Origin of the sequence: Streptosporangium sp. NPDC050855 (genome assembly GCF_044456585.1) — a bacterium.
Taxonomy (GTDB): Bacteria; Actinomycetota; Actinomycetes; order Streptosporangiales; family Streptosporangiaceae; genus Streptosporangium; species Streptosporangium longisporum.
The window spans coordinates 1-55,242 of the sequence record NZ_JBITFY010000013.1 but is presented as its reverse complement, the minus strand read 5'-3'; the positions used below and the strand labels follow the sequence as shown (position 1 = coordinate 55,242).

At 71.2% G+C, this 55,242-nt stretch carries 57 protein-coding genes and 1 pseudogene (1 of these 58 only partly in view); 29 read left to right on the top strand and 29 right to left on the bottom strand.

Annotation, left to right across the window (positions count from 1 at the left end; all coding sequences use genetic code 11):
* The 4 genes from ACIBCT_RS25070 to ACIBCT_RS25055 all read right to left on the bottom strand — a co-directional run.
* On the bottom strand, positions 1-1,196 hold the 5' portion of the coding sequence (locus ACIBCT_RS25070; RefSeq protein WP_399192405.1) for a hypothetical protein. The gene continues 346 nt to the left of window position 1, outside the view; only the first 1,196 of its 1,542 coding nucleotides appear in the window; the start codon lies at positions 1,194-1,196; the stop codon falls past the left edge of the window.
* The gene (locus ACIBCT_RS25065; protein WP_093175773.1) at positions 1,193-1,528 is read right to left on the bottom strand and encodes a helix-turn-helix transcriptional regulator; all 336 of its coding nucleotides are present in this window, start codon (positions 1,526-1,528) and stop codon (positions 1,193-1,195) included. Before ACIBCT_RS25065 ends, ACIBCT_RS25070 begins: the two co-directional genes overlap by 4 nt.
* A complete protein-coding gene (locus ACIBCT_RS25060) occupies positions 1,525-2,676 on the bottom strand; it encodes a tyrosine-type recombinase/integrase (protein ID WP_399192403.1) in 1,152 nt (383 codons plus the stop codon). The genes ACIBCT_RS25065 and ACIBCT_RS25060 overlap by 4 nt, the downstream gene beginning before the upstream one ends.
* 364 nt (positions 2,677-3,040) lie before the next feature.
* Positions 3,041-3,637, bottom strand: a complete 597-nt coding sequence (locus tag ACIBCT_RS25055; protein ID WP_399192401.1) for a recombinase family protein — start codon at positions 3,635-3,637, stop codon at positions 3,041-3,043.
* 230 nt (positions 3,638-3,867) lie between these two features.
* On the opposite strand from ACIBCT_RS25055, the gene ACIBCT_RS25050 reads away from it, so the two are divergent.
* Together ACIBCT_RS25050 and ACIBCT_RS25045 are read left to right on the top strand one after the other, a co-directional pair.
* Positions 3,868-6,582: a DNRLRE domain-containing protein gene (locus ACIBCT_RS25050; RefSeq protein ID WP_399192399.1), complete on the top strand. Its 2,715-nt coding sequence runs from the start codon at positions 3,868-3,870 to the stop codon at positions 6,580-6,582.
* Entirely contained in the window at positions 6,579-7,028 is a 450-nt protein-coding gene (locus tag ACIBCT_RS25045; protein WP_399192397.1) for a hypothetical protein, read from the top strand. The genes ACIBCT_RS25050 and ACIBCT_RS25045 overlap by 4 nt, the downstream gene beginning before the upstream one ends.
* Positions 7,029-7,168: 140 nt before the next feature.
* Here the strand turns inward: ACIBCT_RS25045 and ACIBCT_RS25040 are convergent, their stop codons facing one another.
* Together ACIBCT_RS25040 and ACIBCT_RS25035 are read right to left on the bottom strand one after the other, a co-directional pair.
* The gene (locus ACIBCT_RS25040) at positions 7,169-10,228 is read right to left on the bottom strand and encodes a Tn3 family transposase (RefSeq protein ID WP_399192395.1); all 3,060 of its coding nucleotides are present in this window, start codon (positions 10,226-10,228) and stop codon (positions 7,169-7,171) included.
* A gap of 355 nt (positions 10,229-10,583) precedes the next feature.
* Positions 10,584-11,525: a LysR family transcriptional regulator gene (locus tag ACIBCT_RS25035; protein ID WP_399192393.1), complete on the bottom strand. Its 942-nt coding sequence runs from the start codon at positions 11,523-11,525 to the stop codon at positions 10,584-10,586.
* A 73-nt stretch (positions 11,526-11,598) separates the two neighbouring features.
* Here ACIBCT_RS25035 and ACIBCT_RS25030 point away from each other — a divergent pair, with 73 nt between their 5' ends.
* Positions 11,599-12,573, top strand: a complete 975-nt coding sequence (locus tag ACIBCT_RS25030) for a DMT family transporter (protein ID WP_399192391.1) — start codon at positions 11,599-11,601, stop codon at positions 12,571-12,573.
* 14 nt (positions 12,574-12,587) lie between these two features.
* Here ACIBCT_RS25030 and ACIBCT_RS25025 read toward each other — a convergent pair whose 3' ends face one another.
* The 9 genes from ACIBCT_RS25025 to ACIBCT_RS24985 all read right to left on the bottom strand — a co-directional run bounded on the left by ACIBCT_RS25025 (position 12,588) and on the right by ACIBCT_RS24985 (position 19,807).
* Positions 12,588-13,031 carry a hypothetical protein gene (locus tag ACIBCT_RS25025; protein ID WP_399192389.1) on the bottom strand — a complete coding sequence of 148 codons (444 nt, stop codon included), beginning with the start codon at positions 13,029-13,031 and terminating at the stop codon, positions 12,588-12,590.
* A gap of 93 nt (positions 13,032-13,124) precedes the next feature.
* The gene (locus ACIBCT_RS25020) at positions 13,125-13,913 is read right to left on the bottom strand and encodes a glycoside hydrolase family 16 protein (RefSeq protein WP_399192388.1); all 789 of its coding nucleotides are present in this window, start codon (positions 13,911-13,913) and stop codon (positions 13,125-13,127) included.
* 76 nt (positions 13,914-13,989) lie between these two features.
* Complete coding sequence (locus ACIBCT_RS25015) at positions 13,990-14,646, bottom strand: uridine kinase (protein ID WP_399192386.1); 657 nt, start codon at positions 14,644-14,646, stop codon at positions 13,990-13,992.
* 264 nt (positions 14,647-14,910) lie between these two features.
* Positions 14,911-15,657 (bottom strand): copper homeostasis protein CutC, encoded by a 747-nt coding sequence (locus ACIBCT_RS25010; protein ID WP_399192384.1) that lies wholly within the window; start codon positions 15,655-15,657, stop codon positions 14,911-14,913.
* Positions 15,654-16,604, bottom strand: a complete 951-nt coding sequence (locus tag ACIBCT_RS25005; protein WP_399192382.1) for an asparaginase — start codon at positions 16,602-16,604, stop codon at positions 15,654-15,656. Before ACIBCT_RS25005 ends, ACIBCT_RS25010 begins: the two co-directional genes overlap by 4 nt.
* On the bottom strand, positions 16,597-17,442 hold the full coding sequence (locus ACIBCT_RS25000) for an amino acid ABC transporter permease (protein ID WP_399192380.1): 846 nt from the start codon (positions 17,440-17,442) through the stop codon (positions 16,597-16,599). Before ACIBCT_RS25000 ends, ACIBCT_RS25005 begins: the two co-directional genes overlap by 8 nt.
* Positions 17,443-17,485: 43 nt before the next feature.
* Complete coding sequence (locus ACIBCT_RS24995; protein ID WP_399192378.1) at positions 17,486-18,130, bottom strand: amino acid ABC transporter permease; 645 nt, start codon at positions 18,128-18,130, stop codon at positions 17,486-17,488.
* A complete protein-coding gene (locus ACIBCT_RS24990; protein ID WP_399192375.1) occupies positions 18,130-19,038 on the bottom strand; it encodes a glutamate ABC transporter substrate-binding protein in 909 nt (302 codons plus the stop codon). The genes ACIBCT_RS24995 and ACIBCT_RS24990 overlap by 1 nt, the downstream gene beginning before the upstream one ends.
* Before the next feature lie 40 nt (positions 19,039-19,078).
* Entirely contained in the window at positions 19,079-19,807 is a 729-nt protein-coding gene (locus ACIBCT_RS24985) for an amino acid ABC transporter ATP-binding protein (protein ID WP_399192373.1), read from the bottom strand.
* Between the two features lie 105 nt (positions 19,808-19,912).
* Between ACIBCT_RS24985 and ACIBCT_RS24980 the strand changes: the two genes are divergently transcribed.
* The 12 genes from ACIBCT_RS24980 to ACIBCT_RS24925 all read left to right on the top strand — a co-directional run bounded on the left by ACIBCT_RS24980 (position 19,913) and on the right by ACIBCT_RS24925 (position 32,846).
* Positions 19,913-21,055, top strand: a complete 1,143-nt coding sequence (locus ACIBCT_RS24980) for an ROK family protein (protein ID WP_399192371.1) — start codon at positions 19,913-19,915, stop codon at positions 21,053-21,055.
* Between the two features lie 158 nt (positions 21,056-21,213).
* On the top strand, positions 21,214-21,447 hold the full coding sequence (locus tag ACIBCT_RS24975) for a helix-turn-helix domain-containing protein (RefSeq protein ID WP_399192369.1): 234 nt from the start codon (positions 21,214-21,216) through the stop codon (positions 21,445-21,447).
* Positions 21,448-21,732: 285 nt separating this feature from the next.
* Entirely contained in the window at positions 21,733-22,821 is a 1,089-nt protein-coding gene (locus ACIBCT_RS24970) for an AAA family ATPase (RefSeq protein ID WP_399192367.1), read from the top strand.
* On the top strand, positions 22,818-24,212 hold the full coding sequence (locus ACIBCT_RS24965) for a VWA-like domain-containing protein (RefSeq protein WP_399192365.1): 1,395 nt from the start codon (positions 22,818-22,820) through the stop codon (positions 24,210-24,212). Before ACIBCT_RS24970 ends, ACIBCT_RS24965 begins: the two co-directional genes overlap by 4 nt.
* Positions 24,212-25,093: a hypothetical protein gene (locus ACIBCT_RS24960; protein ID WP_399192363.1), complete on the top strand. Its 882-nt coding sequence runs from the start codon at positions 24,212-24,214 to the stop codon at positions 25,091-25,093. Before ACIBCT_RS24965 ends, ACIBCT_RS24960 begins: the two co-directional genes overlap by 1 nt.
* 410 nt (positions 25,094-25,503) lie before the next feature.
* Entirely contained in the window at positions 25,504-26,808 is a 1,305-nt protein-coding gene (aspS, locus tag ACIBCT_RS24955; RefSeq protein WP_399192361.1) for an aspartate--tRNA(Asn) ligase, read from the top strand.
* A gap of 287 nt (positions 26,809-27,095) precedes the next feature.
* Positions 27,096-27,488: a GntR family transcriptional regulator gene (locus ACIBCT_RS24950; protein ID WP_399192359.1), complete on the top strand. Its 393-nt coding sequence runs from the start codon at positions 27,096-27,098 to the stop codon at positions 27,486-27,488.
* The gene (locus ACIBCT_RS24945) at positions 27,485-28,375 is read left to right on the top strand and encodes an ABC transporter ATP-binding protein (RefSeq protein ID WP_399192357.1); all 891 of its coding nucleotides are present in this window, start codon (positions 27,485-27,487) and stop codon (positions 28,373-28,375) included. Before ACIBCT_RS24950 ends, ACIBCT_RS24945 begins: the two co-directional genes overlap by 4 nt.
* A complete protein-coding gene (locus ACIBCT_RS24940; RefSeq protein WP_399192355.1) occupies positions 28,372-29,421 on the top strand; it encodes an ABC transporter permease in 1,050 nt (349 codons plus the stop codon). Before ACIBCT_RS24945 ends, ACIBCT_RS24940 begins: the two co-directional genes overlap by 4 nt.
* Positions 29,418-30,890 (top strand): S41 family peptidase, encoded by a 1,473-nt coding sequence (locus tag ACIBCT_RS24935; protein WP_399192353.1) that lies wholly within the window; start codon positions 29,418-29,420, stop codon positions 30,888-30,890. The genes ACIBCT_RS24940 and ACIBCT_RS24935 overlap by 4 nt, the downstream gene beginning before the upstream one ends.
* 13 nt (positions 30,891-30,903) lie before the next feature.
* Positions 30,904-32,058 (top strand): alpha/beta hydrolase family protein, encoded by a 1,155-nt coding sequence (locus ACIBCT_RS24930; protein ID WP_399192351.1) that lies wholly within the window; start codon positions 30,904-30,906, stop codon positions 32,056-32,058.
* 260 nt (positions 32,059-32,318) lie between these two features.
* Complete coding sequence (locus tag ACIBCT_RS24925; RefSeq protein WP_399192349.1) at positions 32,319-32,846, top strand: hypothetical protein; 528 nt, start codon at positions 32,319-32,321, stop codon at positions 32,844-32,846.
* A 110-nt stretch (positions 32,847-32,956) separates the two neighbouring features.
* Here ACIBCT_RS24925 and ACIBCT_RS24920 read toward each other — a convergent pair whose 3' ends face one another.
* The 5 genes from ACIBCT_RS24920 to ACIBCT_RS24900 form a co-directional block, all read right to left on the bottom strand.
* On the bottom strand, positions 32,957-33,097 hold the full coding sequence (locus ACIBCT_RS24920; protein ID WP_399192347.1) for a hypothetical protein: 141 nt from the start codon (positions 33,095-33,097) through the stop codon (positions 32,957-32,959).
* A 233-nt stretch (positions 33,098-33,330) separates the two neighbouring features.
* On the bottom strand, positions 33,331-34,080 hold the full coding sequence (locus ACIBCT_RS24915; RefSeq protein ID WP_399192345.1) for an SDR family oxidoreductase: 750 nt from the start codon (positions 34,078-34,080) through the stop codon (positions 33,331-33,333).
* 209 nt (positions 34,081-34,289) lie between these two features.
* Positions 34,290-35,309 (bottom strand): DUF4331 family protein, encoded by a 1,020-nt coding sequence (locus ACIBCT_RS24910; RefSeq protein WP_399192343.1) that lies wholly within the window; start codon positions 35,307-35,309, stop codon positions 34,290-34,292.
* 35 nt (positions 35,310-35,344) lie between these two features.
* Positions 35,345-35,476 carry a hypothetical protein gene (locus ACIBCT_RS24905; RefSeq protein WP_399192341.1) on the bottom strand — a complete coding sequence of 44 codons (132 nt, stop codon included), beginning with the start codon at positions 35,474-35,476 and terminating at the stop codon, positions 35,345-35,347.
* A 93-nt stretch (positions 35,477-35,569) separates the two neighbouring features.
* Complete coding sequence (locus ACIBCT_RS24900) at positions 35,570-36,742, bottom strand: MFS transporter (RefSeq protein ID WP_399192801.1); 1,173 nt, start codon at positions 36,740-36,742, stop codon at positions 35,570-35,572.
* Between the two features lie 193 nt (positions 36,743-36,935).
* Between ACIBCT_RS24900 and ACIBCT_RS24895 the strand changes: the two genes are divergently transcribed.
* Positions 36,936-37,913, top strand: coding sequence for a helix-turn-helix domain-containing protein (locus tag ACIBCT_RS24895; RefSeq protein ID WP_399192339.1), 978 nt, complete (start codon positions 36,936-36,938; stop codon positions 37,911-37,913).
* Between the two features lie 354 nt (positions 37,914-38,267).
* Positions 38,268-39,281 (top strand): endo alpha-1,4 polygalactosaminidase, encoded by a 1,014-nt coding sequence (locus tag ACIBCT_RS24890; RefSeq protein ID WP_399192337.1) that lies wholly within the window; start codon positions 38,268-38,270, stop codon positions 39,279-39,281.
* A gap of 120 nt (positions 39,282-39,401) precedes the next feature.
* On the opposite strand, the gene ACIBCT_RS24885 is transcribed toward ACIBCT_RS24890, so the two are convergent.
* Positions 39,402-40,022 (bottom strand): TetR/AcrR family transcriptional regulator, encoded by a 621-nt coding sequence (locus ACIBCT_RS24885; RefSeq protein WP_399192335.1) that lies wholly within the window; start codon positions 40,020-40,022, stop codon positions 39,402-39,404.
* 102 nt (positions 40,023-40,124) lie between these two features.
* Between ACIBCT_RS24885 and ACIBCT_RS24880 the strand changes: the two genes are divergently transcribed.
* From ACIBCT_RS24880 to ACIBCT_RS24865, 4 genes are all read left to right on the top strand, one after another.
* Entirely contained in the window at positions 40,125-40,511 is a 387-nt protein-coding gene (locus ACIBCT_RS24880) for a DUF4267 domain-containing protein (protein WP_399192333.1), read from the top strand.
* A gap of 367 nt (positions 40,512-40,878) precedes the next feature.
* The gene (locus ACIBCT_RS24875; protein WP_399192331.1) at positions 40,879-41,316 is read left to right on the top strand and encodes a MarR family winged helix-turn-helix transcriptional regulator; all 438 of its coding nucleotides are present in this window, start codon (positions 40,879-40,881) and stop codon (positions 41,314-41,316) included.
* A 125-nt stretch (positions 41,317-41,441) separates the two neighbouring features.
* Positions 41,442-41,819, top strand: coding sequence for a Rid family detoxifying hydrolase (locus ACIBCT_RS24870; RefSeq protein ID WP_399192329.1), 378 nt, complete (start codon positions 41,442-41,444; stop codon positions 41,817-41,819).
* Between the two features lie 3 nt (positions 41,820-41,822).
* The gene (locus ACIBCT_RS24865; RefSeq protein ID WP_399192328.1) at positions 41,823-42,716 is read left to right on the top strand and encodes a PhzF family phenazine biosynthesis protein; all 894 of its coding nucleotides are present in this window, start codon (positions 41,823-41,825) and stop codon (positions 42,714-42,716) included.
* A gap of 52 nt (positions 42,717-42,768) precedes the next feature.
* Here ACIBCT_RS24865 and ACIBCT_RS24860 read toward each other — a convergent pair whose 3' ends face one another.
* The 3 genes from ACIBCT_RS24860 to ACIBCT_RS24850 form a co-directional block, all read right to left on the bottom strand.
* Positions 42,769-43,260: an SRPBCC family protein gene (locus ACIBCT_RS24860; RefSeq protein WP_399192326.1), complete on the bottom strand. Its 492-nt coding sequence runs from the start codon at positions 43,258-43,260 to the stop codon at positions 42,769-42,771.
* Between the two features lie 99 nt (positions 43,261-43,359).
* Positions 43,360-44,004, bottom strand: coding sequence for an SRPBCC family protein (locus ACIBCT_RS24855; RefSeq protein ID WP_399192324.1), 645 nt, complete (start codon positions 44,002-44,004; stop codon positions 43,360-43,362).
* Position 44,005: 1 nt separating this feature from the next.
* A complete protein-coding gene (locus tag ACIBCT_RS24850) occupies positions 44,006-44,413 on the bottom strand; it encodes an ArsR/SmtB family transcription factor (protein ID WP_399192322.1) in 408 nt (135 codons plus the stop codon).
* A 270-nt stretch (positions 44,414-44,683) separates the two neighbouring features.
* On the opposite strand from ACIBCT_RS24850, the gene ACIBCT_RS24845 reads away from it, so the two are divergent.
* The 3 genes from ACIBCT_RS24845 (at position 44,684) to ACIBCT_RS24835 (ending at position 46,617) form a co-directional block, all read left to right on the top strand.
* Complete coding sequence (locus ACIBCT_RS24845; protein WP_399192320.1) at positions 44,684-45,472, top strand: MerR family transcriptional regulator; 789 nt, start codon at positions 44,684-44,686, stop codon at positions 45,470-45,472.
* Between the two features lie 183 nt (positions 45,473-45,655).
* The gene (locus ACIBCT_RS24840; RefSeq protein ID WP_399192318.1) at positions 45,656-45,823 is read left to right on the top strand and encodes a hypothetical protein; all 168 of its coding nucleotides are present in this window, start codon (positions 45,656-45,658) and stop codon (positions 45,821-45,823) included.
* Complete coding sequence (locus ACIBCT_RS24835; protein WP_399192316.1) at positions 45,820-46,617, top strand: alpha/beta fold hydrolase; 798 nt, start codon at positions 45,820-45,822, stop codon at positions 46,615-46,617. The genes ACIBCT_RS24840 and ACIBCT_RS24835 overlap by 4 nt, the downstream gene beginning before the upstream one ends.
* A gap of 198 nt (positions 46,618-46,815) precedes the next feature.
* On the opposite strand, the gene ACIBCT_RS24830 is transcribed toward ACIBCT_RS24835, so the two are convergent.
* Positions 46,816-47,979 (bottom strand): hypothetical protein, encoded by a 1,164-nt coding sequence (locus ACIBCT_RS24830; RefSeq protein ID WP_399192314.1) that lies wholly within the window; start codon positions 47,977-47,979, stop codon positions 46,816-46,818.
* 815 nt (positions 47,980-48,794) lie between these two features.
* Positions 48,795-49,904, bottom strand: coding sequence for a hypothetical protein (locus ACIBCT_RS24825; RefSeq protein WP_399192312.1), 1,110 nt, complete (start codon positions 49,902-49,904; stop codon positions 48,795-48,797).
* Between the two features lie 248 nt (positions 49,905-50,152).
* Here ACIBCT_RS24825 and ACIBCT_RS24820 point away from each other — a divergent pair, with 248 nt between their 5' ends.
* Positions 50,153-51,334, top strand: a complete 1,182-nt coding sequence (locus ACIBCT_RS24820) for a site-specific integrase (RefSeq protein WP_399192310.1) — start codon at positions 50,153-50,155, stop codon at positions 51,332-51,334.
* Positions 51,335-51,462: 128 nt separating this feature from the next.
* Here the strand turns inward: ACIBCT_RS24820 and ACIBCT_RS24815 are convergent, their stop codons facing one another.
* Positions 51,463-52,437, bottom strand: coding sequence for an NUDIX hydrolase (locus ACIBCT_RS24815; RefSeq protein ID WP_399192308.1), 975 nt, complete (start codon positions 52,435-52,437; stop codon positions 51,463-51,465).
* 305 nt (positions 52,438-52,742) lie between these two features.
* On the opposite strand from ACIBCT_RS24815, the gene ACIBCT_RS24810 reads away from it, so the two are divergent.
* From ACIBCT_RS24810 to ACIBCT_RS24800, 3 genes are read left to right on the top strand one after another with little or no spacing between them, the layout of a single operon-like run.
* Positions 52,743-53,060: a hypothetical protein gene (locus ACIBCT_RS24810; protein WP_399192306.1), complete on the top strand. Its 318-nt coding sequence runs from the start codon at positions 52,743-52,745 to the stop codon at positions 53,058-53,060.
* On the top strand, positions 53,044-53,214 hold the full coding sequence (locus tag ACIBCT_RS24805) for a hypothetical protein (RefSeq protein WP_399192304.1): 171 nt from the start codon (positions 53,044-53,046) through the stop codon (positions 53,212-53,214). The genes ACIBCT_RS24810 and ACIBCT_RS24805 overlap by 17 nt, the downstream gene beginning before the upstream one ends.
* 40 nt (positions 53,215-53,254) lie before the next feature.
* Positions 53,255-53,563, top strand: a complete 309-nt coding sequence (locus tag ACIBCT_RS24800) for a hypothetical protein (protein ID WP_399192302.1) — start codon at positions 53,255-53,257, stop codon at positions 53,561-53,563.
* On the opposite strand, the gene ACIBCT_RS24795 is transcribed toward ACIBCT_RS24800, so the two are convergent.
* On the bottom strand, positions 53,541-53,738 hold the full coding sequence (locus tag ACIBCT_RS24795; protein WP_399192300.1) for a hypothetical protein: 198 nt from the start codon (positions 53,736-53,738) through the stop codon (positions 53,541-53,543). The genes ACIBCT_RS24800 and ACIBCT_RS24795 overlap by 23 nt on opposite strands.
* A gap of 188 nt (positions 53,739-53,926) precedes the next feature.
* A complete protein-coding gene (locus ACIBCT_RS24790) occupies positions 53,927-54,706 on the bottom strand; it encodes a transposase family protein (protein ID WP_399192298.1) in 780 nt (259 codons plus the stop codon).
* 159 nt (positions 54,707-54,865) lie between these two features.
* Between ACIBCT_RS24790 and ACIBCT_RS24785 the strand changes: the two are divergent.
* Positions 54,866-55,242, top strand: a pseudogene (locus ACIBCT_RS24785) (transposase); the annotation flags it as partial.

Sequence of the window (55,242 nt, the reverse complement as noted above, 5' to 3'; positions counted from 1 at the left end):
GCGGCGACCGGTGCGGGAACGGGCGAGGCGGGTTCACCGAGCCGTAACAGTAGGGTGTCGCCGTCGTGGACCACGTCGTCGACGCTGAGCCGGACGATGCGGCTCACGGGCTGCGCATAGAGGAGCACGATGACCCCCGCGACACGCAGACGTATCGGAATCTCCGTGTCGGTCAGCAGTCGGCCAAGGGCGTCGAGGCGTTCGTCTTCGCTCAGTGCGGCCTGCCGGGAGACCTTCATCGCGGGGATGGACAGGGAGCGTGGGCAGTTACGGGTCTGCATGGCCCAGCTGAGAAAGGCCCTCAGGCAGGTGCGGCCGTGTTCGCTGCTCTCGGCCCACCAGGCGTCGATGTCGATCTGGCCGCAGGACGCGAGGCTGTTGTTGCGTTGGCCGAGCCATTGCAGGAAGGCGGTCGCGTACTTGATCTGTTCGGCGGCGAACCTCCGGACGCTGGGTGTGATGTGGCTTCGCTCGGCGCGGGCCCGCAGCCGCGGGAGGACGCGCCAGGTCGCGAAGAGCCTGATCGTTTTGACGTGCTCGGAGTCGGTGATGCTGGCCAGATGCCCGGGAAGCCAGCGTTGGAAGGAGCAGAGGTACTTGTCGACCGTAGGCAGGACTCCGCTGGTCATCAGGAGTTCTTCCAGGTGAGCGGCGGTTCGCCAGGGCTGGAGCTCGTGGAAGGCGTCGTGGGTCAGCGAGATCTGGCCGAGGCCGAGCTGTTGCAGCAATCGGGAGGCGTTCGCCGGTTGGCTGCGGCGCATGGCCAGCCAGGCCAGTCCGCTGCCGGGCTTCTCCATCGCCACCAGCAGGTTGAACAGAGGGACCAGCGCGGGACGGATGCGGCCGGTGCCGTCGTCCAGGAGCGCGGTGAGGCGGTCGCTGAGCGTGCAGCGCTCACACAGCCGCCCGCCCAGGAGCTTGCCCTCGAAGCCGCAGCGTGAGCAGTCGAAGGTTCGGGAGAAGCCGGCGCAGGTGGTGCAGATCGGGACTCCGTCACCGGGGCGGAGCCCAGGCAGGGCCCGGTCCTGGCCGCATCCCGGACAGGTGCCCCGTGTCCGGACGGCGCGGTCCGAACAGGTGCGGCAGACGTATCCATCCGGCCAGGTGCCGGCCTTGTGCCTGCGGCGGCCGCAGCGGCAGCACTCGGCCATGTACCGGCGTTCGTACTGCTCGCCGGTGGCGTAGGTGCGGGTCATGCGTCGGGCAGGATGCGGGCCGCGCGGGGCCGCAGCTTCGCGACGTTCGCGGGCGGTGCGGGCAGGTTGTCGGTGGCGGTCTTTCGGACCCCGGCGTTCTCGGCGGTGGTGTCCACCAGGTCGGCCGGAGTGCAGGACAGGATGTCGCAGAGCGCGGCCATGACCTGCAACGACAGGCGTTCCGGGGTGCCGGAGACCAGGCGGTGGACCTGGGAGGCGGACAAGTCGATGCCCCGTTCGCGCAGCAGCGGCACCAGTTCGGTGGCCGTGAAAATCTGGTGCTGGGCCATGACCTCACGCAGCCGCCACGTGTAGCCGACCTTGCGTTTCATGCCTGCCTCCCGGTCTGGGTCCCAAGGGCCGCGGCGATGGTGGCATCCAGGTGCCGCCGCAGGGTGCGGGTGCGGAAGTCCGAGGAGACGCAGGTGTAGAGCGAGGTGGTGCTGGCGTGCTCGTGGCCGACTTGCTCCTGGACGAAGCGCGGGTCCCAGCCGTCCTCGATGAGGTGGGTGACGTAGGACCTGCGGAAGGAGTGGAAGTCCAGCCCCTCGTCGAGGCCCAGGGCCTTGCGGTAGGCGATGAAGCGGGAGTTGAGCTGCTGGCAGCCGATCCGCAGGCCCCGTTCGGAAGGCCAGGCCGCCGGGTTGTCGTTGGTGCCGAACAGCGGGTGGACCTCGGTGAACCACTCGTCCAGGACGTCCGGAGTCCAGTCGAACACGGTCAGCACCCCGCGGCGCTTGGGCGGCGAGCCCTTCTTGGCCTTGCCGAACCGGACCTGGCACCGGCCGTACACGCCGAACTCGCCGCCGTGCGGGTTGCGGCCGAAGTCGGCGGCGTCCAGCATCCGCGTCTCGTTGCGCCGCAGTCCGAAAGCGTAGGCGGTCTTGAACAGGGTCGCGTCGCGAAAGGCGGGCAGCCAGCCCTTGCGGCCGAAGGCCCGGATGCGGGCGACCTCGTCGTCGCAGTGCGCGAAGAAGGCGTGCAGCTCGGCCTTGGTGAACGCGCGCTTCTTCGCGTCCGCCTCGTTGTCCTGGACGTGCATGGCGGTGTTCCACTCGTGCACGACCTGCACCGGGTGGGTACCGAACCGCTCTTCGCAGGTCGCCGTCCACTCGTAGAGCGGATCGGTGATGAAGTGGCAGAACGCCCGCACGGCCTCGGAGTACGAGCGGATCGTGGAGCGCTTCAGGTCCCGCAGCGAGCGCAGGTCACCGAGCCACTCGTCGACCATCGCCGGTGTCCAGTGCCAGGGGTAGGTGTTCACGTAGTCCGCGAACGCCTTGATTGTGTTCTCTCGGCCCTCCACGGTCGTCCGGGCCAGATTCCGCGCGAGCTGCTGGTTGGCGAACCCCGTCAGCATCGCCGCGAAGGCCTGTTCTTCCGGCCGCAGCAACGCGACCCCGTCGACCAGGTGCAGCCCGGCCGCCCCCGGTATCGACCCGTTGAACCCCACCGGTTCACCACCCTCCGCGACTCGCATCAGATGCGAGAAAACCGCATCCTATGCGAGTCGTCGGCGGAGTCCCAGGCCAGCCCCCTGCACGGGTCGCAGCAAGGCCCTCGTGACCGGTATCGTCGCGGCCAGAATCCTGCTCAAGTACGCAGGTCCATAGCGTGATTGCTCCCCTCTCCGGGCAGATTCTCCACCTGTCGCGAGTTCGCATCCGATGCAATTGGCGGCGCTTGGAACATCGGAACGAAAACGTACGCCAAGAAACGATCACGAGGGGCGATCCGGGCTCCGGCGGCTGATCACACGAGGGCCTGGCGTACGTTCCGGCTCCGAAACACCCGCTGCTCGCCAGGGATGACGACCTCAATGGGACGATCGCGGAAGGTGCGGGTCACTGCCGACGGGACGGCGGGGCAGATGGCTTGGCGAGGTGGCGGTAGATGGTGGGACGGGTGACGCCGAACTCGGCGGCGATCTGCGCCACGGTGTAGGCGCGTTTGCCGTCGGCGCCGACTTCCTCGTACATCGCCCGCGCCAACTGCACCTGGCGAGGGCCGAGCTTCGGCCGCTGCCCGCCGGTGCGGCCGCGGGCGCGGGCGGCGGCCAGGCCGTCCATCGTCCGCTCGCTCATCAGGGCGTGCTCGAACTCGGCGATGGCGACCAGGATCTGGAAGAACATCCGCCCCACCGCGGTGGAGGTGTCAATGCCCTGGTCCAGCACGACCAGGTCGACGCCGCGGGCCTGCAGCCGGCCCGACAGCTCGATGAGGTGTTCCAGGGAGCGGCCGAGCCGATCCAGCTTGGTGACCACGAGCTGGTCGCCGGGCCGGTTGGCCGACAGCAGCGCCTTGTCGAGCTCGGGGCGGCGGGCGAGCTTGCCGGAGGCAGTGTCGATGAAGATCTGCTCGCAGCCGGCCGCGGTCAGGGCGTCGGCCTGGGCCTCGGGGTGCTGATCGCGGCTGGAGACGCGCCCGTAGCCGATACGCATACCCTCGACTGTATCGCGAACCCCCTCAGGCGTGACATTGACGCGGACACGGCATGCGTTACGTCCCTCACCTGCGGGGATGACGTGCTATCCGCCATGTAACGCGAACGATCGTTTCCGATACAAGCGACCGAAAGGCATTCGGCGCCCAGTCCACTTACAGGCGAGGCCGCCGATTTTTACCTAAATCTTGACATTTGGTAATCCGCCACAGAGCATGATCGAGGTCCTTGATCATCAACTCCGGAGGAGAACTGGTGCGGCGATCCCCCTCGGTCGTCCTCGTCGCCGTCACGGCGGCGATGCTGGCCTCGGCACAGCAATTACCTGCGGCCGCGAGCCCGGCCCCCGCCCCGCCCCCGGCCGCCCAGTCGACTCCACCACCCGGCGAGTTGCTCGGAGCGGCGACCCAGGACCGGCGGGTCACCAGGCAACCCGACGGGCGCCTGGTGATCGAGGCATGGACCCAACCGGTGCGGGTGCATCGCGACGGAGCCTGGCGGTGGATCGACCCGACCCTTGTGGAATCGGGCGGCGTGCTACGCCCCAAGGTCACCGCAACCCCGGTGGAGTTCACCTCCGGTGGCGCCGGCAAGCCGCTGGCGACGCTGACCACTCAGGACGGCAAACCGGTCACCTTCACCTGGCCGACCGCCCTGGCCCGCCCGACGGTCACTGGCGGAAAGGCCGTCTACGCCGATGCCGCGGGCCCCGGTTCGTCGCTGGTCGTCACGGCGCTGCCCACCGGCTTCCGTTGGGAGATCGTGCTGAAGTCCCGCCCGTCGAAGAAGATCGCCTTCACGCTCCCCGTCCAGGCCCAAGGCCTCGCCGTCCGGCCGGGCAAGAACGGGGCCGCCACCATCGTGAACGGTGCCGGCCGTGAGGTCGCCCGCTCGACCGCGGTCGCCATGCGTTCGACGTCGGCGCCGAGCCGGCGCCGGGTCTCCGCCAAGAAGACGGCGCAGGACCGGCCCGTCGAGCCGGACACCGCTTTCCGCACCAGCCCCAAGATGACGGCGCAGGCTCTGACCGTCGAGCCGGACGCCGCGTTCCTCGCCGACTCCCAGACGGTCTACCCGGTCACCATCGGCGCGACCGTCGGCACCGCCGCCAGCAGCGACGTGGACATCAGCAACGAAGGCAACCAGGCCGACCCGGATTCGGCCGTACTCACCACCGGCAGCATCTTCGGCACGCTCAACCGCTCCTATCTGAAGTTCGACGGCACCGCGCTGGCCGGCCAGGACGTCGCGGACGCCACGCTGACCCTGACCAACACCGACGGCCCCGGATGCGGCGAGACCGCCAGTGGCATCCAGGTGCGCCGCGTGACGAGCGGATGGGACGCGGCCACGCTCACCTGGGACACCGCGCCGTCCTCCACGACCGAGGGCGCTCAGACCATCACCCAGTCCTACGGCCCGGATTGCGGCATCGGCCCGCTGGAGTGGCCGATCACCGACATCGCCCGGGCGTGGGCGGAGGGTTACCCCAATTACGGTCTGGTGCTGCAGGCCCCCGATGATAGCGGCTCGGACGACGACTACCGGATGTTGGCATCCTCCGAGTACGGCTGGCCGGAGCTGACCCCGAAGATCACCGTGACGGCTCAGCCGGCTCCGGGTCCCACCGTGGTGAGCCCCGCCGGACCCGACGGCGTCGAGGTGTTCACCGCGCCCGCTGCCTGGAAGCTCGACACCCTGCCCATCCCCACCACCAGCGCGCACGCGCTGAACAGCGCCTATGACCGCGCCCAGGGCAACGCCGCCATCTTGGCGCCGCCCTACTTCGATCCGGCGAGCGGGCGGGTCATCGCACCGGCGACGCCGGCGGGCCAAGGCACCGCGGGCCAGGTGCTCACCGGCACGGCGATCGACAACGGCGACGCCGATGAGACCATCCCGGGCTACTTCGATGACGAGGACTCGGCCGTGGTCCCAGCCGTGCCTCCCGCGCAGACCGGCTATTCGAGCAACCCGCGGGTCGTCGAGGTCGCCAACAGCTACCAGGCGCTCAACACCATCGTCGATGAGGTGCTCGACCTCGATGACGCGATCCCGGCGGGCACCGAGCTGTTCGCCACCCATATCTGGCCCGAGCGCAACCTCGTCGTGGTGCAGTCCACCGACGCCTCTGCGCAGTTGCGCAAGGCGTTGGCCGACCGGTACGGCACCTACAACGTCGCCATCTGGCTGCGGTCGGAGACCGACCGCTTCCATCTCCTCGACCAGACGCGAACAACCGCTACCACTGCTGCCGACAACCGGCAGGAGGATGTCGGAAAGGTCAACGGCGGGTCCTCTTTTACAGCGACCACTGAACGACCCGGCTGGGGCAAGTGGTGCACGACCGGTTTCTCCATGGGAAGCGCGAGTGACAAGCTGATGGTGACAGCCGGGCACTGCCTTCTTCCGCAAGGTGGATCCGCCAGTGTCGGCTCCATCCTGTGGTCCAACTGGCATAAAGGAACCGGAACGGTGAAACTCCCCGGTCAGCCGACGTACTACGGCGACTTGGGCTTGCTCCATGTGGACGTCCGCGGCACAAGCCCCACCATTTTCGTCGGTGACAAGAACTCCTCCACCAAGCGCTGGGTCGGTGGACGCTACTCGGTCCGCGCCAAGGAAGGCGATCAGTACTGCACCGGCGGAGCCAGCACGGGTCAGATCTGCCGGTGGAAGGTCACCGACCTGGCCTGGAAGATCGACATGGGCGGGCAAACGGTGCGTTGGGTTCATGTCGGCAAGAAGCGCGGAAGGTGCGTGATCGATGGCGACTCGGGCGGGCCGGTTTATACCTTCCGCCCCGACGGATATGTCGTAGCCAAGGGAATCACCAGCGGAAGCAGCTCTCCGGAGGAACCGATTCAGGACACTTGCATGCATACTTTCACCGACTTCCATGATGTGATGAAGGCTGTCGGCAAGGACATATACAAGAAATGACTTCGTTGGGCCCGTCCTCCCTCTTGCGCGCCGGGTGCGTCCTGGCTTTCACCGTGCTGGCCGTGGCCTGCGCGCAGGAGCCGGCCAAACCTTTCGATGCGAGGGTCCGCACAGTCGAGGTGGCTCTCGGAGGACGGGCCATCACCCTGCACGCCAGCGGAAGCATGAGGGCTGACGGCACGATCTGCACCGTGGTCGAACGAGCCGAGGTGGTCGAGTCGCCGACCAGTGTGACCGTGGGAGTGGTGCTTCGTCGCGCCTGTCCTGAGCGATCCGGCATACAGGTGGGGACCGGCACAGATCATGCCGTGCCCGTCACGCTCAAGAAGCCTCTGGGCCACCGGAAGGTCCTTGACCAGCAGGGCCACGAGATCCAGGTCTGCCCCACCACGACGGGCTCGTTCGTCGAGACACTGCGGCGGTGTTTGGAAGAAGCGTCTCGCTGACCTCAGAGGGCGGTTCATGCGAAGTGCCGCCGCCTTCCCACCGCCCCGGAGGGACCAGCCCCTCCTGAGCAGGACGAAGAAGCGCATCTTCACGATCACGGGAGCGCATCCGCGTGAGCCCAGGCGCGAATCGTCTCGGGTCAGTTCTCCTCGGTATCGGCTGCGTCGGGGTCGCGGAGCGCGCGGCGGCCGCCGCCCAGGTCGGGCAGGTGGAAGGAGTAGTGGCCGTGCACGTTGATGTGCTTGCGCATGAACGGTGAGATGCGCACCATGTCGTCGTCGGCGACGTGGTGCCCCTGGGCGCGCAGCGTCTGCAGAGCGGTATCCAGGTAGACGGTCTTCCACAAAACTACGCAGTTCAGGACAAGTCCGAGGGCGCCGAGCTGGTCTTCCATGCCGGTCTGGTAGGCGTGGCGCAGCTCGCCCTTGCGCCCGTGGAACAGGTGTTTGGCCAGGTCGTGGCGGCCTTCCTGGAGGTTGCGCATGGCCTTGATGTCGCGCCGGTAGGGTTCGTCGTCGACGTAGGTGAGCACGTGCAGGCTCTTGAAGATGCGCCCGTAGTGGGCCAGAGCATTGCCCAGCGGAGTGGGGTGGCCCTCGCGCTGCAGCATCCGGATCACGTCGTGGGCGCGCACCGCGCCGGTGTGGATGGAGGCCACGATGCGCAGGATGTCGTCCCAGTGCCGGCGGATCGCGACCGTGTCGATCTTCCCGCGGGCGGCGGTGTTCAGCGGCCCGTAGTCCGCGGCCGGATCGAAGCGCCACAGCTTGTGGTCGGGCAGGTCGGCCAGCACGGGCCGGAACTTGCGGCCCAGCAGGTGGATGAGGCCGAAGACGATGTCGCTGTAGGAGCCGGCGTCGGTGATGACCACCTCGGGGGCGCGGCCGCCGTCGCGGCCGTACAGCACGTCGATCACGTGCAGTGAGTCACGCGGCGTGCCCGAGAGTACCTTGGCGCCGAGCCCGACCCCCTGATCGTTGATCATGTTGAGCCATTGGGCGCCCTTGCGGCGGCCGAAGTACTTGGGGTTGGGCCGGGCGCAGATGGTGGGCACCGGTACCACGAAGCGCACCCCGTCGATCGCGGCGACCAGCCCGCCGCCCCAGGCTTGGGCGAGCGCGATGCCGGCCTGGCCCTCGATCAGGACGGCGTTGGCCGGGCTGTAGGTCTCGGGGCGCAGGTAGGTCTGATCGACATGGCTGATGCGGTCGCGGGTCAGCGCCGGGATGCCCGGCGAGACGATCGGCGCGTAGGTGATGTTGAGGGTGTGCGCGGTCAGGCAGGCCGCGATGGTGACGTGCAGATCGGTCTCCAGGCGCGGCGCGCCGCCGGAGACCGGGGTGAAGGCGGCGACGAAGCCCGGATGCCAGGACATCACCTCCAAGATCAGTTCTGGTAGGTCCACCTGCGGCAGCATGCCCTGCAGCCGCTTGCGCAGGTCGATGAGACCGGGTGGCTCTTCGACGGCTTCCAGGTGGGCCAGGTGCAACCGGCCCTCGGCATCGATGCTGACCGCGGTCTCGGCGGTCAACCGGCCCGCGACCTCGACGTAGGCCTCGTCCAGGGCGGCGGCGTGCGCGGCCAGCAGCGGCTCGGGGTCTTCGGGCAGGCCGAGCGTGTTGAACACCGCTCCCTTGGCCGCCTGCCAGCGCGAGCCCGCCAGAAGGTGCGCCCGCGGATCGCTCCACCGCGAGGAGCCGAAAGCGTAGATATCGCGTCGGCACAGCAGCCGGTGGAACTTCTCCAGCAGGCAGAACACATACGCCGCCCGATCCACCAGCCCTTCGGGCAGGCCCTTGCGGTGCACCAGGCGCTTCCATTCACCCGTCACCACCTCCTCGGCGATACCGTCGACCGGCAGGTAGGCGGTCTTGATCTTCCTGCGGCCCGCGCGGTTGATCAGAGTCGGCAGCGCGCGCATCGCCTCCAGCACGCCCTCGCCCTCGGCCGTGGCACCGAAAGCGATGGCCGAGGTCAGCAGCGGCAAAAACGACCGCACCACGGCGATCTTCTCGGTCAGCAGAGCCCGCCACTGGCCATCGGGGTCGGCGTCCGGCGGCGGGGCCACGTCGGTGACGGCCTCCACCGCGGCGCGCAGCCGGCCGCGCGGCACCACCGCGTCGATGGACTCCCACACCTGCTCCAAGGTGAGGTTCTCGCCGTACTCGGAGGCCTCCAGCAGCACCTCCACCGCCAGCGCCAGCGTCGCCGAGGCCCGGGAGAACCGCGGGTAGGTGCGCAGCTTCTCCTTGGCCGACTCGCGCTCGGCGCGGGCCACCAGCTGACCGGTCATCAGTACGTCCAGCAGCTCCAGCGCGTCATCGATCGCTTTGGCCTCCAGCACCTGCACGGTGGCCAACAGCGTGGCCAGGCGGCGCACGGGCGGGTGACGCTTGATCGCCGGGGCCTTGCCGACCAAGCCGTAGCGGGCCAGCTCCGCCAGCCGTCGCGGCGGGACCGCCGAGGTGTCGATGCCGGCCATGCCCACCAAGGCGATCTCCACGACGCGTTCCAGCGCCTTGACCATCGCCGGCCCCGAGGCCTTGACCGGGCCCTTGCGCAGCCGCTCCAGCTCCGAGACCCGCGCCCCGGGCGGTACCTCCAGCAACACGTTCAAGATCAGCCGCTGCTGAGCCGGCAGCAGGTCATGCAGCAGCCGCCACAGCCGCTCATAGGTCTCCTGGCGGATCCGGGCGACAAAACGCGCCAGGGTGGAGACCCCGGGCAGCAGCACGCCGCGGCCGCGCAGCCAGACCACCGCGTCGGCGAAGATCGCCGTCGGCCCGTCCCCGGTGGTCCAGGCCCGATCAGTCACCCAGACGGCGAGCTCGTCTTCGACCTCGGCGAAGTCCCGCAGCCCGTAAGCCCGCTGGATCAGCCCAGCGTGCTCGCGATGCGTCTCCGCTCGCTGGGCATAGCCCTTCACGCACGACGGATCGGCGATGCCCAGCTGACCGGCGACGTAGTCGACCACCTCGATAGGGACATCGACCGGATCAGGCAGGAAGGCACCGACGAAGCGCACCGTCACCAGCTGCAGCGCGAACCCCAGTCGGTTGTGGTCCCCGCGCCGCTTGGCCACCAGCCGCCTGTCGGCGTCGTCGAGGAAGAAGTACCGCTCCAGCTCGGTGCGGGTGGGCGCGCCGATGAAGCGGCCGTGCGCGGCGGCCTGCTCATCGTTGAGGAATTCAACGGGCACAGCCCGTCAAGCTACGCCGTATCCGTTCTTTCCCGCCGCGATGTGATCGAACTGACGCCTTCCGTGACCAGCTCGCCCAGGTGGCGGCCTCATCGAGCGGCAGGTGTTTCGGAGCCGGAACGTACGCCAAGCCCTCGTGTGATCAGCCGCCGGAGCCCGGATCGCCCCTCATGATCGTTTCTTGGCGTACGTTTTCGTTCCGATGTTCCTCACGGGCCGTCATCTCGGCTGGCTCGGCAGTCGGCACGCAGGGCTCGGCCGCCGGGCCGACGTCCGGTGTGCCGACACGCGGGTCTCCGGTCTCCCGCCCGTCGGCAGGCGGGCCGTGACCGCCGGTGACGCCCCGACGGCCGCATCACGTCCGCCCGCCGTTCCCGGCCGTCCCGAGGTGGTGCGCCTGGCCGGTCACGACGGCCAGGAAGGCCGTGAGCGCGGGGGGCGAGGGGCCGTCCCTGCGGACGACGACCAGCCGCCGCCCGAGCCGTTGCCCGGCGACGTCCCGGATCGCCAGGGCCGGGTCCTGCGTGGTCGGCAGGGTCAGGGCCGGCAGCAGCGCCACGGCCCCGGTGGTACGGACGAGTTCGAGCTGGACGTCGGCGTCGCTGGACCGGTGCCGTACGTCGGGTTCGTAGCCGCCGATGGACCGGCAGCTTCCCACGACCATGTCGTGATGGCCGGTCCCCCGGTCCGAGGCCGTCCAGACCTCGTCCCGGAGCTCGGGCAGGGCGACCGGTCCCCCGGGCCCGGCCAGCCGGTGGCCGGGTGGCAGGACCAGCTTCAGCGGTTCCTCGTGCAGCAGCGCGAAGCGCAGCCCGGCCGGCCGGGGGCGTGGGTGGCCGTCGTACTCGTCGCTGATCACCAGGTCGATCGTCCCGAGGCGTAGTCCGGGCAGGGCCTGCTCGAGCTCGATCTCGGTGATCTCGGTGCGCACCCGGGGGTGCAGGGCCGACATGCGCGCCACCGCGGGGACCAGCAGCCGGCGGGTCGCCGACTGCAGGCCGCCGGCGCGTACGGTGCCGCGCACCTCACCGCCCAAGGCGGCCAGATCCGCCGTCGCTGCCTCGGCCGCGGCCAGCAGGACGCCGGCGTGCTGCGCGAGCAGGCGACCGGCGTCGGTGAGCCGTACCCCACGCCCGGCCTTCTCCAGCAGGCGCGCGCCGACCTCCCTCTCCAGGACGGCCAGCTGCTGCGACACCGAGGAGGGACTGTAGTCCAGGGCGGCGGCCACCGCGCCCAGGGTGCCGCGTTCCTCGAACTCGCGAAGCAGGCGAAGACGGCGGAGATCCAGCGTGACCATTCGGAAATCCTAACGAATGACACCCGACAATCGTCACTGGACTCGAAGTGTCCGGGGCCTCGATGCTGGGGGCATGGGTCCGGTTCTGTGTCTTGTGTCCGCCGCGTGCTTCGGCGCCATGGCGATCTTCGGGAAGCTCGCGTACGCCTCGGGCGTCTCGCCCGGCGCGCTGCTGCTGGTGCGCTTCGTCCTGGGAGCCGCGTTGCTGGCGACGCTGCTGCTCCTGCGGCCGGGTCTGCGCCGTACCCCGGTGATCCCCGGCCGGACGGCGGCGCGCGTCACCCCGGCGGTACTAATGACCGCCCTGGGCCTGGGCGCCGTCGGGTACGCCGCCCAGGCCGGCCTGTACTTCTCCGCGCTGGAGCTCATGGACGCCTCGCTGCTGTCCCTGGTCTTCTACACCTACCCGCTGCTGGTCACCCTCGCCGCCGTGCTGCTCGGCCGGGACCGTCTGACGGCCGGACGCTGCGCGGCGCTGGTGGTCGCCTCCTGCGGGACGCTGCTCGTCCTGCTGGGCAGCGGTGAGGCGGCCTTTCACCCGCTCGGCGCGGCCCTGGCGTTCGGCGCCGCCGCCACCTACACCGTCTACATCCTCGTCTCGGACACCGTCGTGCACCGGCTGCCGCCGGTGACGCTGGCCGCGCTGGTGATGACCGGGGCGGCCCTGACCATGACCGTCCGCGCACTGGTGACGGGCGGGACGGACCTCGGCTTCGGATGGCGGGGGTGGTTCTGGCTCGGGTGCATCGCCGTCGTGTCCACCGTCCTGGCGATGCTGACCTTCTTCGCGGGCCTGCGGCGCACGGGACCGTCGACGGCGGCCATCCTGTCGACGTTCGAGCCGGTCGTCACCACGGCGCTGGCGGCGCTCACGCTCGGCGAGATCCTCGGCCCCGTCCAGTGGGCGGGCGGGCTGCTGGTGCTGGCGTCCGTGGCCGTCCTGCAGTTACGACGCGGACGCCCCGGACGGCGCGGCGACGGGCCGCCCCGGGAGCAGGACCGGGCCGGCACCCGCGGCCGGAGGGACCCGGTCGCGGTCGGGGAATGATCGTCCGCGTGCCGTCACGGTGTGACGGCCGGCAGGCCGGCCAGCTCGGCGCAGTCCCTCCACAGGGCCTCCTCCCGGGCCCGGTCGAACGACTCCGGTGACGAGCGGGCGACGCGGTCGCGGTCGATGTAGTCGCCGGACGCCCCCGGACGCGGGCCGAGCGCGACCGCCGCGAGCTGAGCGCCGGCCGGGCGGGCTCGCTGGGCCAAGGGCAGCAGGCTCAGCGCCGGGGCGAGCAGCCCGAACGCGCGCCGCAGGGCCGGTCCGGCGTCGCGGACGAGGTCCGTGTCCGGGACCAGCCCGGGGTTGAACGCGTACGCGTCGACGCCCTGCGGCAGCCGCCGGGCCAGCTCGTGGACGAGGTGGACGACCGCCAGCTTGCTGGTCGAGGTGAGCTGCACGCCGGCGTTGGCCACGATCCCGTACAGCGGGGGGAGGTCGCCGGTGCGCCGCGCCACGGCGCACACGGGGCACGCGGGGCGCCGCCGGGGCTGCTCGCCTTTCGGACGGGAGGCCGTGCACGCCGGTGCACGCCCCGCCGACCGGCTCGCTCAGCCGGGGGCGACGCGACGGTAGCCCCTGACGTAGTCGACCGTGAACCGCTTGGGATAGTCGCCCCCGAGCCCCGGCGACCCGTCCGGTCCGGGGAACTCGTAGATGTTCAGCATCAGCTGCATCGGATAGCCCGGCGACTGGTCGACCGTCCGGACGTGGTGACCGTCGACGAAGAAGGCGACGTGCTCGGGGGTCCACTCGGCGGCGTAGACGTGGAACTCCCGTGCGTCGATGGGCAGGGTCTCCACCGTGAAGTCGTCGGTGATCTCCGGGTCCCCGAACGGGTGAAGTCCCATCCCCACCTTCGCGCCGTCCGGTCCGACGTCCCGGCCGAAGATCTCGCACACGCATATCTCGGCGGAGCGCTCCGGTGAGTCCTCGTAGCCGATCATCCACAGCGCGACCATGCATCCCGGGTCGCCGGTCGCCCTGGCCCGCATCTCGATCAGCCCGTACCTCGGGGTGTAGAGCCGGACGTTGCGCTGGGCCTCACGCACGACGGCCCCGGAGCCGCGCCCGTGCTGTCCGATCGTGCTTCCCACCGGACCGGCGAAGACACCGGTCTGCAGCGACGACACGCGGAGCGCCCCCTCGATCTCGGGCGACCAGGGCGGCTGGTCCCGCTCGATCAGCAGGTGCAGGTGGCGGCCGTCCAGCTCGTACCGGGCGGCGGAGGCCGTGCGGTCGCTCCACTGGGGCAGGTACCGTGCGACCCAGCGATCCTCGTCGAGGCGATCCCCCTCGAAGGTGTCCTCGAACTCCAGCTCGTAGCCGGCCCGCGCCATGCCGTCTCACCCTCCTGTCACCGTCGTTCCGGAAGGGACCCTACGCCGGTCGGGCCGCCGCGGGCGAAGGCGCCCGTCATCCGCGGGGGCCGGTCGGCGGGGCGACGACCATCTCGGTGTCCGGGTCGTGGCCGACGTGCGGAGGACCTGCGACGATCATGGTGGCGCGGGCCCACGGCCGTTCCCGCAGCAGGAACGGCAGCTCCTCGCGCAGCCAGTTCGCCACGTGCTCCCGCTGCTCGGGCGAGTCGCCGTCGCGGGCGAGCAGCAGGCGCTCCTGCTCGTCGAGGTCTCCCTGCACCCACACCGAGGCGTCCAGCCACGGGGCGAGCTCTGCGCGGACGACGCCGGTGCCCTCGACCCAGACGACCTCGGCACCGGCGGGGACGGTGATCGATCCTGGCCGGTCGTGGGCGATCCAGGCATCGGGGCGGAAGTCCACCGCCTCACCCCGGTGCAGGGGCCGCAGGACGTTCTCGGCGAGCACGGCGCCCCAGTCGAAGTAGGCGTGGTTCCAGGCGATGTCGTCGGTGTGCACGACGGCGGAGCCGGGCACCGCCGCGCGCAGCCGCTCGGCCAGGGTCGTCTTGCCGGCACCGCCCCGGCCGTCGATCGCGATCACCCGTGGACGTCCGGTGACGCCGGGTGAGGCGTCGAGCAGCCGCCGGACGGCGTCGCGCACGCTCACCACCCGCCGGCCGGCGGCCTCGGTCTCGCCTGGATGAAGACGCATCGGCGACCTCTTCTCCGAAGATGGGGACACGGGTCCGGCTCGCCGGGCATGCCACCACGGCACCGCGGACCGGTGATGCCCGGGAAGGTCCGGCTCACCCGTCCAGTCGACCACGACCCTGAGCCCGCCCGTGCCGCCACCGCCCGACGTCCAGGCTCCCCGCCCTCGAGGGGCGCGCGGCGCCCCTGTCCGCCCGGGTCGCGAGCGGCCTCGGCGGCGCTCGCCGGCTCCGAGGGGTCCGGGAGGGCTCGTGCGCGAGGCGGGTCAGGTGCCCGAGGCGGCGATCACCTCGGAGACCAGGCCCGGGGAGGTGATCAGGCGACTGTACTCGGGCCGGCGCAGTTCGCCGCCCATGAACGGGTGGGGGTTGCGGTGCACGGCGGGGCTGGGCGCGTCGACCAGGGCGGCGAAGTGGATCTCGGAGGCTCCGGTCGCCTCGACCACGCGGTGCACGTTGCGGGGCGTGATGCCGCCGCCGGGCATGACGACCAGGTCACCGCCCGCCCGCTCGACCAGGGAGGCGATCAGCGGCGCGCCCTCCAGCGCGGTGACGTCCTGGCCGGAGGTGAGGACCCGGTCGACGCCCAGCGAGACGAGGGTGTCCAGGGCGGCGAACGGGTCGGCGGTCATGTCGAAGGCCCGGTGGAAGGTGACCGACATGCCCCCGGCCGCGCCGATGAGGCGCTTGCTCACCTCGACGTTCACCTCGCCGGACGGTGTCAGCACCCCGATCACCACACCCTGAGCGCCCGCGTCCCTGATCGTGGCCACGTCGCGTTCCATGGCCGCGACCTCGTACTCGTCGTAGATGAAGTCGCCGCCCCGGGGGCGGACGATCACATGGACCCGGATCGTCGAGACCGCCGCGAGCGTCGCCTCGACGGTGCCGAGGGTCGGGGTCAGGCCCCCCTCGAAGAGGGCGGAGCACAGCTCGACGCGGTGCGCCCCGGCCTGCTCGGCCGCGAGCGCGCCCGCGGTGCCGTCGATGCAGATCTCATGGACAAGGCTCATTGTTCCTCCAGTGCGTGGATTTCACCGACCGGTACGCCCCCGCCCAGCACGGGGACGCTCGCGAAGCCCGCGGCCGGCGCGACGTCCCCCCCGGCCGCCCCGAGCGCGGCCAGCGCGATCGCGCTCGTGGCCCGCGGGCTGCCGTCGATGACCTTGACGGCCGCCGCGTGCCCGGTGGCGAGCGCGACGACGAGGACCCCCTCGGCCCCGCCCTTGGCCACCGCCCCCGGCAGCGCCCGCATCAGCGAGGTGTTCACGTGCCCGGTCCCGCCGACGTACTCGGGGTGCTCGCGCATCGCGTCGGCGACCGCGCGCGGCGGGGTCCCCGGCTCGGCGACGACCAGGGCCCGCACGGCCCGCGCCAGCCCGGTCAGCGACAGCCCGAACAGCGGGGCGCCGCACCCGTCGACGGCGACGTGGGCGGTCTCCTCCCCCGACAGCTCCTCGGTCACGGCGCGCACCCGCCGCTGCAGCGGGTGGCCGGCGTCCAGGTAGGAGGCGGTCTCCCAGCCGGAGGCGACGGACGCGGCGAGCATCGCGGCGTGCTTGCCCGAGCAGTTCATCCGCTCGCGCGAGGCCGTCAGGCCCGCCCGGATCAGCGTGTGCCGGGTGGCCTCGTCCTCGGGCCAGTCCGCGGGGCAGCCGAGCGCGTCGAAGCCGAGCCCGGCCCCGGCGAGGATGTCGGCGACCAGCCGCACGTGGAAGTCCTGGCCGGTGTGGCTGCCCGCGGCGATCGCCAGGCCGCGACCGTCCAGGTCCGCCCCGGACAGCAGGCAGGCCAGGGACTGGAACGGCTTGGCCGAGGAACGCGGCAGCACCGGCGCTTCGACCGCTCCCCTGGCGACGGCCACGGTGCCGTCGGGTGCCAGCGCGACGGCGCTGCCGAAGTGCACGCTCTCGGTGAATCCGGAGCGCACCACCTCCGCGAGCGGGACGAGGTCAGGCACGGGCGGGTCTCCTTCCGAACCGGCGGGCACGCGGAGCGCCGGGGGTGACGCGGGCGTTGCGAGCGTCGAGGGTACGGGCGAGCTTGGACAGCGAGGCGTTGACCACCAGGTAGATCAGCGCGACGACGATGTAGGTCTGGATGAGCAGGCCGTTGAAGGTCGCCAGGACCTTGCCGCTGTAGAGCAGCTCGGCGTAGCTGACCACGAAACCCAGCGAGGTGTCCTTGAGCAGGCCGACCGACTGGCTGACGATCGAGGGAAGCACCCGGCGGGCCGCCTGCGGCAGCACGATCAGGCGCATGGTCTGGCCCTGGGTGAGCCCGACCGCGAGACCGGCCTCGCCCTGGCCGCGCTCCACCGACAGCACCCCGGCGCGGAAGATCTCCGCGAACGCCGCGGCGTTCGAGATCGCCAGCGGCACCACGAGCTTCCAGAACAGCGGCAGGTCGAGCCCGTAGCGGGGCAGCGCGAACAGCACGACGTAGACCAGCAGCAGCGCCGGGACGGTCCGCACGACCTCCACGTACGCCGCGGCGGGCACGCGGACCCACCTGCGCCGCGACAACCGCCCGAGGGCCAGGGCCAGCCCGGCCGCCATCGCGAGCGCGGCCGAGACGACGGCGGCGAGCGCGGTGGCCCACAGCCCGTTCAGCAGGTAGCGCCACATCGGCCAGGTCGCGTACGGCGACCAGCGGTCGGCGTCGAGCTGGCCGTTGGCGGCGAACTGGCGCAGCGCCAGCGCCAGCAGGGCGAGGACCGCGACCGCCCCCACAGCGGTCGCGATCCTGATCCTGCGGCGGGCGCGCGGCCCCGGCTGGTCGAACAGGAGAGCGCTCACCGGACGACCACCGCTCCGCCCGGGACCGCGACGGGAAGGACGCTCATCGGACCACCACCAGCCGTCGTTCGAGCCGCCCGGTGACGAACCCGGCGCAGGCGGCGATCAGTGCGTAGGCCAGGCCCGCCCCGACGAAGATCGGGATGGGTTGCGCCTCCGCGAGGTTCACCCGGTTGGCCGCGGCGGTCAGGTCGACGACGCCGACCGCGGCGGCGAGCGAGGTGTTCATCGCCAGCGCGATGAAGATGTTGCCGACCGGCTGGATCACCGTGCGCAGCGCCTGCGGCAGGACCACGTGGCGCAGGGACTGGCCGAAGGTCAGCCCGAGCGCGCGGGCCGCCTCGCCCTGCCCGGCGGAGACGGCGTTGACGCCGGAGCGCAGCGCCTCGGCGATGTAGGCGGCCTCGTAGAGCGCGATGACGATCATGGCCGTCACCAGCAGGTCGGCCTTGAGCCCGATCTCGGGCAGGCCGAAGACGGCGAGCACCAGCAGTACCAGCAGCGGCAGGTTCTGGAAGGTCTCCACGTACACCGTGCCGATCCCGCGCAGGACGCCGACCGGGCTCACCCGCATGGCGGTGATCACGAGCCCGACGACCGCGGCGCCGGCGAAGGACGCCGCGGTCAGCTGGAGGGTCACGACCAGCCCCTGCCAGAACTCGGGCAGGTGGTCCAGGAGGGCGGACATCAGGACCCCGGCACCGATCCGATCTGCGGCGGGGTGGGGGCCTCGCCCTTCACGACCGTGCCGAGGGAGTTCTTCCAGGTCTTCTGCCAGAGGCCGTCGGCCTGGATCTTCTTCAGCCAGTCGTTGACGAACGTCTTGAACTGCTCGTCACCGTGCTTGAGGCCGATGCCGTACGGGTCCTCGGTGAACGGGCTGCCGACGACCTGGACCGAGGGGTCCTTCTGCGCGTTCGCGACCAGGAGCGTCTCGTCCTGGACGTAGGCGTCGCCGCGTTCCTGCTTGAGGGCCTGCATGCACTCGGGGTCGCTGCCGAACGTCACGATCTTCGCCTGCGGGGCGAGCTTCTTGATCGCCGGGATGGCCGGGGTGTTGGCCCCGGCGATGACGGTCTTGCCGTTGAGGTCCTCGGGCTTGGCGATGCCCGAGGTGCCCTTCCTGACCGCGAGGCTCAGCCCGGAGGAGTAGTACGGCCCGGCGAAGGCGACCTGCTCGGCCCGCTCCGGGGTGATCGTGTACGTCTGGAGGACGACGTCCACGGTGCCGTTGGACAGCAGCGCCTCGCGGGTCTCCGAGGCCGAGTTGACGATCTTCACTTTGGGCTCGCCGATGATGTACTTGGCGAGCGCCTTGCCCATGTCCGCGTCGAACCCCTCGACCTCGCCGGTCGTCGGGTTCTGCTGCGACAGCAGCGGCGCGTCGAGCGACCCTCCGACGATCAGCTCACCGCGCTTCTTGATCTTCTCCATCGTGGAGCCGGGCAGGATGTCCGCGGCGGCCGCGACCGGCGCCGAGGCGATCAGGTCGTTCCCCTTGGCCTCGCCCGGTACGGCCGGGCTCGCCGCGTCCGTACCGCCGCAGGCCGACAGGCCGAGCATGGACACGGCGGCGACAGCGGCCAGTCGTTTCATGGACACCATCGGGCCCACCATCCTTTTCGATCGGTTTCGATCAGTGAGTGAGAACTTTGGCCAGGAAGTCCCTGGCCCTGTCCGTCCGGGGAGCCTCGAAGAAGGCCGCGGGCTCGCCCGTCTCGACGATCCGGCCGGCGTCCATGAAGACCACGCGGTCGGCGGCCCTGCGGGCGAAGCCCATCTCGTGGGTGACGACGACCATGGTCATGCCGTCGGCGGCGAGCCGGACCATCACGTCCAGCACCTCGCCGACCATCTCCGGGTCGAGGGCCGAGGTGGGCTCGTCGAAGAGCATCACCTTGGGCCGCATGGCCAGCGCGCGGGCGATGGCGGCCCGTTGCTGCTGCCCGCCGGACAGCCGGGCGGGCATCTTCTCGGCCTGCTCGGCGATGCCGACGCGCTCCAGCAGCCTGCGCGCCGACGCCTCGGCCTCGGCGCGGCCGTCGCCCCGGACCTTCATCGGCGCGAGCACGACGTTCTCCAGGACGGTCATGTGCTGGAACAGGTTGAACGACTGGAACACCATGCCCACGTCGGCCCGCAGCCGGGCCAGGTCCCGGCCCTCGACGGGGGCGGGCACGCCGTCGACGAGGACGTCCCCGGATCCGGCCGTCTCCAGCCGGTTGAGGCAGCGGCACAGCGTGGACTTGCCCGACCCCGAGGGGCCGACCACGACGACGACCTCGCCCCGCGCCACTTCAAGGTCGATGTCGCGCAGCACATGGTGATCACCGAACCACTTGTTCAACCCTTTAACCTGAATCATCGCCATCTTCCTTCGAAATCGAAGATAAGCGGGAACGTAATGGATGATTATCCTGGAAGTCAACACGTTGCCGTAGTAAGTACAGACGTGGTATTTCTCTAGTCCATGTCAGGCAAAGAGCGGCTGCCGGTACGGGGAGCGCAGGGCGGCCTCCTGCGTCTCGTCGCCACCGGCCACGCCGAGTCGCGCGCGCAGCTGGCCCGCATCTCCGGCCTGGCGGCGTCGAGCGTCTCCCTGCGCGTCGAGGAGCTGATCGACACCGGGCTCCTCGTCGAGGAGGGCTCGGGCACCTCCAGCGGCGGGCGGCGGCCCCGGCGGCTGCGGGTCAGCCCGACCGCGGGCCTGCTCGCGGTGGCCGACCTGGGGGCGCACCACGCCCGCCTCGGCCTGCTCGACCTCAGCGGCGTCCCCCTCGTCGTCGAGGAGCGCGCCTGTGACATAGCGCTCGGCCCCGAGGCGACCCTCGACTGGATGGCCGCGGCGTTCGACGAGCTGATGGCGACCCACGGCCCGCCCGGCGTCCCCCTGCGCGGTGTGGGCACCGGCATCCCCGGCCCCGTCGACCCCGGCAGCGGCCGGGTGGTGTCCCCCTCCCGCATGCCCGGCTGGAACAACTTCCCCGTCGCCGAGCATCTCGGCGCGCGCTACGACCTTCCGGTGCTCGTCGAGAACGACGCCAACCTCTTGGCCGTCGGCGAGGCCCGCTCCTGGCCGGGCTTCGACAACCTCATGGTGCTCAAGGCCGGCAGCGGCATAGGGTGCGGCGTGATCGTCGACGGCCGCCTGCACCGGGGCAGGGGCGCGGCCGGCGACATCAGCCACGTCCGGGTCAGGACCGACTCCTCCGTCATGTGCTCGTGCGGCCACCCCGACTGCCTGGAGGCCTACGCGAGCGGCGCCGCGCTCATGGGCGCCCTGGCCGAGCTCGGCCTCGCGACGCGGCGTCCCGCCGACGTCGTGGCCCTGGTCGAGGACGGCGTCCCCGAGGCCACCGCCCTGGTCAGGAACGCGGGCCGCCTCATCGGCGAGGTGCTCACCGTCCTGGTCAACTTCCTCAACCCCGACGCCATCGTCGTCGGCGGCAGCCTCTCCACCGCCGAGCCGCTGATCTCCTCCATCCGCGCCGCCGTGTACGAGCGCTGCCTCCCCCTGGCCACCCGCGACCTGGAGATCGCCGTCACCCGCGGCGGCCCCGACGCCGCCCTCCTCGGCGCGGGCTCCCTCCTGCTGGACGCCGTCCTCGGCTGAGAAGCCCGCGGGAGGCCGGACGGGGCGCGCCGGGCGCGGTCGCCGACGTGCGGTGAGCGGTGAGCGGCGTGACGACCTCCGGAACGCCGTCGCACCCCCTCGCGCCGCACGCGTCAACTCCGGTTGACTTCGCCGAGGTGTCAACCTAAGATGACGGCATGGAGCAGGACCGGCTCGCGACGCTAGACCAGGTGATCGACAACGACCCCATGGCGGGCCTCGCGCTCACCGTCGAGACACGGCGGGAGATGGAACGCCTGGAGGCCGTGCTCGTGCGCAGGGCCCGCACGCGAGGGCGGTCCTGGGCCGAGATCGCCGAAGTGCTCGGCATCAGCAGGCAGGCCGTGCACAAGAAACACGGCGGGCGCAGGCTGTTCCGTTCCGAGGACTGACGCCGCACCCCCGCGTCGCACCACCGGCGCGGCTGCGCTGCTCCCCCACGGTGGTCCTTCCCTTCCTTCCCCGGACCGTCGCGGGCCACGGCGGAACCACGGCCGACCCACGGCCGACCCACGGCCGACCCACCGTAGGCCGCCGCAAACCGTCGCGGGCCGTTCACGTGACGGTGCGCGCGTGCCCGCTCCGCGGGGGTGAGGGCGAACCCGCCCCCGTGACCAGGCAGGACCCGTACACGTGACAGGCGAGAACCCGTGACAGACGAAGGAGCCAGCGTGGCGATGAGTTCCCCCTCCGCGGTGCCGGAGGCCATGGCCGTGGCGGTCTCGGCCAACCTGCCCGTCCTGCTGTGGGGAGCGCCCGGCACCGGGAAGACCTCCTCGGTACTCGCCCTGGGGGAGGCACTGGGCCTGCCCGTCGAGATCGTCGTGGGATCCATCCGCGAACCCACCGACTTCTCCGGGCTGCCGGTGCTGCGCGAGGGCGGCACCTGGTTCGCCCCGCCCCGCTGGGCCGAGCGGCTGGCCCGCCACGGCACCGGCCTGCTCTTCCTGGACGAGCTCACCACCGCGCCACCGGCCGTACAGGCCGCCATGCTCAGGGTGGTGCTGGAGCGGACCGTCGGTGACCTGGCACTGCCGCCCGAGGTGCGGATCGTCGCCGCGGCCAACCCCCCGCAGCAGGCCGCCGACGGCTGGGACCTGTCGGCGCCGCTGGCCAACCGGCTCGTCCACCTGAACTGGCAGGTACGGGCCGCCGACGTCGCCGACGGTTTCACCGGCGGCTTCGCCGTGCCGGACCTGGGACGCCAGGATCCGCCCGGCGCGGCCGAGGTCGCCCGCGCCAGGGCGCTGGTGGGCGCCTTCCTGCGCGTACGGCCCGAGCTGGTGCTCGTCGTGCCGGCCGGGCCCGACCAGGCCGGGCGTGCCTGGCCGAGCCCCAGGACCTGGGAGATGGCCGCCAAGGCCGTCGCCGCCTGCGAGCACGGCGGCGTCCGCGACGAGGTGCTGGCCGAGCTCGTCCTGGGCGCGGTGGGCGAGGCCGCCGGGTTCGAGCTGCTGTCCTGGCTGCGCAACCTCGACCTGCCCGATCCGCGGAGCCTGCTCGCGGGCGACGACGTCCCGCTGCCCGGACGCGTCGACCGGCTGCACGCGGTGCTCGGCGCCGTCGTCGCGCACGTGCTCGCCGACGGTGGCCGGGAGCCCTGGGAACGGGCGTGGGCGGTGGTGGCCAGGGCCTCCCGTACCGCACCGGACGTGGCGGCCTCCGCGGCCCGGTCCCTGGCCGCGGCCAGGCCCGCCGGAGCCACGCTCCCGCACACCATGCTCGACCTCGCACCGGTGCTGCGCGCCGCTGGGCTGCTGCGGTGACCGATCCCGCCGGCCCTGCCGATCCTGCCGATCCTGCCGGTCAGGCCGGTCACGGCGGCCCCGCCGAGGCCGCCGGTCCCGCCGAGGCCGCCGATGCCGCACCGGACCTGGCCGGGCAGGTGGCGGCCCGGTTCGCGGCGGCCAGGCTGTGGGCCGCGCACCGGGCCCCCTACCTGGCCGGTGCCCTGTTCGCGCTGACCCCCGTCGTGCTGGAGCCCTCCTTCGACGACGCCACCGGCGAGCCCGTGCCCGACCCGGAGTTCCGCGCCTTCCCCGCCGACACCCGGTGGAACGTGCACGTGGAGACCGCGACCGCGCTGGCCACCCCGGTCGAGGAGATCGGCTGGTGGCTGCTGCACCAGATCGGCCACCTGGTACGCGCGCACGCCGCCCGTTCCCCGGTACGGTCCGCCCACGCGAACACCCACGCCGCCGGTGAGGCCGGGTCCGCGCCGGCGCGCCGCTGGAACCAGGCCGCCGACGCGGAGATCAACGACGACCTGGAGGCCGAGGGTCTGCACGGGCCCGCCGGGGTCGTCTCCCCCGCCCTGCTGGGACTGCCTCCGAACCGGACGGCCGAGGAGTACGTGCCGATGCTCGACGTGCTCGACGAGGCGCTCGGCAGGGGCGGGTTGGCGCCGGCGGAGGCCGTCGACTGCGGCAGCGCCGCCGACGGGCTGGATCGCGGGTACCACTCCCCCGGCTCGGTCGGCGGGATCGGCGAACTGGAACGCGAACTGCTGGAGAGATCCATCGCCGCGGGCATCCAGGAGCGGGCCGCGGCCCGCAGCGACGTGCCGCTGGGCTGGCGCCGATGGGCCGAGGAGCGCCTGCGGCCCACGGTCGACTGGCGCGCGCTGCTCGGCTCGCTGATCCGGCGCGGCGTGAGTTCGGCGGCCGGGCGCGTCGACTTCGACCGCCGTCGCCCCTCCCGCCGGGCCGGGGCGACCCCCGGCATCGTCATGCCCGCCATGGTGAGCCCGGCCCCCTCCGTCGCCGTCGTGATCGACACCTCCGGCAGCATCCTCCGGCCCGTGCTGGACGGGCTCGTCGCCGAGATCACCGGGATCCTGAACCGGGCGGCCGGGCCGCGCAGGCGGATCCGGGTGATCTGCTGCGACCTGGTGGCCCATCCGGCCCAGGAGATCAGGCGTGCCGGCGACGTGGTGCTGACCGGCGGGGGCGGCACCGACATGCGGGCCGGGATCGCGGCGGCGGTGGCGCTGCGTCCCCGGCCCGACCTGGTGATCGTGATGACCGACGGGCTGACCCCCTGGCCCGAGCGGCGCCCGCCCGCCCAGGTGGTCGTGTGCCTGGTCGGCGAGGACGGGCACGCCCCGGCGTGGGCGGCCACGGTACGTGTTCCGGAGAAGCCGGAGAAGGAGGAGTGATGACCGCGATGTTCGCCGAACCCCCCGACCCTCGCGAGGGCGGCCACGGATCCGGCGGCCCGCCACCCCCGCCCCCCGGCGTGGGCGGGAGCGGGAGCGGCGGGAACGATGGGGACGGCGGGGACGGGTGGTGGGACATCGGCGCCACCGGCGACCCCTCGCCCGAGCCCCTGCACGAGTGGCGGACGCGCGGGTTCACCGTCGCCGAGGCCCGGCGCTGGATCGAGGCCGGTTTCCTGGCCTTCGACGCCGAACGCTGGCGTACCTCCGGCGTGTACACCCCCGGGGCGGCCCGCGAGTGGCGTACGGCCGGGGCGACCCCGTACACGGTGGACGTCTGGCTGCGGGCCGGGATGACGCCGCGTGACGCGGTGCGCTGGCGGGAGATGGGCCACTCCCCGCAGGAGGCCGCCGAACGGCATCTGGCCGGGGAGCGCCCCTGGCCGGTGAGCCTGCTCGGCCGCCTGTTCGGCCGCGCGCGCAGGCGGGCCGGCACGACCGACGACCCGGCCGGGTCCGAGGCCATGCGGGAGCTGCTGCGAGGCGGGGTGCCCGCCGCCACCGCGCGGGGGTTCGTCGAGGCCGGTTGGAGCGGCCGCGACGCGCTCGACTGGGCGCGGCGCGGGGTCGAGCCGTCCGACGCCAAGGTCTTCCGCGCCCTGGGGTTCACCCCTGCCGAGGCCGCGGACCTCGCCGGGCGCGGGCAGGACGCGATCTCGGTGATGACCCGCTGGTGGGAGGCCGGGGTCCCGATGGGAGAGGTCGCGGCCTGGTGCGGGGCGGGTTTCGGCGCCGAGGAGGCGGCCCGGCTCCGCCAGGAGGGTACCGGGGTCGAGCAGGCCAGGATCCTGCGCGCGCTCACCCCGCCCGGCGAGCCGTGAGCGAGGGCCGTGCCGGAGACCGTGAGCGACGCGGGTGCGCGGGACCGGTGCCCGGGGACGATGACCGAGGGGCGTCACCGAAGACCCGGCGACCGCCCCGGCGTGCCGGACGGGCGGTATAGGATTTCGCGCAACAGCGACGACGGAGCCGAGTAGCGCCTCGACCACCGGAGTCGGAGAGAGCCGCCGGAAGCTGCGAAGGCGGACTCCGGCCGGGGCGTGAAGACCCTCCTGAGCTGCGGGGAAGAACGGTCTCCGGGCCAAGTAGAGTCCCGCCGTCTCGCCCACGTCACGGGTTCAGAGGCCGTGCCGTCCCCGTGACGGCACGGTGAAGGTGTGGTGGCACCGCGAGGATCCCGCTCGCCCGCACCTCTCAGGGGACGCGTTGCGAACCAGAGGAGGTCGCCACCATGCAACGCATCCTGTCCACAGCCCTGCCCGCGCACATCGGCGAGACCGTACGGCTCGCGGGCTGGGTCCATCGCCGCCGGTCACTGAAGTCGGTCGCCTTCCTGATCCTGCGCGACGCCGCCGGACTGGCCCAGGTCGTCGTGTCCGAGCAGGCGGCCCGCGCCCGCCTGGAGGAACTGCCGGAGGAGACCACGGTCCGCGTCGTCGGCACGGTCACCGCCAACGCGTCCGCGCCGGGCGGCGTCGAGGTCACCTCACCGGTGATCGAGGCACTGGGCGACCCGGCGGAACCGCCCCCGTTCGACCTGTACCGGCCCGACCTGAACGTGAGCCTGCCGGTGCTGCTCGACCACGCGCCGGTCGCGTTGCGTCACCCGAAGCTCGCCGCCGTCCACCGCGTCGGGGCGGCCGCGGTCGCCGGGTTCCGTACGGCACTGGAGGCGATGTCGTTCGTCGAGATCCACACCCCGAAGATCGTGGGCACGGCCACCGAGAGCGGCGCGAACGTCTTCGAGCTCGACTACTTCGGCCGCCCGGCCTACCTGGCGCAGTCGCCCCAGCTCTACAAACAGATCATGGTCGGGGTGTTCGAACGGGTCTACGAGGTCGGCCCGGTCTTCCGCGCCGAACCCAGCGACACCGCCCGTCACCTGGCCTCCTACACCTCGCTGGACGCCGAGATGGGCTTCGTCGACGACCACCGCGACGTCGTCGCCGCCTGCCACGCCACGGTCGGGGGGATGCTGACCGCCATCCGCGACCTCGCCGGCCCCTCGCTGGACCTGCTGGGCGTCACCATGCCCGCGCTGCCGCGCGAGCCCCTGGTGGTGCACTTCTCCGACGTCTTGGAGATGATCGGCGCCGCGACCGGGCAGGACCTGAGCGCCGAACCCGACCTGGCGCCCGCGCACGAGCGCCGGCTCGGGGAGTGGGCCCTGCGCGAGCACGGCTCGGACTTCGTGTTCGTCGAGGGGTACCCCACCGCGCACCGCGCGTTCTACACCCACCCCGACCCGGCACGGCCCGGGTACTCGCGCGCCATCGACCTGATATTCCGCGGCCTGGAACTGGTCAGCGGCGGCCAGCGGCTGCACCGGTACGGCGACTACGTGCGGGCACTGACCGCGCGGGGCGAGAGCGACCTGTCGGCGTACGCCGGATACCTCGACGCGATGCGCCACGGCATGCCTCCGCACGGGGGGTTCGCGTTCGGGCTGGAGCGGTTCCTGGCGCGCCTGCTGGACGTGCCGAACATCCGCCAGGTCACGCTGTTCCCCCGGGACCTGCACCGGCTGTCGCCGTGACCGCGTCCGGTGGAGCCGGCCGTGCCGGCTCCACCGGACCTCCCGCCCTCCGTGGCGGCCCCGCGCCGCCCGGGTGACCCCTTCGCGGGTCCGTACCCGTCCCACCGTGGCCGCCGACGGCACGCCGCGCGTGTTCCCGATGCCGTTCCGCCGGACGGGCACCGAGATCGCGGTGTCCACGTTCGCCGGAGCGCGCAAGATCGCCGCTCGGACGGTTCCGGTTTCCTTATCGATTCCCTACATGCAAAGACCTAAAGTACTAGGACACTAGATGTATGGGAGAAGCGGTGATCGATTTCCATCTGGACGCGAAGTCCGGCGTGTCGCCGTACCTGCAGCTGGTCCAGCAGGTACGGCACGCGCTGAGGCTCGGTCTGTTGCGTGAGGGTGATCAGCTGCCGACCGTCAAGGAGGTGGTGGCGCAGCTGGCGATCAACCCCAACACCGTCCTGAAGGCCTACCGGGAACTCGAGCACGAGGGCCTGGCCGCGGCGCGGCCCGGGGTGGGGACGTTCGTGACGGCGACCCTCACCGACACCTCGCTGGCCGCGCACGGCCCGCTGCGGCTGGAGCTGCGGCGCTGGCTGGCCAAGGCCCGCCGGGCCGGTCTCGACGACGAGAGCATCGAGGCCCTCTTCACGACCACCTTTCGGACCACCGCTCAGGAGGACATAGCGTGACCGCTGTTGTGGAGGCCCGGGCACTGGGCAAGAGGTACGGCAGGCGCTGGGCGCTGAGCGAGTGCACGATCGACATCCCGGCGGGTCGCGTCGTCGGGCTGGTGGGTCCCAACGGGGCCGGCAAGACCACGTTGCTGAAGCTCGCGAGCGGTCAGCTGGAGCCGACGGCGGGCGGCATCAGCGTGCTCGGCGGCCGTCCGGGGAGCACGCCCGCGCAGCTGGCCCGGGTCGGCTTCGTCGCCCAGGACACCCCCGTCTACGCCGCGCTGACCGTGGCCGAGCACCTGCGGCTGGGGGCCCGGCTCAACCCCGGCTGGGACGAGGCCCTGGCGCGGGACCGGATCGCGCGGCTCGATCTCGATCCCGCTCATCGGGCGGGCCGGTTGTCGGGCGGTCAGCGCGCCCAGCTCGCCCTCACCCTGGGCCTGGCCAAGCGGCCCGAGCTGCTGATCCTGGACGAGCCCGTCGCCTCGCTCGACCCGCTGGCCCGCCGCGAGTTCATGCAGGGGCTGATGGAGGCCGTCGCCGAGCACGAGCTCAGCGTCGTGCTCTCCTCCCACCTGATCTCCGACCTGGAACGGGTCTGCGACTTCCTGGTCGTCCTCGTCGGCTCCCACGTCCGGGTGGCGGGGGAGGTCGACCGGCTGCTGGCCGGCCACCACCGGCTCACCGGCCCGCGCCGCGACCCTGACCGCCTGCCCGCCGACCAGTACGTGATCTCCGCGCGCCACACCGACCGGCAGAGCACGTACGTGGTCCGTACCGACTCCCCGATCCACGACCCCGCCTGGACGGTCACCCCGCTCGGCCTGGAGGACCTCGTCCTGGCCTACATGGACAAGCGCCCCGCCGAGGGCCGGCGCGTCACCCTGGAGGTGCAGCGATGATCTGGCTGACCTGGCGCCAGTTCCGCGGCTCGGCCGCGATGACGGCCGCCGCCCTCGTCGTCCTCGCCACCGTCCTGACCCTGACCGGCCCGGACCTGGCCTCCCGCTACGCCGCCGGGATCACCGCCTGCACCAGGGACGACACCTGCGCCCGCTTCTACGACCGCTTCTTCGACGACCATCAGCTGTCCTTCATGGCCGTCACCCTCGTCGTGCTGGTCCTGCCGGCGTTGATCGGGCTGTTCTGGGGGGCGTCGCTGGTCACCCGTGAGCTGGAGGCGGGCACGCACCTGCTGGTGTGGAACCAGAGCGTCACCCGCGGCCGCTGGCTGGCGGTCAAGCTCGGGCTCATCGGCCTGGCGGCCGTGATCGCCGCCGGTGCGTGTGGTCTGGTGGTGACCTGGTGGTCCGATCCGCTGGACAGGTCGGCCGTGCCGGAGCTGGCGATGATGGCCCCGCTGGTGTTCGGCGCGCGCGGCATCGCCCCGATGGGGTACGCGGCCTTCGCCTTCGTCCTGGGGGTGACCGTGGGCATGCTGGTGCGCCGCACGCTGCCGGCCATGGCCCTGACCCTGGCCGTCTTCGCCGTGATCCAGCTCGCCGTGCCGCTGCTGGTCCGTCCCCACCTGATGCCCCCGGTCACCGGCACCTTCGAGATCAGCGAGGCGAACACGGACGGCATCGGCATAAGCGGGGAGACAGGGTCCGCGCACATCATGCTCAGGGCGGCCGTTCCCGGACACACCGGCGCCTGGGCCCTGTCCCACGAGCTCCTCGACCCCTCCGGGCGCACGATCGCCGGCATCGGCCAGGAGGGCACCGTCAAGATCTCCACCACGTCGGGACCCTGCGCGCCGATGGCGGGGCCACCGAAGATGGGCGCGTGCCTGGCCGAGATCAGCGGCCTCGGCTACCGGCAGCGGGTGACCTACCATCCGCTGGAGCGCTTCTGGCCCTTCCAGTGGATCGAGACCGGGATCTACGCCCTGCTCACCGCCGTCCTCACCTGGTTGAGCTTCCGGTGGATCCGAAGGCGCCTGTCATGACCGCCGCCAGGACCGCCGGGGTCGCCGCCAGGACCACCGTCAGGACCGTGACCGCCGGCCTCGCCCTGCTGACGGTGGCGGCCTGCACGGCGCCGGAGCCGCCGCGCGCCCAGGCGAGCACCGCGGCCGGTACGGCCTGCGCACCGCCTCAGGGTCCTCCCGAGGCGGAGAAGGCCACCACGATCGACGTCGTCGAGCAGGCGTACCTCTGCATTCTCGGCAGGTACTACAGCGGTGCGACGCTGGACGCCCGCTCGCTGCTGACCGCCGGATTCGCCGCCCTGGCACGGGAGCTCGACCGCAGCGGACGCGACATGCCCGAGGCGGTCATGCCCGCGCTGACCGGCGACCGCGGAGCCGACTGGGCCGCCTTCGAGACCGCCTACCGGAAGATCGTCGATCGGGTGCCCGACCTGCGCGACAGGCTGGCCGTCGTCACCCTCGAGGCCATGGTGGCCGGCCTGGGTGACAACCACGCCCGCTGGGCGCACGACGTCAGGCGGCCGCCCGGCCACTACGACGGCGACGGCTACGGCCTGGGCCTGCAGGCGAACGTCACCGGCCCGCAGGCGACCGGCGCCCCCGGCGCGGCCCTGCCCCCGCTGTTCGTCACCGCCGTGCAGGGCGGCGCCGCGCGGGCCGCGGGCCTGCGCCCGGGGGACGTCATCGAGTCGATCAACGGCTCCGCGCCCTTCGTCGACGACAGGGCCGGCCCCGCCGTCGCCGCCCTCTACCCGCGCTATCCGGAGGCGCGCCCGGTCCGGCTGCGGCTGCTGCGGCAGTCCACCGGCCGCCGCTGGAACGTCACGCTCAGGCCCGGCCTCTTCCCCCGGGACCCGGCCGACCTGCGGGTGGTGCGATCGGAACTGCTGGACGACGACAACGGTGACGGCGCCGGCGGCGTCGCCTACGTGCGGATGACCGGATTCGCGCCCGACTCCGCGAACCGGGTCTTCAAGGCCGTCTCCAGGCTGCGCACCGGCCGGACGCTCTCCGGCCTCGTGCTGGACCTGCGCGGCAACGGCGGCGGCAGCCCCGCGGAGGCGACCCGGCTGGTGAGCGCGTTCGCCCGCGGCAAGGTCACCGCCTACCAGTGCACCGCCGACGGCAGGTGCGAGGCCATGCGGACCGACGAGACCGTCGAACCGATCGGCCTGCCGCTGGTGGTGCTCATCGACCATGACTGCGCCTCGGCGTGCGAGCACTTCAGCTCCGCCATCAAGGACCTGCGCGCCGGCCGACTGGTCGGCACCAGGACCGCCGGCGTGATCTCCGGCCCGGCGCAGGGGTACCTGCTCGCCGACAACACCTTCCTGAGCCTCCCCGCCAGGCACCACCTCGGGCCGAACCGCGAGGTGATCGACCGGATCGGCGTGCCGCCCGACCACCGCGTGCCCCTCACCCCCAAGGACGCGGCCGCCGGACGCGACCCCGCACTGGCCAAGGCCCTGACCCTGCTGCGCACGTGAACGGACCCCCTCCATGAGACAGCTCCTGGCCCTCGCCGCGGGACTGGCCGTCCTGGCCGCGTCCGCCTGCTCCGCGCCCGCACCGCCCCGCTCCGCCGTGCCGTCGCCCACACCGGCCGGCCCCGCCGTCCTGCCCGCCCCCACCGGCCCCCATCCGGTCGGCACCACCGCCCTCTACCTTGAGGACGCCTCCCGCCCCGACCCCTGGGACCCCGACGCCGGTGCCCGGCGGCTCAAGGTCACCCTGTGGTATCCGGCCGGGCGGCGGGACGGGCCGCGGGCGCCGTACATGACACCGAAGGAGTCGGAGCTCCTCCTGAAGGGCTCCAGGGTCGCGAGCGCGCCGTACGACACGCTGAGCAGGACCCGGACCAACGCCGTCGAGGACGCCGGACCCGCGGGGAGAAGGCTGCCGCTGGTGGTGCTCTCCCCCGGTTTCACCAAGCCGGTGAGCAGCCTCACCTCCCTGGCCGAGGACCTGGCCGGTCGCGGGTACGTCGTGGCCGGGATCGACCACACCCACGAGAGTTACGCCACGACCTTCCCCGGCGGGCGGGTCGCCGAGTGCCTCGCCTGCGACAGCGACGGCGACCCGGGCTTCGGCGCGGGAGTGGTCCAGGGCCGGGCGGCCGACGTCTCCTTCGTGCTGGACCGGTTGCCGTCGGAGTGGGACGGTTCCGCCGTGATCGACCGCTCCAGGGTCGCGATGGTGGGCCAGTCGATGGGCGGGGCCGCCGCCGTGGCGGCCATGGTGAAGGACGCGCGCGTGCGCGCCGGGATCGACATGGATGGCACCACCTACGCTCGCATCCCCAAGGGCGGCCTCTCCCGACCGTTCATGTTCCTGGGGTCGCCGGCGCACGTCCCGGGCGGTCGCGACACCTCCTGGGACCGCGACTGGAGGCTGCTGACCGGGTGGAAGCGCTGGCTGGTGCTCTCGGGCGCGGAACACCAGTCCTTCACCGACCTGCCGCTGCTGTCGGGCGCCCTGGGCATCAGGCCCGTTCGCGGCGTCATGCCCGCGGCGCGTGCGGCCGAGCTCACCCGCACGTACGTGGCGGCCTTCCTCGACCGGCACCTGAGGTCGCGGCCACAACCCCTCCTGGAGAAGCCGTCGCCGCGCCACCCCGAGGTCGGGTTCTGCCCCGCGGCGTGCGGCCGCCCCTGAGGCCGGGCGCCGTTCACCCGCCGCCGTTCACCCGCCGCCGGGCGCGGCTTTGTCCGGGTCCCCGACGGCCGCGGGGACGGACGCCCGGAGGGCACGGCCCGCGAGCGTGGTCGTTGTTCGCGGGCCGGTCGGGGCGTCATCCGTCAGGTGACGAGCGACCGCCGCGAGCGGCTGATACTCGTTTGCAGTGGGCGATCAACCCGGTTGAAAGCGGTGCATCACAGACTGTGGGCACAGCAGCCGGAAAGGAACCCCCTCCCATGACGACGACCCGCTCCCTGACAGGACTCGCCCTCGCCGCCGCCCTCGTCGCGATCGCCCCGGCGACCGCACAGGCGGCCACCGCTCCGGCCGCCGTTCCGGCTGCCGCGGACCCCGCGGCCGGGCAGAGCGCCACCCAGGGCACCACCCGGTGGGGCACCTACTACGCTCCCGGCCGCAGGGCCAGGACGCACGGCTCCCTGACGGTCTCGGGTGAGGACCACGCGGTCCTCCCGGTCGCCGCGAACAGCAGGATCTCCGGCAAGGTCTACGACCTGACCCGCAACGCCTCCTCCTGCGGCTGGGCGGTCTTCCGCCTCACCTACCGCAGCGCCGACGGCAAGAACCTGCCGTTCAAGCACCGCAGCGTCATCGACTGCTCCTACGGCACCCCGAAGTCGTTCGCCTTCACCCAGCACGACCTCTACCAGGCCGAGCTGAAGGTCTGCTCGGAGCCCAAGGCCTCCAAGCCCTCGCTGAACTGCCTGTACGCGGGCACCTGGAAGGTCCTCTACACCTCGAAGTGAACCACGGCCGGTGGGCCCACCCGGGGGCGGGCCCACCGGGGCGGGGCTCTCCGGCCGGGTCCCGGGTCCCGCAACGGGCGCGGGTGTCACGGCCGGCCTCCCGCGCCCGGCTACACCTTTCCGGCGGTGTGCAGCAGTTCGGTGCCCAGCGCGTCGAGCCAGCAGGCGGTGCCCTGCTCGCGCCAGGCGGGCTCCTCCCGGCCGTCGAGGAACGTCGCCTGCTCGGTGAGCAGCAGCCGGGTACCACCCACCTCTCCTCATGGACGGAGCATCCTCACTTGCAACGCCCCAAACACCATGAGTTGATCACGACCGATATGGCCCTGCCCTGCGGGCCATGCCTGCGGGATTTCCGTCCGCCGAGCAGCGGGCCACAGGAACGTCGCAACCAAGATCTTTCTCAGCGCCGACGGCTGTCCGCCGGTTCCTCGACCCCGGAGCAACCGATGTGGCCACCGGCAGCTCCGGCGGGTTGGGTGAGTGGTCAGATCTGGTTGAGGCCGCCGTCTACGAACAGCTCGATGCCGGTGACGAAGCTGCTCTGGTCGGAGGCGAGGAAGAGGGCGGCGGCCGCAGCCTCTTCCGGGCGGCCCATCCGGCCCAGGGGCACGACGCCTGCGAGGTGACCCTTGAGCCGTTCGGCCTGCTCCTGGTCGGCGGCCAGGCCGGTGATGCCGGGAGTGTCGATGGGTCCGAGTACGAGGGTGTTCACCCTGATCGCACGACCTCTGAGCTCATTGGCCCAGGTGCGGGCGAAGGAGCGGACGGCAGCCTTGGAGGCGGCATAGACGCCGAAGGCCTCCTCGCCTTTGGTGGCGGCGGTGGAACCGGTGAGGATCACCGAGGCACCGTCATCGAGCAGCGGCAGCGCCTTCTGGACGGTGAACAGCGTCCCTTTGACGTTGGTGTCGAAGGTCGCGTCGAAATGCTGCTCGGTGACCTGCTCCAAACTGGAGAATTCGCCACCGCCGGCGTTGGCGAACAGCACGTCGATGCGGCGGCCCTGTTCGGCGACGGCCGCGTAGATCCGGTCGAGGTCGGCGAGGTCGGAAACGTCGCCGCATACACCGGTGACGTTCGCGCCGATCTCGCTGACCGCCGCGTCGAGCGCCTCCTGGCGGCGGCCGGTGATGAACACGTGAGCGCCCTCGGCCGCGAACCGGCGCGCAGAGGCCAGGCCGATACCACTGTTGGCGCCGGTGACGACGGCGGTCCTGCCCTCGAGCTGCCCCATGGCTTTTCTCCTGTTCGTACCACTGAACCCTTTTCATCCCTGCCGGGAGAGGCGCCGATCACACGCCCCTGGACCGGGCACGGTCATCCGCAGCCGGAACCTGCTCGACGAGCGAGATCTCCCGTCGAACACCCCTCCGACACGATCATCGTCAGCCACGGCGCCGGCGACTCCGCCGAGGCCGGGCGGACCGGCGCGCACGTCGCACGTCAGGAGGCGGCCACCGGGTGCGGGTCGCCGAGGTAGGGGAACCGCTCCAGGATGTCGGCGTGCGGCGTCAGCCCGGTGGGCGGGGCCTCGTTCCTGGTGAGGAACGCGACGCGGATGTCGATGACGTCTTCCACGAATGTCCGGCCGTTGGGGTACGCGGCCGGCTTGGACGGGTCGAAGCGCAGTACGTCCGGCAGGAGACCGTGCTGCTCCAGCGCGGCGATCGCCTCCTCGCGCGAGTAGCCGCCGGTGTGGCCCAGCAGGTGGACGAACTGGTCTGTCCACCTGCTCCGGTCGTTGACCGGCTCACTGGCGTTGTACTCCTCCTTCGTGTCGTCGGTGTTGAAGAAACTGCTCATCGACGGGTGTCCGGCTCGGTCGGCGTGGACGAGTTCGCCGTCGCGCAGAACGCTGCACCGGCCCCAGATGTGCAGCTCGGGGTCGGGCGCCAGCTCCGCGAGCGGCAGTTCGACGGCCATGGAGAAGACGTTGGCCGTGCTGTTGGAGTCGACGCCGGTCCACGGGGACTCCCCGCCCAGGTGCGGTGCGGTGAAATTCCGGTTGCCGCTGGTGTCGAACAGATTCTTGATTCCGTCGAAGTCGAAGAAAAAGGCGTCACTGCGGCTCCCGGCGGCCACCTTGTAACCGCCGCTGCCGACCACGTTGGCCTGGGGGCCGAAGGAAACGGCAGCGTCCGACACGATCGTGGTGCCGACCGCCTCCGGGCTGCGGGACTCCGCGCCGGCCGCCATGAAGACGCTGTAGGTCTGGGAGCCGTCGGATGTCGGCGGGCTGAAGACCCAGCTGAAGGCGACGTCGGCCAGGTGATCACCGTCGTTGTCAATGTTCAGGCGGTATATGGCATCAGGGTGCAGGGCGTCTGCGTTGGGATTGGCGTTGAGGATGAGAACGATTCTGCTCGGATCGCCCGGTGCCCCGAAGGCGTACAGGTCGCACAGATCGAGGCGCTGGTCGCCGAGTGGCGGCCCAAGGCTGAGGCCGGTGAAGTGGTTGGACATGTCAGATCCTTTCAATGCTCGCTCGCCGGAAACCGTCAGAGCGCTCCGAGCCGGCCCATGATCGTGTCGGTCCATCGGTGGCCGAGGTGGGGTGCCGTGTCGAGCGGTGCATCGGCGAGCCGATCTCGCTGTGCCCGGTCGCAGGCCCGGTCCGTGATCGCCGTCATGTGATCCCCTTCGCGCGCAAGGGGGAGGTGGAATGTCTTCCCGCCGTTCACCTGCGGTAATCCCGCGGGGCAGAACCGGAGCGGCCCAGCCGATCATGCGGCCGGCACCGAGGGCGGGGCCGACCTCGTACGACCCAGGTGCCGGGCCAGGGCCAGGCCCGGAAGCAGGGCCGCCAGCGCGCACACGCCCGGCCAGCCGGCGTGCCCGTAGGCGCCCGTCCCCAGCCACGACCCCGCGGCGCCCCCGGCGTAGGCGCATGTCATGTACGCGGTGTTGAGCCTGCTGCGCGCCTCGGGACGCAGGCCGTAGACGCGGACCTGGTTGGCCACCATCCCGGACTGCATGGCCACGTCCAGCAGCAGGGTCCCCAGCACCAGCCCCGCCAGGCCCGCCGCCCCGCCGAGACCACCGGCCGCCAGCACGAGCGCCGAGACGACCGCCCCCGCGAGGCAGACGAGGTTGACCGCGTCGGGCCCCCGGCGATCCACCTGGCGCCCGGCGAACGGCGTGCACAGCATCGTGCCCGCGTTGACCAGGGCGAGCGCCCCGACCGCGGAGGCGCCCAGGCCGTACACCGGACCGCTCAGCAGCAGCGCGACCGCCGTCCAGACCGCCGAGAAGGCCCCGAAGACCGCGGCCTGGTACAGGCAGGAGCGGCGCAGCTCCGGCTCGGCGCGCAGCAGGCGCAGCGACTCGGCCACCAGCGCCGGGTACCGCTGCGCCGACGGCGGGACCGTCTCCGGCAGCGCCCGCGCCAGCAGGAACGCCACGCCCAGGACCAGGACCGCGGACACCAGGTACGGCGCGCGCCAGCCCGGCCACTCCCCCAGGACCCCGCCGAGCGCGCGCGAGAGCAGCATGCCGCCGATCGACCCGCTCAGCAGCGTGCCGGCGACCACCCCGCGCCGGTCCGCGCTCACCAGACCGGCCGCCATCGGGCCGATGATCGGCGCGACGACGGTCGTGAGACCGATCACCACGCTCGCCGCGAGCAGTACCCCCAGCGTGGGCGCCGTGCCCGCGGCCAGCAGGCCCGCCCCGGTCAGGACCAGCAGCGTGACGATCAACCGGCGGTGCGGGAGCCGGTCGCCGAGCGGGACCAGCAGGAAGATCCCGGCGGCGTACCCGGCCTGTGTCGCGGTCACCACCGGCGCCGCGGCCTGGGCGGTGACGTCCAGGCCGGCGGCCAGGGAGGGGACGACCGCCTGGGGGAAGTAGACGTTGCCGACGGCCACCCCGCAGGTGAGGGCCAGCAGGAAGATCACCGGCAAGGTTCCGCCCCCCGGCCCGCCGGCGACGCGAGGGACCCGGCCGCGAAGGAGAAGGGCGCCCCGTGCGCGGGTGAGGACCGTGCCGCGCGCGTGACGATCGCCGCGCGCCGTTCAGAAGCCGTGTGTTCCATACGGTGAAGTCCACGCCCGCGAGGCCCGGCCGCCAATCGATGTAGCGTGGAGCTTAATGATCAGTTTCGAGCTCGGCGTCGAGGACCTCGCGGACACGCGGTTCGCCCTCTCGGGCCTGAACGAGACCGTGTACAGCCTGCGGGTGCTGCGCGACCCCGGCCTGCACGCGCTGCACCTGCCCTGGCGCGGCTCCGTTCTCGGCCGCCTCGACCCGCGTGACGCCGACCGGCTGGTCGCCCTGGTGGGAAGAAGGCTCGCCCTCCCGGACTTCCTCACCCCCCGGCCGACGGCCTTCGCCACCCCGATGACCGAGGCGATGTCCCTGGTACGCGGCACACCCCCGTGGATCGTCCGCCGGGATCTGGAGGCCGCGCTGATCGAGGGGCCGATCCCCGCCGACGACGCCTCCGCCGCCCGGTTCCGCGACGACACCTGCGACCTGCTGCAGCGCTACTGGGAGCTGGCCGTCGAACCGGTGTGGCCGCGGATGCGGCTGGTGCTGGAGGCCGACATGACCTACCGGGCGCGGCGGCTGGCCGTGGGCGGCGCCCGGCTGCTGTTCGCCGACATGCACCCGAACCTGCGCTGGCACGAGGGGGTGCTGCACATCGACAAGATGATCGGCCGGCATCGGGTGGCCGCGTCCGGGCGGGGACTGCTGCTGATGCCCTCGGTGTTCGCCCACAAGCCCGCGCCGCCGGTAAGCCCCGAGGAGCCGCCCCTGCTGACCTACCCCAGCCGCGCGGTGGCCACCCTGTGGAGCCCGGCCCCGTCCCCGGACGCGACGGCCCTGACCGCGCTGCTCGGCGCGCCCCGCGCGGCGCTGCTCGGCCTGCTGGCGGAACCGGCGCCGACGGTGGAGCTCGCCCGCCGCCTGGGGGTGACCCCCAGCGCCGTCTCCCAGCACCTGCGCGTGCTGTACGCCACCGGCCTGGTCACCCGGGCCCGCGACGGACGGCACGTCCTGTACCGGCGCACTCCCCTGGGCGACCGGCTCGCCGTCCCGCCCGGAGGCCGGCCCGCGGCCCCCTGACCGGTGCCCGCCTTGCCGGTCCCGGGGCCGGAACCGGTCACGCGCCGGGCCGTGGCGCCGCGACCGGAGGAGGGAGTAAGGGCGGTCGGTGGCGGTGAGTAGTGGTTGATCATCATTGTGAGATATGTCCCTTGGGGTGTTCCCGCAGCGGCTACCTTCGTCGTGATCAACACGGCCGGGACGGCACCGGCGGTCGCGTGGGGCGCGACCGGCCCGCCGGAAGCCGGGCCCCCGCGCTCCGGGCGGACGCCCGGGGCGAGGGACGGCCGGGCGCCCGGCCCGTTCGAGTCCGGATCCATACGAGGGGAAACAGGGGACGCCGATCGCGTCCCCTGTGGACAGGGAGCACGAGCGGTGAGAACACACAGCGGCCGGCCGGCGCGATCCGGGTGGGCCTCATGGGCGGCCGTCCTGGTCGCGGCCACGATGACGCTCACGCCGGCCGCCCCGGCGGGCGCGAGCGCGTCCGCGGACGCCGACAGGACCCCGGCGACGACGACCACGAAGAGCACGACCACCACGAAGAGCATGAAGGCCGCAAGGACCGGGAAGGCCGCGGACGTGTGGCGTCCCGCACCCGGAACGACCTGGCAGTGGCAGATCACCGACGAGGTGACCGCTCCCTTCAAGAACGTCACCATGTACGACATCGACCTGCAGGACGCCGTGCCCTCGGCGCGCACCAGGACGATCCCCGGTTTCGGCACCGTCACCTGGCCCAGGGGCGACAACGCCGGGATCGTCGACCGGCTGCACGCCGCCGGGAAGATCGTGATCTGCTACCTGGACACCGGCGCCTACGAGGCCTACCGGCCGGACGCGAGGCTCTTCCCGCGCGCGGTCATCGGCAACAACACCGGGTGGGAGGAGGAGAACTGGCTGGACATCCGTCCCTCCTCGTGGAGCGCCTTCGCGCCGATCATGTGGTCGCGGCTGGACGTGGCCAAGGAGATCGGCTGTGACGGCGTCGAGCCGGACCAGAACAATCCGCTGGGCAACGACCCCGGCTTCCCGATCACGGCGGCGCACCAGAAGGCCTGGTACCTGGAGGTGGCCCGCCAGGCGCACGAGCGCGGCCTGTCGGTCGGCATGAAGAACGGTGTCGAGGTCATCGACGACGACACCGTGGCCGCCTTCGACTGGGCGCTGAACGAGGAGTGCCACTACTACGAGGAGTGCGACACGACCACGCCGTTCATCGAGGCGGGCAAGGCCGTCTTCCAGACCGAGTACGTCGACGTCTGGAAGAGCGAGGGCGTGAACACCCCGGCGAAGGTGGCGGCGCGGGTCTGCCCCTCCGCACGCGCCGACCGCTTCTCGACGATCATCAAGAACGAGGTGCCGGACGCGCTGTTCCTGGCCTGCTGAACCCGGCCCGTCACCGAGCCCGCGACCGAGCCCGGCGGTGGCGGGCGAGCCGGTGGGAGGACGCGGTCGCGCGTCCTCCCGTTCGGTCGGGGCCCCCTGCGGAGAAGCCGGCGGCTCGGCTCAGGTGCTCGGCCCTTCACCTGCCTCCTGTGGCGTGGCCGGTCCACCCGGTGTGCCGGCGATCCGTGTGACGAGGAAGTCGAGCCGCTCCGTCTGGCCGTTCGGGGGGATGCGCCCGCTGTCCGACAGGGCGGCCATGCCGTGCAGCGCGCTCCAGGTGACCTCGGCGAACAGCTCGCGCCGCGGGTCGTCCGGGTCGAAGCAGCTCACGAACTCGTTGAAGGCGGTGCGCAGCGGGGGCGGCGTCTCGGCGTGCGCGAACTTCACATCGGTCGGCAGGACGAACATGGCCTGGTAGAGGGCGGGCTGCTCGGTCGCGAACGCCAGGTAGGCCTGGCAGACGGCGTGCAGTGCCTGAGGCGGCTCGGCGGCGGCCAGCCGGGCACGGCGCAGACGGTCCGCGAGTTCACCGAAGCCTTCGATGGCGACGGCGCGCAGGATGGCGTCCTTCCCGTCGAAGTGGCTGTAGAGCACGGGCTGGCTGTACTCGACCCGCTCGGCCAGCCTTCGTGTCGTCACCGCCTCCCACCCCTCGGCCTCGGCCAGTTCACGGGCGGCCGTGATGATCAGCTGATGGCGTTGGGCGCGTTCACGTTCGCGGCGTTTGGTGATGACGGACATGACGACATCATAGCAACGATAGACATCATGTCCATGATAGGAATATCGTCGCCTTAATAACTAGCGCCGCTAGAAAGCGGTGTTCCTGTCGAGAGGGACCTCATGCTCAGCACCATCGCCACCATCACGACCGTGCTCGCCGGACTGATCGGCGCAGGCGTCATCGTCATGGGCGCCCGCGCCCTGTGGGCGCCGCAGGCCGCGGCCGGCTTCGGCATCCCCGACACACCGACCGAGGACGGCACCTTCCGCGCCTGGCTGGCCGTCAAGGCCGTGCGCGACATCGCCGCTGGGCTTCTCATCCTCGTCGTGCTGGTCGGCGGGACGACCCACCTGCTGGGCTGGGTCGTGCTGGCCGCCGCCTTCATACCCGTCGGCGACGCGGTGATCGTGCTGCGCAGCAACGGGCCCAAGGCGGCCGCCTACGGCGTCCACGGCGTCACGGCGGCGGTGATGCTGGTGATCGGCGCGCTCCTGCTCCTCGCCTGACCACCGGGCGGTGGAGCACGACTCGCCGCGGTCGTCGTTCCGGCCGGCGCATGGGTACCCGGCGTCGGGGCGGGTGATCCGCCCCGGCGTGGCCGACGCGCTCGAGCGGGTGGCCACGGCGCGGGATGGGGCCTCGGCGGAGACGTGGACGCGGGTGGAGCGCCAGCATCAGGCGGGGCATCGGCGGATCGGGCCCGACGGATTGAGCCCGACGGGTTGCCGGTGGCGGATCCCTACCCCGGCCGCGCCCCGTCGGCCCCGCCGGCCTGTCCGGTGACCGGGCCGACACGGGCCGGCGGGGCGTTCGCACGTGTCCGGTGTGCCCACGGGGTTCCCCGGACCCGATGCGTGTATATACACTCTTCTGGTGGAACCAGCAGAGTCCTCATGTGTGTGCACCTCACTGCGGATGGCCACCAGGTCGGTCAACCGGTTGTACGACCACGCGCTCTCCGGGGTCGGGATACGGGTGACCGGCTACAGCATCTTGTCCCGCCTGGCGGAGGAGGGCCCGTTGTCCATCAGCCGGCTGGCCGGCCGGCTGGCGATGGAGCGCACCACCTGCACCCGCGAGGTGGCTCCTCTCCTGGACGCCGGGCTGGTCGAAACGACCACGGGCTCTGATCGACGTGTCCGGATCCTTCGACTGACCGAGGCCGGAGCACGGAAACGCGCAGAGGCGTATCCGCTGTGGGAAGGGGTGCAGAGAAGGCTCGCCAACGACTTCGGTGACGGCGACATCACCGCCCTGCTCGAGCGGCTGCGTCGGTTGCAGGCCAGCAGCAACCGCCTGTCCCAGCCCTGATCAGCCGTCCTGTCGTCCGGTGACATCGAAACGGTGCCACCGCGGACCACCGTGCACCGGCCGTGTCGACCATCCGGTGCGCGGGTGGAAACAGGTTCGTCGACCCATCGGAAGGAACCACGACCATGACACGCAACGCGATCACCACCGACGAGCTCCCCGTACCGGTGGGCCCGTTCTCGGTGGCCGTGCACGGTGACAACCTCTTGTTCGTCAGCGGGCAGGTGGCCCAGGACCCGGCCACCGGCAAGCTGATCGACGGCGACACCGGACGGCAGACCGAGCAGATCCTGGCCAACCTCGCGGTCGTGTTGGCGGCTGCCGGCAAGAACCTCGGGGACGTAGTCCGCGTCGGCGTCTATCTGACGGACATGACCGACTTCGCCGCGATGAACGACGTGTACGGCAGGCACTTCACCGCCCCGTATCCCGCCCGCACCACCATCGGCGTTGCGGCGCTACCCCTTGGTGCGGCGGTCGAGATCGACGTGGTGGTGGCCTGAAACATGGCTTACCACTTCGCCCTGGTGGACGTGTTCAGCGATCGGCCGTTCGGCGGAAACCAGCTGGCGGTGTTCCCGGACGCCGAGGGCATCGGCGAGCAGACCATGCAGCAACTGGCGCGGGAGTTCAACTTCTCCGAAACCACCTTCGTTCTGCCGCCCCGCGACCCCACCCGCAGCTTCCGCGTCAGAATCTTCACACCGGACCAGGAACTGCCGTTCGCCGGCCATCCGACCGTCGGCACGGCCGCCGTTCTGGCCGGCTCCGGGCCGGCCCGGCAGACGTTCGTCTTCGAGGAAGGTATCGGCCCGGTCACCGTCACCGTCGAAGGAGGGATGATCCGGCTGCATCTGCAGGACCCAGTGTGCGAAACCACCGACGAAGCGCCACCGGCCACGGCCGTGGCCAGGGCCCTCGCACTGCCCGAAGAGGCCATCGTCGACAGCTGGTACGCCGGCATCGGTCTGAGGTTCTGTTTCGTCCGGCTGACCGGCCGGGAGTCGGTCGACCAGGCCCGGCTCGACCGGACGGCGTGGGAAGCCGCGATCGCTGAACGCTGGTCACCGCACCTGTACGTCTTCGCCGGCGACCTCCGCGACGGCGCCCACGTGTACTCCCGCTTCTTCGCGCCGGCGGTAGGTGTCGACGAGGATCCCGCCACCGGTTCGGCAGCCGCTTCCCTGGTCGCCGGCCTCGCCCAGCGGTCGCCCGGCCGGCACGGAACCTACCGCCTGCGGATCAGCCAGGGCGTGGCCATGGGCCGCCCCAGCACCCTGCAGGGCACCGCACACAAGGAGAACGGCCTGCTGACGCAGGTCATCGTCGGGGGAAACGCGGTCGTCGTCGGCAGCGGCACCATGGACCTCCCGGCGGAAGCGGTGCGAGGCGCGCGATGATCTCCGACGAGTACGGCGACCGGTCCGTACCCGCCTGGCCGCGTACGGCGGATCAGTCCGTCGCTTCGCGGACGTCCTTTCCCTGCTCGGCGAACGCCTTGAAGTCCTGCATGTGCTGTTGCGACTGCTTGCGGAAGGCGCCGGGCATCACAAGTCTCACCAGCTTCATCGCGAAGCCGTTGAACCGGTATTCGTTCTCGCTCTCCCACAGTGTCGTCTCCGGGCCGGCTTCGGTCAGCCGTTCGCGCACGGCGCTCCACATGCCCTCGCCGACGATCTCGCGGTCGAAGTGAACGACGCTCGTTCTCGGGATCCGGCGCAGGTCTGCCGGTTCCCGGCGTGTGATGGTCTCGATGCACTCGAACTTCCGCCCGCCCGTCTGCAGCACGACCCGTGACGTGGTGCCGAGCTGCCCGTGCTCCCCGCTCAGCGGCTCGTGCAGCACCAGGCCCCGCAGCCATTTCGGCAGGTGTGCCGGGTCGGAGAGCAGCTGGACCGTCTTCTCCCGCGGCAGGGCGATCTCGATGGAGACGGTGTATCTCATGGGCGCATCGTTCTTTTCCTTGTTCTCATCGTGGGTGCGAGCATTCTCGTCGTGGGTGCGAGCGCCGAGGGCGCCGGTCGGCCCACCGCAGCAGGGACGTCAGGCCGGGTCGGGTGCGTAGAACCTGGTGGTGGCCTCGACTGCGGCCGCGACCTGCTCCGGTTCGCCACCGGCGGCCAGATGAGCCCGGCCCCAGGCTGCGGCGCTGCGCCGGCTGAACTCGCGTCCTTCGGGCGACTTCTCGAACTCCTCGTGGCCGGCGATCTCACCACCGGCCAGGAACCGGGCCAGGGTGAGCAGGGCCAGGTCCCAGCCGACGCCGCCGGCGCCCGGGCCGTAGGTGGGGAAGGAGGGCTCCTCGATGGACGCCGCGTGGATCAGCTCGAGCTCCGTGTCGCCGGCGGGGCCCGGGACCAGGCGCACCTCCACCTCGCTCGTGCCGGGCCAGGCGTCGGCGTCCGGTCCGTAGAGCCAGGACACCTTGAGCAGGCGCGGCGGCTCGCACCGGAGGATGTCGCCGTGCTCACCACCGTCCAACTCGAACTTCCCGCCGGGCCGAAGGTCCCCGGTGACCGGCTTCAACCAGCGGCGCAGCCGCTCGGGGTCGGTGATGGCGTCCCAGACGTCGTCGATCTCCGCGTCGTATCGACGCCGCAACTCCACGGTGTACGCCTCGCCGGCGGGCACTCTGCCGTTGCCCATCGCCCGGTGCACGGCGGCCAGCTCGTCCAGTACGTCTTTCATGTCATCCTCCGTCGGTGGTGGATCGGTTCTCCCCGCATCGGTGCCGGACCCGGCCTGCCGGGGCGGGTTCCCCACCGGCCCGGGGAAGGCGTGCACGTCTGCCCCGGGCCAGCTCGGTCCCCAGGGCGTCGAGGCGTTGTTCCCAGGACCGGCGAAACCGGTCCAGCCACGCGTCGACCTCGCTCAGCGGCGCGGGCTCGACAGCGTAGAACCGCCGGGCGCCCTCGGCCCGCACCGACGCGAACCCGCTGTCACGCAGCACACGCAGATGCTGGGAGACGGCGGGCTGGGAGATGGCGAACTCCGCCCGGACGACGTCCGTGATCGCCCCGGAGGTCCGCTCACCGTCGGCGAGCAGCTCCAGAATGCGCCGGCGTACGGGGTCGCCGAGAATGTCGAACGCGTGCACGACGGAGAGCGTACCGGTTCGCACTTATATAAGTAAAGAATGATATGTACGCCGCGCCGGCTCGTGTCCGCCCGCCATCGCCGCCGGACACACGAATCCGCCGGCGGACTTGACCCTGACGCTGCGTCAACCCTGCATGCTGGCTGTCATGAGCATCCCGCGATGTGGTGGGTCATCGTTGCCACCTGTTCGCCGACCTCTCCTACCGTCGCAGGATCTCCTGAGCCGGCGCCGACCGGGCCCAGGCGAAGTTGAGAGCAGGATCAGAGCATGCTGACCATCGGTCAATTGGCGGCGTATGCCGGCGTCACGGTACGGGCGGTGCGGCACTATCACCAGATCGGACTCCTGCCCGAAGCGGACCGGGATGCCTCGGGCTACCGGCGCTACGGCGTTAAGGCGGTCGTGTCGCTCATCAAGATCCGAACCCTCGCCAACGCCGGCGTGCCGCTGTCTCAGATCGGCCAGATGCTCCAAGCCGACGCATCGACCTTTGCCGAAGCAGTCCAACGGATCGACAGTCACCTGCACGACGAGATCGAACGGCTTGAGACCAGCCGCAAGCAGATCGCGCAGCTCACCGCCGGGGACAGTCTGGCGCTCCCACCGGAGGTGATCTCCTACCTCGATCTGCTTCGGGAGATCGGGGTGGGAGAGCGGATGGTGGAGGCGGAGCGGGACGGGTGGATCCTGGTTGTCGCTGCCTCCTGGCCCGAAGACATCTCCGCGGTCATGGCCGCAAAATTCGCGCAGCTCGATGACCCGCAACTCGTTCGGCTCTACCGGATCCTGTCGGAAATCATCGAAGACGACGACGCATGCGACGACGATCCGCGTCTGGCGGAAGCCGCCGATGTCATGGCCGGCCTGGCCGAGCAGGCATACACCTCCGGCGAGATCGACCCCGACGAGGTCGCGCACGACGACCTACCGGTCGACCTTCTGGACGCACTCGCCGTCGAGTCCGACCCGCGGGTGGAGCGGCTGCTGGACCTGATGCGCGAGCGCGGCTGGGCCGGTTGGCACCGGATGGAGCGGCTGGCGGAGCTCCCCGACTAACCTGCGGACGTCGTTTCACACCTGGACGTCCACCACTCATGTCGGCGGTCGACGGGGTGCGGGACCAGGCTGGTGGAACGCGGTGCGAGGCCGACGTCGCCCCGAGACAGCTCGACCTGACCCGGCTCAAGCCCGCACAGCTCGAGGCGCTCGTGGAGCACCTCTGGCGGGCCCGGCCATCCGATGGTCCACCTCAACGGCGCCCATGCCGACCGGTCGCACTGGCGGCGCATCATCGCCGGCCTCGGCAGCGACTACCGGCACATCACCTACGACGAGCGCCCCGTCCGGGATCCGGTCACCGGCACCAGCCACCGTTCCCTGTTCACTTCTGAGAAAGGAAGATCATGACCATCGAGCGATCCCCCTGGACCGGCATGGTCCCGGTAGACGATACGGCCTTGGCCGTCACCGACACCGCCGGCGACGGTGTCCCCGTGATCTACCTCAACGGCCACGCCGCCGTTCAGCGGCAATGGCGGCGCGTCCTTGCCGAGCTGGGGACCCAGTGGCGGCATATCACCTACGACATGCGGGGGCGCGGTAGGTCGAAGCGTTCGGCGGATTATTCGTTCGAGACGAACATCCGAGATGTCGATGCTGTCCTCGCAGCCCGGGGTGTGGACCGGGCGGTGGTGGTGGGCTGGTCCTATGGAGCGTTCGTCGCGGCGCACTGGGCCGGCCGGAATCCGGCCCGTACCGTGGGCGCGGTCTTGGTGGAGGGCGCGCAGCCCTACGACTGGTTCGACGAGTCCATGGAACCGGGGATGCGCAAGATATGGAAGCGGATCTGGTGGCCCATGCAGCTGCTGCGCCCGTTCGGCATGGCTCCACGGATGACCGGCGACCAGCTGGCAGACAGCAACATCGAGGTCGGCAAGATCGCCCGCGAGCGTGACCTGGGCCCCGTGCTGGACAGCATCACCGTCCCGGCACGCTACGTGGTCGCTTCCGGGGAGTCCTTCGGAAGCCAGGGCGGGCACGAACGGATACGCGCCGGCCTCCCTGCGGTGACCGCCCGCAATCCGAACATCCGGATCAGCGCGAAAGTCGCCAGCAACCACGGTTCGATCCTGCGTAAGGACTATCGCGCCATCGCCGAGGCCGTACGTGAGGTCGCCGCCCTCGGCCACGAGGGGAACTGAACACGCCGCCGTCACGGTGGACCCCGCAGGGGAGAATCCTGACAGCCGTCGGCGCAAGGCCAGAGGTCTGCACGCCCTCTCCCTCCACCGTCTCCACCGTGTCCCCCGCCGTCGGGCAGGTCGGGGATCTCGCCGAACCGGCGCAGGCCTTAGAGCGACCGCACGGACGACCAGCCCCAACGCGGCCAGGAGCGCCTCTCAGCCGGGGTCGGCCCGCAGTTCCGCGGTCACCGCTCGTTCCCGCAGGAGAGCCGCCTCGGCGCGCAGCGCCTCCATCTGCTCGCGCAGGTCCGACAGGCGCATCTGCTCCATGGCCAGGCGCATTCGCGCCTCGTCGCGCTCGGCCACCGCCTCGGCCGCCGTGGCCGCGGCACGTTCCCGGGCCTCGGCGACCTTCTCCGAGGCCCGCTCCTCGGCCTTGGCCAGCCGCCGTGCGGTCCGTTTCTCCACCTCGGCCACGTGCTTCTCCAGCCGCTCGGCCCGGGTACGCGCTTCGGCGGCCTCGGCCACGGCCTGGGCGCGTCCCTCGGCGTCGGCGTCGGCGCGCGCCAGCGCGCGGTCGCGTTCGGCCTCGGCCGCCTGGGCGCGCGCCGACGCGGCGGCGACCGCCTGCTCGGCCTGCCGCACCGCCTTGGCGGCAGTGGCGGCCTCCTGCAGTGCACGGTCGCGTTCGGCCAGAGCCTGCCGGGCCTGCTCCTGCTCGGCCAGCACCTGCTCCCTGGCCCGGCCGGCCTCATCCTCGGCCGCCTCCACCCGCTCGGCCATCTCCCGCAGCGCCGCGTCCCTGGCCGCCTCGGCCCGCTGCGCCCTGCGGGTGGCCTCCTGCTCGGCCTGCCTGGCCCGGCGCTCGGTGCTGGCGGCCTCGTGCAGCGCGGCCAGGGCCTGCTGCCTGGCGGTCTCGGCATCGGCCAGCGCGGTGTCGCGCTCGGCGTCGGCCTCCCGTACCCGCTCGGCCATCGCGTCACGCTCGCGCCGGGCGTGCTCGGAGGCCTCCCGCGCCAGCCGTACCTGCTCGAAGGCCTGCTCGCGCTCGGTGCGAGCGATCGCCACCCGGGTGTGGGCCTCGGCCTGCACCGCGCTCACCTTGGCCTCCACCCCCGCCGGGCTCAGCTCCTGGGAGAGCACCTGTGCCAGCGGCTCTATCGCCGCGATCATGCCCTTCTCCATGCGCTCGTAGAACTCCTCGGCCCTGGCCAGCGCCCCCTCCAGGCCCGGGGTCGCCCGCCGCATCTCGCGTTCCCGCTTGGCCACCGCCTGGCAGTCCCCCTGCGCGCAGTAGGCGCGCGGTCTCCCCCGCCCCTGCCGCTGCTCGATCGGCGTCCCGCAGTGCTTACACGGCGTCATCGTCCCCTGCTCTGGCATGCCCCCAGCGTAGCAGGACTGATTTTCTGGAAATTAGAAATCAATAAAGAAGATCTGTTGCGTTCATGCCTGCTGAAGGTAACTCCCGGGAATGTAAATTCCCGCAAGTTGCTGTCTCCGGTACGACTAGGGCCTGTACGGACTTCAGATCTTTAGATGGGTTTGCGAACTGCCACGAAGTTGTCCTGGCGTAATGCCAGTTGATGTCAGTGGATTTGCCACTTGGTGTCAGCAAGATCACTAGGTCTCACTTGATCCACCTGCCGAAGGTCCCGTGGCGCAGGGAGTTTTCCCAGCTAAGAGCCATATCTTCTGGAACGCTCATCGCTCTGACGTGCGCCACCCGTCGTGTACACGCCGACGCTCCTCCTCCGCACGAGCAACGTCTCCTACGGCCTGCTGAAGATCCTCCGGGGCACTTCGATACCGCTTTTGGCCACCCTCGACTGACGAGCTGTGGCACTTTGCCACGTACTGACAGCCTTCCTTAGCGCCCTGATCTGCATTTTTGCCATCAGGTGTCAGCGCTGTTGCCATCTAAGTGTCAGCAGACGCCTTGGCAGCCTCTCCCAGTGCCGGGGAACGGGGGGTGAAGATCATGTACTGCGCGTGGTGCGTTACGCCAGCGGCTCGGCCTCGCTGTCGAGTGGCGACCGTCATCGCGAGGTCGACAGGGCCCTCCCCCGGGATCACCCGCTCCTATCTCGACGCCCCGTTCCTCCGCCGACGCCTGGTCTCCCAAACGGGGCCGAATCGGCGTCGAGGGAGGCGTTTTCCGGCGTCGGCGGCCGCCGTGGCGCAGGGGCGTGTGCGTCTCAGGGGCGCTCAGGGAAGTCCTCACTACGGGCGGCGTCGTCGGTACCCTCAGCCGATACGGTCTCTGAGGCCGGATGGAGGGCCAGGAGGCGGCTGATCGTCTGCTGGGCGATCTGTTCGCGGTGTTCGGCGGCCTGGGCGCGGTGTTCGGCGTTGTGCAGTGCCTGCTGGTGGGCCTGTTGCAGGGCCTCCAGCCGGGCGTCGGCCACGGCGGTGGCGGTTCGCGCCGCGTCGCGTTCCGTGCGGGTGCGCCGCGCCGCGTCGCGTTCGGTGGCGAGTTCTTCTTTCAGTCGGGCGATGTGCGCGCTGAGGTCCTCGCGGACCTGGCCGGTCTGGGCGCGGGCGGTTTCGGCGTCCTGGTGGGCCTTGCGCCGGGCGGCCTCGGCGCGCTCGAGGCGGCTTCCGGCGGCCTCCAGGTCGCTGCGGGCCTGGTCGAGGTCTGCGGTGCGATCGGCCAGTGCGTTGTGCACGGTGGCGATCTGCCGGTCGTGCTCGTTGGCCGCGGCGGCGGCCTGGCGGCGTTCGGCCTGCAGGACGCCCTGCAGGGCGTCGCGCTCGGAGGTGATGCGGCGGGTGGCGCGCTCGGCGGCTGCGGCGCGTTCCTCGGCCGCGGCGGCGGCCTGCGCCGCGCGGGTGCGTTCGGATTCGTGCTCGCCGGCCGCGCGCCAGGCCGCGCGTTCGGACTCCTCGGCGCGTTGCTGTGCCGCGGTGGCCTGCTGGACGGCCTGGTCGGCTGCGGTGATCGCGGCGTGGGCTTTGTGCTGGGCGGCGGTGGCGCGCTGTTCGGCGGCCGCGGCGGCGGCGCGGGCCTCTTCAGCGGCCTGTTCGGCGGCGTCGACCTGGGTGAGCGCGCCGGTGGTCGCGGCGTTCAGCGCCTCGGTGAAGGCCGCCAGGTGAGCGCTCCACTGCTCGCCCGCGCTCAGCAGGTCGCCGCTGAGCGCGCCGGCGCGGCGCAGGGCGTCGGTGACCGCCGGAGTGTGGGCGGCGGTGCGGGCGCGGTGCGCGGCGGCACGGCAGGCGTCTCCGCAGTACAGGGCCGGGCGGCCGCTGCGGCGGCCTGCGCGGCCTGGTGACTCGAGTCGGTTGGCGCACCCCGAGCGGGCACACATTCGCCCCGTATCGGGAACTTCCTGCTCCGTCTCATGGGTCGCGTCGGCCTCGGTGGGACGAGCGGGATCATCGATCACCGGTACAAACTATCACCGTACTGCTAGCGAACGATCATCTTTTCGTACGTACGAAACGAAACTTTGATGGAACACATCTTCCTCGGCAGGCTTGCGATAACTTTGCTTATCGCAAGCCTGAAGTGCTGAAAATAAAATCTATGATCCTATGAATTTGGGAGAGTGAGCGTATGACGTTGGAGCGCCCGGACGACACCGACGGCAGCATCCTGGGCGGTGGCGACCACGACGTCGACGGGACGGATGCCTTCCCTGAGGAGCAGAGCCCGCTCGAGACCGTGCTCGCCCGGCGCGCCTTGGGTGACAGCGTGACGCCTAGGGACAATGGGGTCATTTTGGATGGGGTGGCGATCGTCGGCGAGCGGCGATCGGCCGACGAGCATGTCACCGAGGAGGCGGCGCGGCTGATCGCGGCGGCTCCGGCGGCCAACACCACCCGCGCCTACGCGCGCATCTGGGCCGGCTACCTGTCCTGGTGCGCCGCCACCGGGCGTACCCCGCTGCCGACCACCGGTGCGACCCTGGCCAGCTTCGTCGCCGAGTTGGCCGGGCGCGGTCTGGCGCCGGCCAGCATCGACCAGGCGTTGGCCTGCGTGTCGTCCGCGCACGGCAAGGCGGGCCTACCCAGGCCGCACACCACCGCCGCCCGCGACGCGCTGCGCGCCTACCGCCGCGCCTGGAGCACCACGGCGGGCAACACGGTACGCAAGGCCCCGCCGATCACCATCGACATCCTGCGCAGCCTCATCGACCACACCCCCGACGACACCCCCACCGGCATCCGGGACCGAGCCGCGCTGGTGCTCGGCTTCGCCCTGATGGGCCGGCGCAGCGAACTGACAGCCCTCGACTGCGAACACCTCACCTTCCCCCGCCAGGGACTGGAGGTGTTCATTCCCATGAGCAAGACCGACCAGGACGCCGCCGGGCAGAGCGTCGCCATCCCCTACGGCTCCCACCTCGCCACCTGCCCGGTCCGCTCGGTGCAGGCCTGGCTGGCCGTCCTGCACGAGCACGGCATCACCACCGGAGCACTGCTGCGGCCCATCGACCGCTTCGGCCGCATCGGTGGCGCCCCCGGCTGGGCCGGCCGCGGCGGACTGCGCCTGTCCGGCGTCACCCTGAACACCATCGTCAAGAACGCCGCCCTGCGCGCCGGCCTGGCCGACGCCGAACGCTACAGCGCCCACGGGCTGCGCGCCGGCGGCGCCACCACCCTGGCCGACGCGAACGTACCCACCGGCAAGATCGCCGAACAGGGCCGCTGGAAGCCCACCTCCCCCACCGTGCACGGCTACGTCCGCGCCGTCGACCGCTGGAAGGACAACCCCATGGGCAAAGCCGGCCTGTGACGTTGGAACCGCGCCCTCCCATGCCGCTCTCCTCTCAACGAGTGGCACAAGAATCCAAGAACCCGCCTCCACAAGACCAGGGGCACACCACCATCAATCCCGGCGCGGTTCAGAGCGCGGCCGGGCGGTCATCTGGCCACGTCCGTGGTGTCGAGGATGCCGACCCGGCGCAGCCACCACCTCCACACGTCCTCCAGGCCGGGGGAGGCAGCCCACTCGGTCTCGGTGACCTTGCCGCGAGCGTAGGCAGCGGTCCGGTCGGCCAGCGCCTGAAGCTCGGCGCCGGTCACCCACCGGGTGACGCGCGTCTTGTCGGCGGATGGGACCGGGGCGCTGGCAACGATGGCGCGGTAGATGGTCCAGTGGTGGCCGGGCGTGCTTCCCTGGCGGACGAGGCGGCAGCACTGGTTGGGCCGCCACCCGCCGGTCATATGCTCCAGTTGGCCGATGGTCAGGCCGATCCCCTCGGTGATCTTTTCGCTGGCGGTCTTCCACGGGTTACCGTGGTCGTCGACATGCCCAGCCGGCAGAGCCCAGGCGTGCGGGTACTCGGCCCGTTCGATCAGCAGATATCGGCCGTGCTCGTCGGTGACGATGACGCCGATGGAGGTGTGGTCGCACACGTCGCGGGCGTGCGTGTCCTGCCCGCACACCCAGCGCTCCAGTGGGGACGGCTCGGCGGCCTCCAGAGCGCGCAGCCGGGACTGAGCGGTGGCTCGGTTCGGCGCCCCAGCCGCGTTGCTCAGGCCCATCGCTGAGGCGATGGCGGCGTAGCTGGCTCCCTCTGCTTTCCAGCGGCGCAGGGTGGCGGCCTGGATCGCCTCCAGGCGCGGGATGAGGTCGCGGGCCAGGGCGTGCATGGTCTCCTCCATGCGCTGACGCTGGCGAGCGCCGGACCGTCCATCATCGTCCGGGCCAGGGAGAATGTGGTCCCAGGCGCCCGCGCGCAGCTCAGCTATGGCGCGCAGAGCGGTGTCCAGGCCAGCGGTCAGGTGCAGCGCGGCCTCGCCGAGCAGCTTGGTCTCAGCGACGCCGAGCCGCAGGTGGATCTCGGAGCCGCCGTGGGTGGTGATCTGCTCGTAAGCGAGGTGGGGGTTGGTCATCAGGCTCTCCTTTGTATGAGACATCATCCACTCTGTATTAAATCTCATACAGAATCAAGAGTATTGAGACCATGTAGACCTTCAGAATCTCTGAACCCTCATCAACACCTAGAGAAGTCCATAAGCCGCCTGGCGAGCGCGGGCGGCGGTGGAGGCAGCCTCGCACATGCGCCCCCATCCCCCGGAGTTGACGGTGCTGCTACTGGCGACGCTGGTGCACGAGCGGGAACGGGAGATCACCGACATACTGGTGAACTTGCTGATCGCGACGGTGCACCGGATCAAGGCGGCGGGCCGGCAGCAAGGTGACCAAGGAGCTCATCAACGCGTTCAAGGGGGTGACCGGCAAGGACAACATCCTGTTCAAGGTCGCCGACGCGGCCCTCGGTCAGCCGGATGAGCCAGTCCGGGAGGCCATCTTCCCAGTGGTCATCGGCGGGGAGCAGACACTCCGGGACCTGGTGCACGAGTTCAAGACCAAGGGCCCGGTCTACCGCACCACGGTGCAGACCACTCTGCGGGCCTCCTGTACCAATCACTACCGCAAGGGCCTGATCGCGCTGCCGGAGACGCTGGAGTTCAGATGCGGCCACCGTCTTCCAGCCGGTGACCGAGGCCGTTGAGCTGGTTCGCCGCTATGCCAAGGCCGGCAACGCCACCTACTACCCGCTGGGTGAAGTGGCCCCCGAGCATCGCGGGCCCTTTGGCGCCTGGGAGGACCTGCTCTTCAAGAACGACAAGCGCGGACGGCGGCGGGCGGTACGGATGGCGGTATGAGATCGTCACCTTCCAGACGCTGCGCTGTAAGGAGATCTGGGTGGTGGGCGCCCATTCCTTCCGCGACCCGGAGGAAGACCTGCCCAAGGACTTCGTGGCCAAGAAGGTGGAGAACTACGCCGAGCCGTACAAACCCTTGGACCCCAAGGCGTTCATCGAGGAGTTGAAGGCCGAGATGCGCGCCGAGTCGAAGGCGCTGAACACCGCGCTGCCCAAGTCGGACTGGGTGGGGATCTCCGAACGCAAGTCCGAGGCGATCAAGCTGACAAAGATTAACGCGGCCGCCGCGATGTCGGCGGCGGGGCGCAGCGAGACGACGGGCGCGCTCACCACGGGTCGTCCTGGCTGATCTGCAGGGCGCCGCCCTGGATCGCAGTGCCGTGCAGGTAGCGATCGTAGGCCGCAGCGATGGTCCCGGCGGCGGTCAGGTCCAGATAGATGCGGCCGTCCAAGAGCAGCGGCCCGCACCGTCCTGGCCAGATCACCGCCGGTCGCGCGTCAGTGTTGAGGAGAGTGACCTCCAAGTCGTCCTGATGAGGGTGTCGGTGTCGTCGAAATAGGCGCCGAGATGGTCGGTCCTTCTACAACACCGCGCACGGGTCAGTCACTACCAACGACGACATTTAATCAACCACGAAATGTTGTTGTAGTACTTACGACCTCGTGCATGATTGCGATGAGGGCATGGTCTGCTGAGGTGACACTCCATTGATCACGCTTCCTGTCTCCCGAACGGGGCGGAAGCGGTCGGATGATCAGCCCTCTGCTGGTCGGACAGAAGCGCGGCCACGGCCCGGACGGTGTTGGGCAGCTGATCGCGACGGCCGTGGTGGCGTGCCAGAGCCCTCCAGTTCTTCAGATGGGCGATGCCGTGCTCGACGGGAATCCGCCGGGAGGAGTGTGCATGCCGGGCCGCGTCGTGATGGGCCATCAGCCATTGGACGTGTTCCAGGTTCCTGCCGCGTCGTCTATGAGGTGGAGTGAGGACCTGACCTCCGGTCTGGCCGCCCAGGCCCTGGTAGCCCGCATCGGCGAGAATCTGCAGGCCGCGGGTGTCGGACAGCAGGTCGACCAACCCGGACTGGCGGGCTTGGGTGATGTCGGCGACCGATCCGGGGCGGGTTTCGCCGCACCACAGCAGCCGCCCTTGGAGGTCGGTGAGGATCATCGTCTTCATCGCGTTCATCCGGCTTTTGCCGGAGACGAAGCGATTTCGTTCAAGAGCGCCGGCGGCCGGGCGGCGCACCCGGATCTCGGTGGCGTCCAAGATCGCCTCCTGGCCGCTGTTTCCCAGGTGGGAGACCACATCGGCCAGAGTTCGCAGCCGCCGTCCCGCAGCGATGCTACAACCCCGTTCGGCCAGGAGGGGGCGGATCTGGTGGATGGCGCGGGTGACGGTGGAGCGGTCGACGCCGAACCAGCAGGCCGGCACATCGTGCGTGACGCCATGACGCAGGTGCGCCAGCGTGGCCAGCAGTCGGTCGATGAACACCAGCTTATGCCTGGCTCCGGCGCCGATGTTGCGCCGTCGCGGGCGGTTGACGAGCGTGGCCAGGTGCCGGGCCTGCCACAGCGGTCCGATGGGCCCTCACCCCGATGTGTGGACACCTTGAGTGCCGGATGATGAAAATCCGGAGACAAGGAGTTCCACGTGGCGATGAAGTCGTATCCGCCGGAGTTCAAGGCGGATGCCGTCGCGTTGTACCTGTCCGATCCGGGACGGACGCTGGCCTCGGTGGCCGAGGACCTGGGAATCAGCCGGGAGACGCTGCGTAACTGGGTACGTCAGGCGCAGGCGGACGGCAGCGCGAGCGCCAAGGAGCGAGGTCCGGCCAAGAAGCCCGCGCGGGACCCGCTATCGTCCGGCGACGTGCTGGAAGAGGAGAACAGGCAGCTCAAGGCCCGAATCCGGGAGCTGGAGCTGGAACGCGACATTCTGCGCCGGGCCGCAAAATATTTCGCGGGAGAGACGAACTGGTGAGCCGCTTCGAGTTCGTTGACGACCACGCGGGCGCCTTCGGCGTCAAG

What these genes read in the sequence shown, in the direction of transcription:
- ACIBCT_RS25065 (WP_093175773.1), bottom strand. Translation starts at nt 1,528, where the DNA reads ATGAAACGCAAGGTCGGCTACACGTGGCGGCTGCGTGAGGTCATGGCC.
- ACIBCT_RS25060 (WP_399192403.1), bottom strand. Translation starts at nt 2,676, where the DNA reads ATGCGAGTCGCGGAGGGTGGTGAACCGGTGGGGTTCAACGGGTCGATA.
- ACIBCT_RS25055 (WP_399192401.1), bottom strand. Translation starts at nt 3,637, where the DNA reads ATGCGTATCGGCTACGGGCGCGTCTCCAGCCGCGATCAGCACCCCGAG.
- ACIBCT_RS25045 (WP_399192397.1), top strand. Translation starts at nt 6,579, where the DNA reads ATGACTTCGTTGGGCCCGTCCTCCCTCTTGCGCGCCGGGTGCGTCCTG.
- ACIBCT_RS25035 (WP_399192393.1), bottom strand. Translation starts at nt 11,525, where the DNA reads ATGGTCACGCTGGATCTCCGCCGTCTTCGCCTGCTTCGCGAGTTCGAG.
- ACIBCT_RS25030 (WP_399192391.1), top strand. Translation starts at nt 11,599, where the DNA reads ATGGGTCCGGTTCTGTGTCTTGTGTCCGCCGCGTGCTTCGGCGCCATG.
- ACIBCT_RS25020 (WP_399192388.1), bottom strand. Translation starts at nt 13,913, where the DNA reads ATGGCGCGGGCCGGCTACGAGCTGGAGTTCGAGGACACCTTCGAGGGG.
- ACIBCT_RS25015 (WP_399192386.1), bottom strand. Translation starts at nt 14,646, where the DNA reads ATGCGTCTTCATCCAGGCGAGACCGAGGCCGCCGGCCGGCGGGTGGTG.
- ACIBCT_RS25010 (WP_399192384.1), bottom strand. Translation starts at nt 15,657, where the DNA reads ATGAGCCTTGTCCATGAGATCTGCATCGACGGCACCGCGGGCGCGCTC.
- ACIBCT_RS24995 (WP_399192378.1), bottom strand. Translation starts at nt 18,130, where the DNA reads ATGTCCGCCCTCCTGGACCACCTGCCCGAGTTCTGGCAGGGGCTGGTC.
- ACIBCT_RS24990 (WP_399192375.1), bottom strand. Translation starts at nt 19,038, where the DNA reads ATGAAACGACTGGCCGCTGTCGCCGCCGTGTCCATGCTCGGCCTGTCG.
- ACIBCT_RS24985 (WP_399192373.1), bottom strand. Translation starts at nt 19,807, where the DNA reads ATGATTCAGGTTAAAGGGTTGAACAAGTGGTTCGGTGATCACCATGTG.
- ACIBCT_RS24980 (WP_399192371.1), top strand. Translation starts at nt 19,913, where the DNA reads ATGTCAGGCAAAGAGCGGCTGCCGGTACGGGGAGCGCAGGGCGGCCTC.
- ACIBCT_RS24975 (WP_399192369.1), top strand. Translation starts at nt 21,214, where the DNA reads ATGGAGCAGGACCGGCTCGCGACGCTAGACCAGGTGATCGACAACGAC.
- ACIBCT_RS24970 (WP_399192367.1), top strand. Translation starts at nt 21,733, where the DNA reads ATGAGTTCCCCCTCCGCGGTGCCGGAGGCCATGGCCGTGGCGGTCTCG.
- ACIBCT_RS24960 (WP_399192363.1), top strand. Translation starts at nt 24,212, where the DNA reads ATGACCGCGATGTTCGCCGAACCCCCCGACCCTCGCGAGGGCGGCCAC.
- aspS (WP_399192361.1), top strand. Translation starts at nt 25,504, where the DNA reads ATGCAACGCATCCTGTCCACAGCCCTGCCCGCGCACATCGGCGAGACC.
- ACIBCT_RS24940 (WP_399192355.1), top strand. Translation starts at nt 28,372, where the DNA reads ATGATCTGGCTGACCTGGCGCCAGTTCCGCGGCTCGGCCGCGATGACG.
- ACIBCT_RS24935 (WP_399192353.1), top strand. Translation starts at nt 29,418, where the DNA reads ATGACCGCCGCCAGGACCGCCGGGGTCGCCGCCAGGACCACCGTCAGG.
- ACIBCT_RS24930 (WP_399192351.1), top strand. Translation starts at nt 30,904, where the DNA reads ATGAGACAGCTCCTGGCCCTCGCCGCGGGACTGGCCGTCCTGGCCGCG.
- ACIBCT_RS24925 (WP_399192349.1), top strand. Translation starts at nt 32,319, where the DNA reads ATGACGACGACCCGCTCCCTGACAGGACTCGCCCTCGCCGCCGCCCTC.
- ACIBCT_RS24915 (WP_399192345.1), bottom strand. Translation starts at nt 34,080, where the DNA reads ATGGGGCAGCTCGAGGGCAGGACCGCCGTCGTCACCGGCGCCAACAGT.
- ACIBCT_RS24910 (WP_399192343.1), bottom strand. Translation starts at nt 35,309, where the DNA reads ATGTCCAACCACTTCACCGGCCTCAGCCTTGGGCCGCCACTCGGCGAC.
- ACIBCT_RS24905 (WP_399192341.1), bottom strand. Translation starts at nt 35,476, where the DNA reads ATGACGGCGATCACGGACCGGGCCTGCGACCGGGCACAGCGAGATCGG.
- ACIBCT_RS24895 (WP_399192339.1), top strand. Translation starts at nt 36,936, where the DNA reads ATGATCAGTTTCGAGCTCGGCGTCGAGGACCTCGCGGACACGCGGTTC.
- ACIBCT_RS24885 (WP_399192335.1), bottom strand. Translation starts at nt 40,022, where the DNA reads ATGTCCGTCATCACCAAACGCCGCGAACGTGAACGCGCCCAACGCCAT.
- ACIBCT_RS24880 (WP_399192333.1), top strand. Translation starts at nt 40,125, where the DNA reads ATGCTCAGCACCATCGCCACCATCACGACCGTGCTCGCCGGACTGATC.
- ACIBCT_RS24870 (WP_399192329.1), top strand. Translation starts at nt 41,442, where the DNA reads ATGACACGCAACGCGATCACCACCGACGAGCTCCCCGTACCGGTGGGC.
- ACIBCT_RS24865 (WP_399192328.1), top strand. Translation starts at nt 41,823, where the DNA reads ATGGCTTACCACTTCGCCCTGGTGGACGTGTTCAGCGATCGGCCGTTC.
- ACIBCT_RS24860 (WP_399192326.1), bottom strand. Translation starts at nt 43,260, where the DNA reads ATGAGATACACCGTCTCCATCGAGATCGCCCTGCCGCGGGAGAAGACG.
- ACIBCT_RS24855 (WP_399192324.1), bottom strand. Translation starts at nt 44,004, where the DNA reads ATGAAAGACGTACTGGACGAGCTGGCCGCCGTGCACCGGGCGATGGGC.
- ACIBCT_RS24845 (WP_399192320.1), top strand. Translation starts at nt 44,684, where the DNA reads ATGCTGACCATCGGTCAATTGGCGGCGTATGCCGGCGTCACGGTACGG.
- ACIBCT_RS24840 (WP_399192318.1), top strand. Translation starts at nt 45,656, where the DNA reads ATGGTCCACCTCAACGGCGCCCATGCCGACCGGTCGCACTGGCGGCGC.
- ACIBCT_RS24835 (WP_399192316.1), top strand. Translation starts at nt 45,820, where the DNA reads ATGACCATCGAGCGATCCCCCTGGACCGGCATGGTCCCGGTAGACGAT.
- ACIBCT_RS24830 (WP_399192314.1), bottom strand. Translation starts at nt 47,979, where the DNA reads ATGCCAGAGCAGGGGACGATGACGCCGTGTAAGCACTGCGGGACGCCG.
- ACIBCT_RS24825 (WP_399192312.1), bottom strand. Translation starts at nt 49,904, where the DNA reads ATGTGTGCCCGCTCGGGGTGCGCCAACCGACTCGAGTCACCAGGCCGC.
- ACIBCT_RS24820 (WP_399192310.1), top strand. Translation starts at nt 50,153, where the DNA reads ATGACGTTGGAGCGCCCGGACGACACCGACGGCAGCATCCTGGGCGGT.
- ACIBCT_RS24815 (WP_399192308.1), bottom strand. Translation starts at nt 52,437, where the DNA reads ATGACCAACCCCCACCTCGCTTACGAGCAGATCACCACCCACGGCGGC.